Raw genomic sequence first — 57,671 nt, 5'->3', positions numbered from 1 at the left:
GTGTTTTGGTCGTCCCATTTCTTTTACAAATCTCGCTAGCAGTAGGGTTAACAGGATACTTGTCTTTCCGCAATGGACAGAAAGCAGTAAATACAGTAACCAGCGAGTTACGCCAAGTAATTGCCAACCAAGTTAGACAAGACTTACAGACTTTTTTATCTACTCCCCATCAGGTATTAAATGGCAACAAAAACGCCTTGCAGTTTGGACTGTTAAATATGCAGGATATTACTGCTTGGGAACCATACCTAATGCAGCAATTAGAACTTTTTCCCTCATCTGTTAGTATCGCCGTTAGTAATCAACAAAAAGAATATTTATTTGTAGAGAAGCTGAATAATGATGAATTTTTAATCAGCAAATCGGGAAGGTTAAGTAATTATAACCTTTATAGCTATAAAATTGATAGCAAAGGTAAACGCACTCAATTACCAGAAGTAATCAAAAATTTCGACCCGCGATCGCGCCCTTTTTATCAAACAGCAGTACAGCAAAAGCAATTTAGTTTTAGTCAAATCTACGCTCCTTTAACAGAAAAAAACCTCCAGATTAGTGCCTCCGTACCTATTTACAATTCTCAAGGTAAGCTCTTGGGAGTTAATAATACAATGATCCATTTATCAGATATTGGTAAGCATTTAAGAAACTTCAGAGTAGGTAAATCAGGACAAATTTTTATTATTGATCGCACAGGATTTCTAGTAGCTTCCTCCACAGGAGAGCAACCCTTTCTTGTCAAAGATGGTAGAACTGTCAGACTGGCTGCAACCCAAAGTAGTAATTCTTTAACTCAAGCCACATCAAAATATTTAGCCAGCAAATTTCGCAACTTACATCAAATCCATCGTTTACAGGAATTAGAATTTTCGATTGCAGGGCAACGCCAATTCATAGAAATTGAGCCGTTTAATACTGAAACAAATATCAATTGGTTGATTGCAGTAGTTATCCCAGAAAGTGACTTCATGGGACAAATTAACCGCCACACGCAAATTACAATTCTCCTCTGCTTGGCAGCCTTCTTATTAGCTACGGTATTAGGTATTTTAACAACTCGTTGGATTGCTAAACCCGTTCTCCGCTTGAGTAAAGCCGCCAAAACTTTGGCAGGAACGGCTACATCTGGCAGTGTTACCAACGAGACAGAATCAGTAGTTTTTGTAGAAGGTATTGCCGAACTGGAGGTTTTGGGTCAATCTTTTAACCAAATGTCTGGGCAGTTACGAGCATCTTTTGAAGAATTAGAGATGCGAGTGGAACAGCGAACGCAAGAATTACAACAAGAAATTTTTGAGCGTATTCAAAATGAACAACAACTAAGCCAGCATAGTCAGGCATTAGCAGAACTAGCCAAGCATCGGTCAATCTCTGAAGGGGATTTAGAAACAGCGTTTCATATTATTACAGAGAAAGCTGCCCAAGCTTTAGAAGTAGAAAGAGTTAGCATCTGGCTTTATAGTAGTGATCGCAGCAAACTCCAATGCGTAGATCTCTACGAACGTAGCCATAATAGACATTCCGCAGGACAGGAACGTAGCCGAGCAGAGTATCCTATGTATTTTGCAGCCGTAGCCAGTAGCAGAACAATTACTGTTAATGACACTCGTAACGATGCACGAGTACAGGAATTTTGGTATGAACAATTAGAACCAAACAATATTGTTTCGCTGATGGATGCACCAATCTGGGTTGGAGGTGAAGTCGTGGGAATGGTGTTTAACGAACAGGTTGGTATTACTCGCCAGTGGACATTAATTGAACAAAATTTCGCTGGCTCAATTACTGACTTTGTAGCATTAACGCTGGAAGTTTGCGATCGCCAACGCGCAGAAGTAGCTTTACGCCAAGCCAAAGAAGCGGCGGAAGTCGCCAACCTAGCCAAAAGCGCATTCTTGGCAAATATGAGCCATGAATTACGCACTCCTCTCAACGCCATTTTAGGAATTACAGAAGCACTGCAAGATGAAGTCTGTGGCCCAGTAACAGAAGAACAACACAAGTCTCTCAAAACTCTAGAACGTAGCGGTAAGCATCTACTAGAACTCATCAATGATATTCTCGACCTTGCCAAAATTGAATCTGGCAAGATGGAATTAGAACTGTCACCTACCTCTGTACAAGGATTATGTGAATCTAGCCTCACCTTTGTTAAACAGCAAGCATTCAAGAAAAATATTCGCCTCAATGTCCAAATACCTGAAAATATCAACAAAATTCAAGTCGATGAGCGACGAATACGGCAATTACTGATCAATTTGTTGAGTAATGCTGTGAAGTTTACCCCTGATAATGGCGAAGTGAGGCTAGAAGTTACAACTCAAATAGATGCAATCACTAATCAACTTAAGACAATTCAATTTAGTGTAGTAGATACTGGCATTGGAATTACGCCAGAGAATTTGTCAAATTTATTTCAACCCTTCGTTCAAGTAGAAAATACTTATACTCGTCGTTATGCTGGTACTGGCTTAGGGCTATCATTAGTCAAGCGAATTGCCGAACTACATGGCGGTAGTATATCTGTTGAGAGTGAGGTTAATCAAGGTAGCAGATTTACAGTTACGCTTCCCTGCAAAGAACCGGAAAGACAAATTAGAGAAGTTGTAGAAGAAACTGAAATTGAGACTAGAGAACTTGTAGAGAGTGGAAATATCTCTTCTGCACCATTGATTCTCCTAGCAGAAGATAACGAAGCTAATGTCTTAACTATTACACAATATTTAGAAGCTTATGGCTATCGAATTGTACTAGCTAATAATGGAGAAGAAGCAGTAGAAATTGCCAAAACCCAGCGACCACAGTTAATTTTAATGGATGTACAAATGCCGGAAATGGATGGCTTAGAAGCAACTCGCCAAATTCGCGCCGACGCAGACATTGCCCATATCCCAATTATCGCCCTCACTTCTTTTGCCATGCGATCGGATAAAGAACAAATCATGGCTGTTGGCGTAGATAGTTATATGTCAAAGCCTGTAAGTTTAAAACAGTTAGTTGCAGAAATCGCTAAATATCTTTCACATCTTTCGTAAAGGCGCATAGCACCCTGACGATAAGTTTATCTATATGACTTTTTGATTAAAATAATATTACTTATACATAGAATATTTGCAAATATTACTCTTTATTTTCAGATGTTATATATTCTCAAAACCCTTATCTAGCATGGCTTAGGGACGAGAATTATTTATTCAAAGCGAATAATTTCGACGAAAGTTCAATTATCATTTCCAGAATTTACTTTTAGTCTGTATATAAATAGATTCACTTACTTGCTCTATGCTAATTAGCCTTCTACAAACTCTTGCCGAAATTTTAGTTGGGGGAACTTCTCTCACCGGTATGGAGCAAATTGATTTTAACCTTCCTGGCAGTAGAGCGAATAGCAATTTTGTCCCAACTATCAATTTGTATTTGTATGATATTCGTTTATCGAATCAATTACAACAAACTGGTAGGCGGGTAGAGCGAATGTTTTTAGAAGGAGGAACAGCAACTTCCACAGTAACTCAATTACCTACTTGGTTTGATGTGTCACTGATGCTAACAGCTTGGGATCGTACAGCTTTGAGTGAATATCATCTGTTGACTGAAGCAATGACTTTATTACTACGTCATGGCTATCTCAATGAAGAGTTTTTACCTGCTGAACTATGCGGTTATGGACAGTTACCCATGACTATTACTAGTTCACCACCTATTGAAGTCGGCTCTTTATGGAATTCTCTCAATTTACCTGTGCGCCCAGCATTATACCTGACAGTAACCGCTCCTTTGGGTGCCGAAAAAACTTCAGTACCTTTGATTTGGGAGCGAATTATTAGTCTTGAAAATCAACAGCAGAAGAATACCAAAAACCCAGTGCTAGCGCAACATCGCGTTTCCATTGCAGGTATTGTCAAAAACGCAGTCACCAATTTGCCGCTTGGCGAAATAAAAGTGGCTATTAAAGGAACCGAAAAGTCAGTAATCAGCAATCAAGAAGGGTTGTTCTGGTTTGACAATCTTTCTTTAGGCAACTATGTGTTAACACTGACTTGTCCTGGTTATGTAACCCAGACGTGCCATGCTTTGGTAGATGGGAAAACTTATTCTTTAAAAGAAGTAGCACTAACTCCTGAAAACAACACATGAATAATCTATAGTGGCGTTCATTATTTATGCCCTTACCCCGCCTATGTGTTGCTGTAACGAAAAATGTGCAATCTAAACTTGCATTATCCTAATCCTGATTTGGAGAGACTTCATGGCTAGACTTGATTATTCTGCTCCTGGTGTCTATATAGAAGAAGTAAACCGGGGCAGTCGTGCAATTGAAGGTGTCAGCACCGCAATTGCTGGTTTTGTGGGTTTTACAGAAGATGTTCGCAATGGTGCGGAAGTCTTTAAGCCCATGTTAGTAACCAATTGGTCGCAGTATCTTAAATATTTTGCCCGGCCTAATTCCGATGGTTATACAGACTTCAATGCTTATTTGCCTCATGCAATAAATGGCTATTTCTTGAATGGTGGTGGTCGCTGTTGGATTGTCAGTATTGGTACTCAATTACCAGGTACACCCAAACCCACAGCCTTAGAGCCTGCTACAGTGCAAATTAACGGTCGAGGAAATCGTGCCTCACTCATTTTTAACCTACGTCCTGAACAGGCAATTGGCGGCGCTATCGAGATTTTAGTGAGTGACGGTTCACCTCGTCCACTCCCTGAAGGTACAGAAGGAGAAGCCCCTGCCAATACGGGTGAGTATTTCACACTCCAGATTCGTCGAGGCGAGGACATTCTAGAGCAGTACGAAAACTTAACCATGAATGCTGAGGTACAGCCTCAAGTAGCAACTTATGCGATCGCTGCATTGCGTAATTCTATGTATGTCTCTGTAGCAGAAGCATCACAAACAGGACGGCCTTTAGCTCGACGACCTGTTAATGGTCAATATGAACTCGCCCCACCAATCATTCCATCTACACCAGATCGCTTTGCACGCGATGTAGAAGGGCTACGCGATGACCGTACAGGGGTACGTGGATTATTTGAAATTGATGAAATCACGATGATTGCTTGCCCCGACCTCATGCGAGCTTATGAAGCAGGACTCATGACCTTGGAGCAAGTTCACGGGATTATGGAACTGATGATTAGTATGTGTGAAGGCTCTGCGAGTGGAGAGATACCCAACCCTCCCAATCGCATGGTCTTATTTGACCCACCTCCAGACCGCGTTAAACCCCAAGAGGTTGTGGATTGGTTAAATAACTTTAACCGTCGTTCCATGTTTGCAGCACTTTATTACCCTTGGATTAAAGTTGCTAACCCACGTAACGCTGGCAGACCGATCCTTGTTCCGCCTTGCGGTCACATGATGGGTGTTTGGGGTCGCATTGATGAAACAAGGGGAGTACACAAAGCACCTGCAAACGAAGTGCCTAGAGGTGTGATTGGCTTAGGTTATGACATCAATTTCCGCGAACAAGAGCTATTAAACCCTATTGGCATAAACTGTATTCGTAACTTTCCTAATCGTGGCATCCGCATTTGGGGTGCAAGAACTCTTGTCGAACCAGAAGTAACTGAATGGCGTTATATCAGCGTCCGTAGGTTGATGAGTTACATAGAAAGATCCTTAGAATTAGGTACACAATGGGTTGTTTTTGAACCCAACGATGCAGAAACTTGGGCGCGTGTTAGACGCAATGTGAGCGTCTTTTTAGAACGCATTTGGCGAGAAGGAGCCTTGTTTGGAGCTACAGCCAAACAATCCTACTATGTCAAATGTGACGCAGAGATTAATCCACCAGAGACTAGGATGCTAGGCCGTATGTATATTGAGGTAGGCGTTTGTCCTGTCAGACCGGCTGAGTTTGTTATCCTTCGCATTAGTCAATGGGAGCCTTCTGAATCAGAGGATGCCGCCGCATAACTGTCTGACTACACCAGCAGAGGTTGTTAATTTCTCATAATTTTGTTTTTTCAACTCTATCTTCATACTACTTACTCACTTTTTTGTTAAATCAAGGAGAATCAAAATGGCAGCAGGTGATAATTCCGCAGCACAAAAATTTGTTCAAGGCTGCAAATTTAAGGTTACTTTAGACAACTTGGGTACACAATACGCCATGAGTGTCGCTAATCAATCAATAGAAACGCCAACAACTCAATTAAACGTAGGCTTTTCTAGCCAAGGTCAACCAGGTGTACCTGTACAAGCACCTCTACCTGCTTTGCAGCAAGATGCAACAAAAATCACGGTACAGTTTGCAACACTTCAGGGTGATATCAAAGTTCGTCAATGGTATGACCAATGCACCACAGGTCAGTTAAATGCCAACAAGCAAGAAATGATGTGGATTGAATATACCACAGACAACCAACCTGGACACTCATCACATTTGAGTGGAGCTTATCCAACTAGTTACAGAAAAGAAGATTTGGGTCTAGATGCTACCAGCAAAGTCCAAATAGAAACTGTGGAGATTATTGGTACAAATTATGAAGTTCAAGCAGCTTAATCAGCTTCAAAAATAGCTTTGTAATTTGCTAATAATCTTGTTTAACCTAGTTTAGAGAGTGTTTTCAAAGTATTCTGTTCCCCCTTAATGTAAAAAAATTAAAATCCCCCTTTTTAAGGGGGATTTAGGGGGATCTAAAAATCCCTAACTGCACAAAAAGTAGTTGGAAAACATATTTTATCTCTAGTTATTCTCTGATTATGAAAGTGATAAATTATGACTAATAAAAATTTCGCCTGGTTAACAAGTTGTAGTTTCTATATAGAACTGAGCCTAGATAACTCCAACGACAAAATTGATGGCATATTTATGAATTGCCAAGGATTACAACGCAGTCAAGAAGTGATTCAAATCTGTGAAGTTACTCCGCAAAAGTGGGGTATTAAAGAAAGTAAGGGTCGGATAACCAGAACTAAAATTCCTGGCAATGATAATAGTAATAATATTATTCTTCGTAGAGGATTAACTTATTCCACAAGATTTTGGGATTGGTTTGAGAGTGTTCAACAAGGGAATTGGGCTAAACAACGCCACGTGATATCTTTGAATATTTGCAATAATGCGATGGGCAGACAAGTACAAGCAAGATACGAATTAGATGGTGCTTGGCCTACTAATTACACATTAGCTGATATTCAAATTGATAAAACCGAGTTAGCTGTTGAAGAATTAGAAATTGCCTTTGAAGGAATGAAGCGTGCGCCCCTGCCTGATATAGAGCGAAGCTTTGCAGATAGTCTTTAAATAATTGACTAAGCCCCGTTGGGGCAGGTGTGGGCTGTGAGGTGTGGGAAACGAGACAGCCCCAACAAAGGGTAGGTCTTCAAGCCCTGCTCTTGAGGTCAATTATGTTGGTAGGGGTTGCATTCCAACACCAACACCTTCCCTACACCCCACACCCTACCCCCTGCGCGAAGCGTATGACAAGTACCATAATAAACCTAACCAGAAAACAGATGTTTCCTAGAGAGTTTGAATTTACACTTCCCAAAGGTTATATAGACGCTGACGGTAATATTCACCGTAAGGGAATCATGCGCCTAGCAACAGCAATGGACGAGATTGCACCTATGCGAGATCCGCGCGTGAAGTCTAATTTAGCCTATGCCACTATCGTTATCCTGTCTCGTGTAATTACCCGTCTTGGTGCTTTATCTGAAATTAGTCCGATGGTTGTAGAAAACTTTTTTGCTCAGGATGTGAGTTATCTCCAAGATTTTTACCGTCACATCAATGGTTTGGAACATAAAGAGAATGTGCCAAATGTGTTAGAGCAACAGGATAATCCTCTCGAAACTCTTGTTAATACTTAACTTCTTTACCTTCTATGCCTCGTAAACATTCCATACATACTGAATATCCCTTTACTCTACCTACAGGTTTGGTCGATGGTCAAAACCGAGTTCACCGTCAAGGGATGATGCGTTTAGCTACCGCAAAGGATGAAATTATAGTTCAACAAAATCGTTATGTTCAAGAAAATACTGCATATAGTTTTTTAGTGATGCTTTCACAAGTTATCACTCGCATAGGAAGTTTAAATTCTGTCACTCCAGATTTATTAGAAACCCTTGTTTTGCGAGATATGGGTTATCTCAAAGAGTTTTACAATCGTGTGAATCAACAAGGAAATGCACATATTCCTACTCAATGTCCGCATTGTAATAATCAGTTTGCTGTTGAGTTAGCACTTGCGGGGGAGTTATAAGCTACCCCTCTGAAAGGTTATATGAGGAGGTAGCTTTTGTTGCTTACCATTTTCACTGGTCGCAAGATGATATTCTCAATTTGGAACACGGAACTCGTAAACGATGGATTGCAGAGATTAATAAAATTAACCAGCAATTATAGCGATCTTAGTTAAGTAAGATACAGAATTTTTTAAACGCAGAGGTGTGCGGAGGAAAGCGCAGAGGTACGCAGAGGTTTTTTCAACTTTATTGGCGATGTACTCATTACCTCAGCAAATTAGGAAAGGCTATATGCAATTAATCTCTAATTTTGGTTCTTAACTCTTAGAAAATCATTTATTGGATTAATTATGATGAAGATAAAAGTTCTTAACGCAGAAACACTAGGTAAAATCAATGAAATTAACCTTGACCTAGTTACTAATGGCAACCGAGAATATGTAGTCGGACGTTCTTCTAAGTCTGGCTTGATTCTGGATAGTCATGATGTGAGCCGACAACATGGTAAGTTCTATCTTTTAGATGGAAACTACTATTACTCTGATCTTGCAAGTATAAATGGCTCTTTGGTTAACAACAAGCTTGTTGAGTGCGATCGCAGTTATTTATTAAAGCCTGGAGATATTGTCCGCATTGGAGAATTTCTGCTAGTTTTGGAAGAGGAAGTTGAAGAGCCAGAAATAGCCGCCACTGTATATAATGCTAATATAGATTGGCGCACAGCTTTAAATATTAATCTACCAGAAGTTCCCAAGCAAGTTACTGAAGATGTGAATACTTCATTGCAAGATGAACAAGCTGTTGACGCAGAGGTTAATATAACCTGTGATGATAACCAAGTTCTAGATTTGAACACTGTTCAAGAAATAGAAAATGAAGCATCTGAAGAACAGCAAAATCTGGAACAAGAAAATAAATTAGGGTTGGATAATGGGCATATTTCAGAGTTAACAACAATTCAAGCTGAACAAACAATTATCCAAGATTTAGAAGCAGAAAATGAACAGTCAAAAGAACAGCAAAATCTGGGAGTAGAAAATCAATTGGATTCAGATGATGAATATAGTTCTGAGTTAACAACAATTCAAGCGTCAGAAGTAGAAGCTGAAAAATCCGAGCAAGAACAAACCCCAAAATTGGAAAATCAATTGGACTTAGATAATGAATATAGTTCTGAGTTAACAACAATTCAAGCGTCAGAAATAGAAGCTGAGGAATCTGAGCAAGAAAAAACCCCAGAATTGGAAAATCAATTGAACTTAGATAATGAATATAGTTCTGAGTTAACAACAATTCAAGCGTCAGAAGTAGAAGCTGAAAAATCTGAGCAAGAAAAAACCCCAGAATTGGAAAATCAATTGAACTTAGATAATGAATATGCTTCTGAATTAACAACAATTCAAATGTCAAAAGTAGAAGCTGAGGAATCTGAACAACAGCAAAACTTGGAAGTTGATAATGAGTATACTTCTGAGTTAAAAAGAAATCAATTTTTAGGAGCAACAAGTGAAGAATCTGAAGAGAATACTTCTGAAATGTACACTTCTTCTGGTAATGATGAATTTAACAATATGAGCAGAGCTTTAGACGCAGAAATAATTAACGAACCAGCAGTAGATGACAGAAATCCAGAAGAGGTAAAAATTCTTAACAATAATGATAGTCTTCAAGCTAATTCAGACGCACAAGTAGCTGATCAATTTGAAACAGTGTCCGAGTTAGCAACACAAACAACGGAAGAGATATCTGAAGATAGCTTAGAAGATGTCAATGAAGTAGAAGCTGATATTGCGGCTCAAACACCTGAATTCACAAACAAGGCTTTTGAGATTATCAGTAAAAAATACATTGCTCTTATGGCTCACGACAGCAAAAAATCAGAGCTTGTAGATTTTGTAGCGCAACACCAAGAATTTTTATCAAAATGTCTGACAATTTCTACACCTGTAATTGCTGAACTTTTATTCCAAGAAACTGGTTTAATAGTTAGTCAAAAAACTCCTTTAGTACCAGTAGGAGGATATCAAGGAGTTGCGTCATTAGTGGGAACAGGAGAAGCTTTAGCGGTTCTTTTGTTAAAAGATTTTTTAGTACCTCAAACAAATCAAGCAAATGAGGATGCTTTATTACGTTTATGCAATATTAACCAAGTCTTGGTGGCAACAAATGTATCAACAGCAGAAGCGATTGTACATTACATTAAAGACATGGTTAGTTCTTTGTAATCAGCATTAATACATGAATTAGCTGTAGGGGCGTACAGCTGTACGTCCCTATTCATTTTGGGATTATTTTATATTCAAAATCATTGATAACATATCAAATTTAAACACTAAAAAATTAACGAATAATCAAATACATAAGTATTGAAATGAAAAACTCTTCTAAATCAGATTCTTGGATTGGTCGTTTAATAGGCGATCGCCAGCGTTATCGACTAGACGAACGGTTAGGCGCAGGCGGTATGGGCGACGTTTTCCTGACAATGGATACTTTACTTGGTCAGCAAGTGGCTTTAAAGCTACTGAAAGATAATTTAGCCAACTCCAGCGAATTGAGAAAGCGTTTTGAACGCGAGGTAGCTGTATGTGCAGCACTCAGAAGCGACCACATTGTGCAAGTCAGCGACTATGGCGTTACGGCTGAAGGTTATCCCTTCTTTGTGATGGAGTATCTACGCGGTCAAAGTTTAGGACAACTACTAAGGCGTGAAAATCGGCTATCTGTGGAACGGATAATCACCATTACAACTCAGGTTTGTGATGGTTTGCGTGCAGCCCATGAGGGTGTAACTCTCTGGCGCAATAATGCTACAGTCAGCGAACATATCACAGTAGTTCATCGGGATCTCAAGCCAGACAATATCTTTTTAGTACCCACAACTTTGGGTGAGTTAGTCAAAATTCTTGACTTTGGCATTGCTAAAATCCGCGAAGATACTGCGGAACATACTAAATTAACCAATATGTTTTTAGGTACGTATCATTATGCTGCACCTGAACAATTAGAAGTTAAAGCAAATATTGATGGACGTGCAGATATTTACAGTTTAGGCATCATTCTTTATGAAATGTTGAGTGGTGTTGATCCCTTCGGTTTAGGTTTAAATTCTCAAAAAATTAGCGAAATTTCGTGGGCTTTAGCACATACTTCTAAGCCACCAGTACCACTGCGATCGCTACCTGGTTTATCACAGATATCACCAGAGATAGAAGCAGTTGTAATGCGATGTTTGCAAAAATCACCTGATGAAAGATTTAATAATGTAGAGGAGTTAAAGCAGGCTCTACAAAATGCTGTTTCTCAATTAAGTATTAATGATTTTACCATAGCTCAAAATTTCCAAACTTATACACAAGGTTCCGATGATCAAACTATAGCTAGACCATCGCCATTTCAAAAAATATCCACAGAAAAAACCGTTAGGCGATCGCCTAACTTTAGTTTAAGCAGTGATGATAAAACCGTTAGGCGTTCAGCTAATTTACTGCCAAATCTAGATGATGAAACAATTCAACAGCCGTTTTTTGAGCAACCTAACATCGAAGACGGGACAATTCAGCAACCCCTACCTTCCGCAGCAGACTTTGAAGACGCAACAGTTAGGCGACCGTTAAAACCTGTTGAACAAAGTATTCCAGAGGAAATCTTATCGCTGGAACAAGAGACAATTAGCGACATTCTGGCTGAAGTTATAGGGCCGATTGCTAATACCTTAATTCGAGAAGTTACGGTGCGATCGCCTAACACTCAAGAACTGTTAGAAAATTTAATGCTGTATCTTTCTGCAAAACAAAGAAATGAGTTTGAACAGAAAGCTATATTGTGGAGCCAAAAATCTTCTAGCAATACTCAAAGTTGGTCAAACCATCCTTACGTATTAAATAATTCAGTTATTAACACTAGTTTTTTACGCCAATGTGAGGAAAGTTTATCTGAAATTATTGGCCCTATAGCGGGTTCACTTATCCAGGCAGCTTTGACATCTCATCCTCAAATTTCTCACAAGGAATTAGTGATTATTTTAGCTAAAGAAATATCCGATAAAAAACAAGCTGATAACTTTTATCAGCAAATGTTGAAATGATTTACTATAAATATCTCGTTATGCATAACCCTAGATATTTCCAATTAAATGATATACAGGTTTAGGGGCGCACAGGTGCGTCCCTAATTTTATGCAACTACTTCTGGTTCTTCTGATTCAGAAGTTTCATTGCAATTTCTAAACTTGATTTCATCCTATTAAATGATGCAGCAAGCGTGCCAATTTCATCATTAGTTTTCTGCTCGAAATCAGTATTAATTTTGCCAGTACTAACTGCTTGAGCTAGCTTAGATATTTTGATAATTGGTTTAATTACCGCCTTTTTCAGCAAGATATTAATCACAATGATCACTAGGGCAAATATACTAGCTTGTACTCCCATCGCTAACCACCAGTAATGATTAGCAGTACGAAGAATTTTTTCTGCGGGAACATAAATCATTTGAGCAAAAATAGTTTTGTGAAGTTGCCAACCAAAACCATTTTTGTCTCCGTAAATAGCTAATTGACTTTTAGGAGCTTTATCTGGGGTTGAATGACATTGTAAACAACTGGGATTATCTAAATTCAGCCGTCGAGCAATATAAAATGTTCTGCCTGTGGGTAAAGAGCGAAAGCCTGAGGATGTTGAAGTTTCTGGGTTATTACTAAATAAATTAATTAGTTGGCTTTCAAAACTATCAGCCTGATCTAACTTATTAGTAGGGTCAAGAGCAGCTTCCTTGTAGATAAATTCCTTATATTGTTCATTAGTCCGAATATTTTCAAAGACAGCCCTTGCAGAAAAGGAGGCAACTGTTTCGGGAATAAAGGCTGGACTGGTTTCTAATTTAGACTCTAGAAGGGGAATAATATTATTTGTGGTGTAGTTTCTTACAGAGTTCATTGATTGTAAAAAATCATCCGCTTGGGTGATAACAGCTACCTCCGCTCTGTGATTGAGTATGTTTGATAAAATTGCACCACTAATCATAATACTTCCTAAGAAAACTAGCATTAAAAGTAAAGTAAACTTGTTAGCCAGTTTTAAATTTTCTCGCAATAATCTAAACTTATTAAGGACTCTATGATTTTTTAGCATACTATCTCCTTAGTTAATCAACAATTTCTGATGCTTTTTTGAAAATAAAACATGAATTAATTTATTTATGGAAAAATTCAAAGATATCTATATATAGGATATTAAGACTAATCATTTAAAACAATTAGTCGGAGGTCGAGTTAGATTGCATGATTAACGTTAATTATTGACATTAGATGTTAATGGTACTTGTAAACCACCAGAGCCAGGAGTAGGATTATTGACTTTAATAGAAAATCCTCTAGAATCTTTATTGCCAAACTTATCAGTTGCTAATAGTTGAATTGATGACGGGAAGGCTTGATTTGCTGTCAGCACTTTCGACCCTGAAAGCGGGACACTACCAAAAGGGTCAAGTTCAACGCTAGCCTCTTGTCCTTCTACTTTCCATTGCAGAGTTACAGGTTGGTCGGGTTGAAGAACTATGTTTGGTTCTTGACTACCGTTAATTGTGAAAGAAATAATCTTTAGTGGTTTAGGTAAGATACTAATTGTAGATTGAGCGGATTGAGAATTAGGTTGTTTACCAGGATTAGAGGAGAAAGCTTTTAATTCAAATGTGTATTGTCCAGGTTCGGGAGTATTTAAAGGAACATTTTTACAAGAGAAAATTTGATTTGTTTGCTGGCATAGTTTCTGGAGTTGACGAGGAGTGTAGCTGGCTAAGACATTTTCTGTTCCACTATCTGCTTTACCTACAACTTGCAACTGCGATAGTTGTTCAGTATTCTGAATTTGCCAACTCAAATTCATAACATTTCCTGACATATATTGGTTCTTATCTAGTTGAAAGTTAATTACTTTTGGGTCTGGTTTTTCTTTAATTGCTACCTTAACATCTGCTGTAGTCGCAGCCTTGTCTTGACCGTGAGCAAAGACTTGTAACATAAAAGTATAATCACCTGGTTGTGTAACCCCAGTATCGTAATTAAAACAAGATAATGAGCCTTGCTGTATTTGGCATTCATCTTTTAGTTTGTCAGGAATACCTTTATTAAAGTCAAACTTTTGCGGTGCAGCAGGTACGGGGCCAGTATTATCTATTTCTATCTGGGAAATTTTGTCAGAGTTACGAATTTGCCAATCTAAACGTACTTCATCACCTTGAAGATAATTAATACTATCTGAGACAAAATAAACTAATTTTGGCGGTGTAGGCGGTTTCAAGAAAAACAGCCATACTACAAAAGCTAAACTTCCTAAACATCCTAGAATTGTCAGAAGTATGGGAATAAATTGCCACCAAGGACGAGCATTCCATATTAAAGTGCCTTCTGGTAATTTTTCTGATACAGGTAGGTCTTGTTTATCTTGAAGAACAGTAACAAAGTTGAGCGGGAGTCCTTTACCAAATAATGGTCGTCGCCACCAAGGTTTAGGGGTTACTGTTAGGTTAACTTTAAAGCTTTTATGGGGTAGTAAGCGAATTTTAGCAGGTTCACATTTATATCTAAATAGTTGTTCTTCTTCTCGGCTTTTGATGCTAACTTTTAATTCTCGTGGTGTGTTGCCTTGGTTGGTAAATTTGATTTGATACTCACCAGAACTATTGCTGACTTTTCCTCGTAAGGTAATTAGTTCTACATCTAACTTATGTATTGGAGGAATTTGAATATATATTAAATCGAGTAGCACTAAATCAGGAGAATTAGCAGAATGTAAGCGAATTGTAGGAGAGTAATTACCTGCGAAGGTGTCTGCTGGGGGGTGAAATTTCAGCCAAATACGCTCTTGAGAATTAGGATTTAACTCTAGCCCATTGAGATTAGATAATAAACCAGGGCCTTCGACTCCTGTTGCTCCATAACGTATTGTGTACCATTGTTCTTCTAAATCTGGAATTGTGAGGCGGAAGCGGTCAACTCTATCTGAACGGTTGTCAACTTTAACTTCTATTTGTAAAGCTTCTTTTGATTTAATAATGGCTGGATTTCTAGGGTTTGTTGTAGGTTTGAGCGAAAATGTAGGATCATTAACCCGAACTGCTGTATGCTCTTTGAGCATTACTTTTAGTTGGCGCGGGAACTGTATGGGCGTATCTTCGGGGAAATGTTCTGGCGCATCTACGACTAGGGTGTAATCATAAGTTCCAGGTAGAGCATCAATTGGGATGTGAAACTCAAATGTTAATTCGCTATTTTGTTGTGGCCCTAGTGCTAAACGTTCTCTAGGGGAAGTACACCACTGTTGTAAGGTGTCGGATGCTTCATCAAAAAATACATCAATGACAGCACCTTGAGAGCTTTGATTGGTGACAACAACATAAACCTCAAGGGTTTCTCCAGGCATACCGAATTGCATCCCTGGTGGATCTATAATCACGGAAATGGGGCTAGGTTTTTGCATAATATTGAGCCTCTATATCTAGCGGTAAAGTTTGACTCGAAACGCATCATCACCACTAACAACTATGGTTCCTTGAACATCTTTGGTGACATCGATAGTGTTGATTTGCGAAGAACCTTTGTAAACTAATTGACCGTTTGGTGCTTGTGTACGATCTAGTTTTTGCTCGGCAGTTAACGGCCAAATGAAGATTCTGCCGTCATCGCCAGCACTCACCAGTTTGCTACTATCGACAGTAAAAGCAATACTTCGCACAGATAAATTAGAGGCACGCCAGCGATCGCGCAATTCGCATTGTTGTTGAGTTAGGCTATTGTTGACTGTGGTTTGTGTCTGCGGTGTTTGACACTTATCTAAATCCCACAAGGAAATAAAACCATCTGAGTCTGAAGTTGCCAGTATATGAGAACTAGGAGCAAAATCCAGACTCCAAATGTAGTCACCATCTCCACCATTTAATTCTGGTGTTGATAGTTGTCTTTGGTTATCTTCTAAGTTATTTGGGTTCATTAAAATAACACGCTTAAAGTTGCCAGATGTAACTAAAATAGTTTCATCCTCGCTAAGAGCCAATGCACGTATTGGATATTTAAGGTCTTTGCCTAAATCGGTAACTTGGGGGTTAGATTCAAAGTTAGTACCTGGGCCTGATCTTTTCCACAACCGGAGTTTGCCGCTACCGTGACCACTAAACAAGTTCAGAGAATTTTCGGTAAAAGCCAGCGCAAAAACGCGATCGCTTGTTTGGTCGTTGGGGTCGCGCAGAGTATTTTCGCGCTCGTGTGTTCGCACATTCCAGAATTGAATCTCACCATCTTCTAAACCAGCAGCAATGCGATCGTCATCTTTTGGCATAAATCGTAAAGTTCTCACAGGTTTACCAACTACAGCTAATAAACCTTGAGGATTGGGTTTTTTCCCATTACAAGCAGCACTCACAGGACTTACAGCCGTTCCTTTTGGGTCTAGATGGTTCTCATCAACTGACCAAATACGGATTGTGCAGTCGTCGGAACCACTCACTACTGAGAAAGCATCGCCGCTAAAGCGCACAGAGTTGACGATATCTGTATGTCCAATAGGTTCAGGGATGAGGAGGAATAATATTAATGCTATTAGTAATGCCAATAAAGCCAAAAGTAACCACAGTGGAACTATAGGTAAAACTTTTAAATCAAGGGTTTGGGTTGAGGGATCTGTACTTCCTAAACGCTGGTCTGCAAGTAAAGTCCTAACTTCCAAGCGTAAAGTTTTTGCCAGTCCCACCCAAGAACGTTTTGTTGTCACATTCAAAAGAGCTTTTGTTGTTTCTCCAATAGTTAAATCAACATTTTCTGGAACTATTTGATAAGTGCATCTTCGTCTATCTCTGCCTTGAAGTTGCACATCGACTTGCTGATAAAGATTGCTCGTATTCTTAAAAAATAGTTCAAATAATGCTGTTTTAGATTTCCAATCAGGTAGCCATTTTTTATAATTTGGAAGCGTCTGTTTTTGTGGTGTGGCAGTAAAACCAACATAACCCACTGGCAAAACTTCTAAAACACCTTCAACAGAAATTGGAGGACTGTCGCGGCTACTTGCTCTAACCACAAAGGGATAATCATCGCTGGGTGCTTGAGTCATAGCTGGCGGTTGACATTGAAAAGAAATCTCCTCCTGTCCCCCCGGTTCTAAAAGTAATCTTCTTTCTGTACTACCAATTATCCAAGAAGAGTTAACACCTTCACAACGAACTACAGTTTCAACTTGAATTGGACTTAAATTCCGCACCCGCACTGGTATCTCAACAGAATTGCGAGGGTAAACTTGAAACCGCCGCACAGGGAGTTCCAAACTTAATAATGTAGATATCTTACCCGGCTGAATAATCAAACGCACCAACAACTTGCGTTCTTCGCGTAGCTGGGGTGAAAAGATTCTCACCGTCAGGTTTATCGTACCTATAAATGTAGGTATCGGTGCATCAAAAATTTCAACCTTAAATTCAGTAACACCACCCGGAGGTTTAGCTGCTGCAACTTCTGGTGTAAGACGATACCATTGAGAGCCTGAACTCCGACTAGCTCCAGCTGCTAAAACTTCTAATTGAAAAGCAGCGAATTGCTCACTACCATTAATCACTGTGACACCAAATACAACTGGTGAACCACCTGGCTTAAAAGTAACACTTTGAGTAGAAAGACTAGCGTTAATAGTACGGTTTTTCATACACCATTTGAATATGAGCAGCAGGTTAACTATGAGTGCTGTTCTTACTTTATATTGTCATTTTGAGGAGATTAATTTCATAGCAATTAGTCTAATTTTTTCTACCTTTGGTAAAGATATTATTGAAGATAGTTAATTTAATTTCTACATTTAAAAGTAGGAGTGTAAAGATGTGCATCCCTACGAAGATTAATATTTATCTTTAGGACAATAATTATGAGTAGTACATTTGCTATAGCAGCTGTAACAGCAGTACTGAAAAATGTAATTGAAAATGATCTAACTAATGACCCAATTACAGCTAATATGGGGGATGTGCTTGTGACAGCTATCTCACCCGATCGCATGGCTGTGGAAGCAGATGAGCGTTGTCACATTAACCTGTTTCTTTATCAAGTCACGCAAAACCGCAATGCTGACTGGACATCCGGAGAACTTAAACAGCGTATCGCCCAATCTGAGAGAGAACAACACTATACAAATCCGCCTCTAGCACTTGATCTTCACTACTTAATAACAGTTTATGGAGCTAAAGATTTTCAAACAGAACTGCTGCTTGGATATGTAATGCAGTTATTTTATGACATACCAATTTTGACACAAGATATTATTCAGACCGCTTTATACAATACTTTAACAGTTAATAAATCTAGCGTCTTATCACCAATTCTTACTGCTACATCTGTTCCTGTTGTCGCTGAACAAATGGGACTAATAAAAATTAGCCCAGAGTTCTCTAATATGGAAGAAACTTCAAAACTCTGGTCTATCTTGCAAACACAATATCACCCTTCAATCGGCTATCAAGCATCAATGGTATTAATTAAAAGTCGCAATACAATCTGTGGATGAGTTTTGATCCCTCTTCAAACTTATCCTCTAAAAAGAGAGAGGCTTAGAACAAATGAAGAGACGCTATAGTTATACCCATCCGCGAATTTCAGCATCAGTTAGCGTTTTTTCTAATTTAAAATATTCACTTTGGGCAGCACTTAATAAATGTTTCATCATTATTGGTTCTCCTGCTTCCGCAGCATTAAAGGCAGCATTCAACGCAATATTGCGGATATTTCCACCTGCTAAATTAAGCTGGGAAAGCTTTTCAAAGTCTAAGCCTTGAGTGGGTATCTGTTGAGGAAAAATATGCCTCCAAATTTCTGCGCGTGATTTGGCATCAGGAAAAGGAAAAGAAATTACAAACCGCAGGCGGCGCATAAAAGCCTGATCTAGAGAATTTTTAAGGTTAGTAGTCAATATTGCTAAACCTTGATAAGCTTCCATACGTTGTAGTAAATAGCTGACTTCGACATTAGCATGGCGGTCATGACTATCTTTAACCTCAGAACGTTTACCAAATAAAGCATCAGCTTCATCAAACAATAAAATTGCACCACCTGCCTCAGCAGCATCAAAAATCCGGCGCAGATTTTTCTCCGTTTCGCCGATATATTTACTCACAACTGCACTCAGGTCAATACGATAAAGGTCTAGCCGCAATTCTTTGGCTATTACTTCTGCTGCCATTGTTTTACCAGTACCAGGAGAACCTGCAAATAAGGCACTAACACCTAAACCACGATTTCCCTTACCAGCAAATCCCCATTCCCAATATACTTTTGCTCGTTGCCGAACTTGAGCAATGAGATTTTGCAAAATCTTTTTCTGTAATTCTGGCAATACTAGGTCATCCCAATTAGCAGTGGCATTGATGTGCTGTGCTAAATCATCAAGTTGAGGGCGTGCCATTGTCCGACAGATATCCCATAACTGATGGGAGGAATTTGTCGGGATAGTTTGATGATTAGCTGGTTGATTTTGAACTCGCAAACAAGCAGACTGAATGGCAAGAGTATTGAGGTTGAACTGAGATACTAGCACCGGAATATGCTCGTTGAGTTCAGACGTAGTATTGCCAAGGCAGGAGTGCCAAATATTTTGCTGTTCTTCTGGGCTAAGTTTTTCTACTTCAAAAGTGATTAAAGGACGGCGTGGTGAGTATAATCTATCTTCTGTAGAAATAATTAATGGAGTATTGAGATTTTGAATTAACTGTAAAATCGCTGTATTCAGTTCTGATTCTGTTAGATTTAACTGTTCACAATCTATTAGCAGAATATCATTTGTTAAAGCAACTTGCCGTTCCCATCTGCGGATAAAGTTGTTGATGTCGCTGGTATCTGTAGGTAAGTTACGAGCAGAGATGATTTTAAGCGATCGCTCGATCAACTGACAAGCCCTATTAGCGATCGCCCACTTATCATTAGTGTCTAAACCACACAATTGCACTACAGATAATTTAGATACTGCTTCTGTTTGCGTCCAGATAGTTGCAATTTGTTCAGCGATGTTTTGGTGTGAAGGTTGTAGCGGTAAATTGCTATCACTTTTTGGTATTGGCTGTATGAGGTGAATTAGTCGTTCATCTTGATACGGTTCACCCAGTAGATAGAGCAAAATACTATTGTCTATCTGCAAGCGACACTTAGTTATTTCTTGATTAGCTCCGACTTGAACCAATTGCCAATATTGCAAAGGAGACATAGGTAAAAGCGCACTCCCAGAAGCATTTGGGAATAAACGCATAGCTAAACCAAATGTTGGATAGGCTAAATGCTCATTTCCTTCAGCTTTGGCGCAAAGTTGAGAAAAATAGGGTAAAAGAGCCTGAGCAACACATAACAGTAATATTTGACACTCAAATAGTGAGAGTGCAAATGTAGTACAAAGATAGTTTAACGCTGGAGAATTATTAATTGTGGCGTTCACATTAGCGAGAACAGAGCGGATATCAATGGTAGATGCTGTATCTTGCTCTTGGCGATCGCTATAATCAATAACAGCTTGCTCAATTGCAGATATAGCAGCCTCTAAGTATTGGATGTTGGTTTTGTCTTCAACAAATGCAGGGTGAGGATTCATTTTATTTAGGAGTAGGGGCGCATTTAGGGGCGCAACAGCTGTTGCACCCCTACCGTGACATTATTGTTTCAAACTGACATTACTGGGTTCTTTATCTGCAAGTGAGGGTTGAGGATCTGCAAAATCTGACTGATTTAACTCAGCTTGCGGAGTCTGCAACTTATCTAGAGATGTAACCGCGTGAGGTGTATCATTGCCTTTCTGAGATTTGGCAGTCTTCATCTCTTTCCAAGCCGCTTGAGCAGCAGAACCGAGTCGGCTTTTCAGTTCTGTGGCTCCTTTTACAGCCACAGAGCTTAAACGAGTTCCTACCTGTGAAACACCCTTGACAGCCACAGAGCCTAAACGGGTGCTGATATTTACAGTACCTTGAGAGAGCGATCGCCAGTACTTATCGGCTTCTTTTTCCAATTCTTCAGGATCGATGAGTTTGTTATTCTCAATGGACTCACGCGCTTTACGTACTGCTTTGATGTATGTATCTCTTGTCCAGTTTCCAGTAGCTTTAATATCTGTCAAGATGCGTTTATTGATTGCTGCAAGTAAAGCCTGAGTTTGCAACTTGGGATCTGCTGGTTCGAGAACTTCTGGATTTGGGGTAACTCTAACTAAAGCACCCGCTTTGTTACTAACATCTACTTGATCGGGATGCCAAGATGAAAATGCAGTTGCATCCATATCTCTAACGACTGTTCCATCTTCAATTAAATCGCTAGTTTCTTGAATAAACAGAACAAACTCGCCAGCTTGAATTACATCTCCAGGCTTGAGGAGATAGGTTTTATTGGGTTCAACAATTTCATCGTTAACCTTAGAGCCATTTGTACTGCCAAGGTCAATGTAAAAAATCTCACCATTTTCTCGAAAAAACTTACCATGTACACGACTGACATCAACACTATCTAAGACTAGAGCAGAATCAGGCGATCGCCCGATTAAGCATACATCTTCATCAGTGAATAACTCCTCGAAATCTAGTTCAATTCCTCGGATTTTTGTTTGTGAATTAAAAACTTTAACTTTCATGGCTGCTAACCTATATTGGTTTTAAATACTCAGACAAGTGAATATAAATCCACATATAATTTATGAAATAATCACTACCGCATAGTAATATTTATATTTTTAATAAAATCTGCCTATTTGTCATTCGACAAAAGTCCATTTATTACTAACTAAAAAATTTTGCATAAAATTCGACCTTTGATTAATAGGTAATTCAATATTTTTTTATAGGATTTTACTAGAGCAGTAAGGTTTGAATTTATGGAAGCGATATTAAGGCTATTGGAAAACTTTCTTAGCAACATCATGTATCAGGTTGCATCTATAATCAATAACCTGGTGTATGGTGCAATAAATAATGCTGAACAAGAAATGCAAAACGCAATTAATCAAAAACTTCAATCAAGAAAAGAACATGAACAGCAAGCGGAAGATAGAGACTGATAAAAAAAACTTTAATTTGTAGGGTGTGTTAGTGACGAAATAACGCACCAAACTCATATCTCTGTTCTTTGTTATCTACTTAAGCAATAAATTCAGCAATCAAAGCAAACTAATATATGCCTTATCAACGATTGCAAAAATCAGCTAAATCTGCCTTTCTCCAAAGAAGGCACACTCAAATTTATCCATCTGAGGAGCTAACACAAGCAGATTTAGTAACTTCTTCTCGGAAAGCCATTTCTACTATCCCTAATCAACCACAGAGAGACGCTATCTATCGAACTATTTTTGGTAATTTAGCAAGAAAACCATCAATTAATGAACAACCTAAAAATAATTATGAGCAAGAAGCTGATAGAATTACAGCAGAAGTTGTTAGCCAGACAAATACATCCAACAGCCAAACTTTACCGCGACTAAATATCGATACACAATCATCTCAGAAAACAAAGAAAATAGATGTAATTAAAGATATTATCCACAAAACATTCGGGACAGATTTCTCCACTACTGCTACACCGGAACAGCAAAGGCAATTAGCAGAACAAGGTTTAGCACCAGAAATGGCTACCAAGGTAGCACAAGCAATTAGTGAGTTTGAGCGCAAAAAAGCTGAAAAAATAGCCAAATTAAAAGTCGAAAGAATAGCACAATTTCAAAGATATGGGTATCCTCTGCAAGAATCTAGATTACGAGCCGAAAAAGACATTCTTGAAAAAGAAAGCTTTCAAGAATTAGAAAATGAAGCTTTTCAAGAACTGCCACCAGAATATAGACCAACTCCCATAGATATCAAGCTTAAACTATTGCATGATATTAAAAAACAATTTTTAATTGAGGAAAAATATGACAGTAAACTAACTTATAGTAATAACTTTAATCCACCGAAGTCCACAGTTGAGAAATTAAAAGGATATATCAAAACAAGTGGGAGTATCCTCAAGCCTGCGGCGGAAGTCGGTGGTGTTATTTCTAAAGAGTTTGCCCACAGTAGTGATGCAGCTAAAGTATTTAACGGTGTATCAAACAGTATTGATGTATTAACACACATTACTGATACTGGTTATGCGATCGCCAAGGTAGTGGAAGGAGCAAAAAAATGGACTAATAAAAGTGATGTAGCAATTAAAAAACAAGGTAAAGAACAAGTAATTGAGGGAGGTATTGAGTTTAAAGATAATCTAATCGCAGCAACATTAAATGCTATGTATTTAGCTAAAAGCATTGGTAGTAAAAATTTAGGTAATACGCTTGATGTTACTGGTATTCCATTTTTAAACATTGTCATCAATGCTAATCTTTTAATAAAAAATGCTGATGAAATGGATAAAGTAACCGACCAAATTAATGCAAATGAATTAATACACAAAGAAGCTAAATACCAAAAACATTCTCTTGAAAATTCTGTTGGAATCATCGGTAAGAGAATGACGCATATAGCAATTAGAAAAGCTGTTGATGTTGTAATTAATGTCATTAATATAGTTGGAGATACCCTAAAAATTGGAGGTATTACTACTGTAGCTGGAATGGTAATTAAATATTTTGGTACTGCAATCAATGTAGCCAAGAAACTAGGAGAACAGCTTGTTGATAGTTATCAAGCTGGTAAAGCTCAAGAAGCTGCTTTTAATACTAGAGTTAATGCTGTGGGTAATGAGGACGAGATATTTCAAAGACATCCAAAATTTGCTGCTGCTGCAATAGTAGTTATGGCTAAACAATCAGATAAATTAGCGATAAAGATGCTGAAAACAATGGGAGTTGATGAATCTGACATTAAGAGAAAATCCGCCAAAGAGTTACGAGAACAAATTTTAAATATTTCGCACCTCAAGGAAGACAGTAAAACCCTCACACAGCAAGGTCAAGATAAATTTAACAATACAAAGAAAATTATTAAAAATAAAATTAAGGTTAGTATACCTATAATCAAAAATTCAGCTAAAAAACTAACCAAAACAGTACCAGGTCACTTGGTAAGTGTAGCCAAATCAGTTAAGAAATTTGCATTAATAGATAGTGAAAGTGCTGCAATTATTGCTCAACTTATATAATTGTCTGTTTTCTAGTAATCAAATAAGGAAATCGATTATGGGCAAAATTTTTGAGGCAATTTCTAATTTCTTCCAAGCAGATGGATGGCCTATTCATCAAATTGGAACAGAACTTGCCTATAGTATGACATTTCAAGGAGAAAACGGTAAGTGGACTTGTATTGCTCAAGCTGTTGAAGAAAAAGAAGTGTTTATCTTTTATTCTATTCTGCCAGTTAATACTCCAGAGAATAAGCATTTACAAATGACTGAATTAATTACCCGTGCTAACTATGGTTTGCTTATTGGTAATTTTGAAATGAGTTTTGCAGATGGCGATACCCGTTTGAAAACTAGCATGAATACTGAGGGTGTTTCTGCCCTGGAAACTCCTATTCAAAAATTAGTTTATATGAATGTGTTGACAATGGATAAATATTTACCAGCAATGATGAAAGTTATCTATACGGATGTGCTAGCAGCACAGGCGATCGCACAAGTAGAAGAGTGCTTAGAGTTAGTCATGTTGTAAACAATACTTTTCGGTTAAGCATTTTTAACTTGTAATCTGGTTTTGGGAAAAGGTTAAAGGGTAAGGGTTCAAGGTTTTCTTCTACTTTCTCCCCCTGCTTTTTCAACCCCATCTTCAGCCGTGCTGTCAGGGGCAGCATTCTGGATGTAATAGGTTGCTATTGTCCAGCAAGTACAGATATGTTTCCAGATCGTGCCAGCAGGATAGGCAGTGCTTGGTAAGATGGTCGGAGTTAAGTGGGTATTCAGACGCTACATGGGCATAGCCGACGAACATAGGCGGCAACGTCGGAACAATGTCGGGGCGGTTAACGACGCGCCACGAATCTGGGATCAGCGTGTCGAATTGACCAGCAAAATTCTTGTCACCAATCAGGGGGCTAGCAAACGTCAGGGCGCTGACACTGTTGGGGATGCCTTTAAGGGTGACGGCGGCGTGCATAGCCAGCAGTGTCGCCATTGCTCCCCCCAGGCTATGCCCGGTAATGGTCAGGGACTTGCCCTTTACCAGTTCCCGGAGTGCCTCTATCAAGCGAGGTGACTTGTCGCTTTTAACAGTTGTGCAGCTGAAATACAGCGATGTGATTCCGTACTCAGTCGAACCCATGTAGACATCCTGACCCGACGGATCTGCGATCGCAAACTTTGTTTTCTGCAAATCGCCGTCATGGAACCACTCAAACCCATTTTGCGTTCCGCGAAAGGCAACAATTATGTCATTCTTCTGCGCGGAGACAGCGATTAGCCCGATGGGTTTTTCCGTGTTGAACAGTCCGTCTAAAGATTTTTCCAGCGCGTCCCGTCGGGATTGCGGCGTAGCGGGATCGAAAAGCGAGTCGTTGGCATAAATTTGGCCTTGCAGTTGGTAATCACCCGGTAGGGCATTAGTGGCAAAGTTAGCCCGGTTATCTTCCGCTACATCGTACAGCTGATAGGCGACTGCAATGGTCTTGCCGAGTTCAACTGCTCGTGACACGTCAAAGCGATCGATTGCCATGATCATCCTCCATTACGATTAAATCATTGCTGATGTGAAACTTTGAATTAAGAAAGCGAATAATTTAAGAGTCCTTGAATCCGCCCACTCGGTTAACTCTAAGCAATTTCTTACGGATGCTTTGGGCAAAAACTTTCTCACTTAGATTAATTTTAAACAACTAAATATAAGTCCACATATTATTTATGCAGTAATTATTTTTAGCTAACTAAATGAGAAAATATGGTTAATAGCCTATAGCAATATTTTCAATATTCCACATAATATAATTATTTGCTATTGTCCAAAAGTATATTTTTCAATTCGCTGTTTCGGATGAAAAAATATTTTAGTAAAATTCGACTTTTAGTTAATACCTAATTAATTTATTAATTAGTAGAATTTTACTAGGAGCTATAAAGCTTTAACTTATGCAATCAATATCAAGATTAAAACCGAGAAAAACAACAAGTTTTTGAAATTCATAAATATTTGATTATCAGGTTAGACTTTTTAGCTCAAGTTAATTACACATTTTTCAAGGCGTTATATTTGAGTAATTAATGCCTAGAATTTGTGTGAATATTAATATGTGTAATTACAGAAACAAGCAATTTACTTCTCAATAAAGCTGTGAGTTATGGTTTATAAAAAAGTCCAAAAATCTCTCGGAGATTGCTCAATTCAGAAGAAGCAATCTCAAATTAATCCTTCGGCTGTTGTTCGCCAAGAACAAAAAGATTCATCCTCAGCAAAGGTAACAAATACTAATATTCCTAGCCAAGCCCAGAGAGATGTCATTAGAAGAAGTATTTTTGATGCAGGAGTAAAAACAGTTCAGACCAAGTTGATAATTGGGCAACCTGGAGATAAATACGAACAAGAAGCAGATCAAGTTGCAGCACAAGTAGTCAATCAAATTAATTCACCTGCTTCAGCACAGCCAGCTTTAAACGAAAATATTCAAGAAAACACACTACAAATGAAGCCGTCAATACAGCTTCAGGCTGGTGGAGGTGATATTACCGCTACATCCGATCTAGAAAGTGCGATCGCCCAGGCACGAGGTGGTGGGCAATCCCTTGCTGACAACATTAGAGAACCAATGGAGCAGGCATTCGGGGCTGATTTTAGCAGGGTGCGAATTCATACGAGTTCCCAGGCGGATCAGTTAAATCGCTCGATACAGGCAAAGGCGTTCACTACAGGGCAGGATGTATTCTTTCGGCAAGGAGAGTATAAGCCAGGGAGTCGTGGAGGGCAGGAGTTGTTGGCACATGAGTTGACTCATGTGGTGCAACAAACACAAGAAGCAATTCAACCTTGCTATTTAATTCAACGAACGCTTAAAAGCGAAGAGGAAATCAAGACAAAATTTAATGAGCAAGAAAAAAAACTGCTCGACAAAGCTAGGGAGATGTTCAATATTGCCATGAGCAAGAAAAAAGGAAACATTACAGACCTAATAGCCATGCAAACTATAGGAGATATAGTGGAAATGATGGCAGTTCCAACTATGAAGGCTCTATATATGCAGCCCGATAATACAGAGGTATGGACAAATGTGCAATTTTCTATTGGTAAAACTAAATATAAAGAACCAGAATTAGATTATTTAGTTGTAAAAGACAATCAAATATACGTACTTGGAAGCGTAAAATCTAATTCCAAAGCATTCAAAGCAAAAACAGATAGAGAAATGTATACACAACTGCGCGATTATACAACAGTAAAGAATAAAAACATTAAAAAAATATTTGAAGAAAAATCCAAAACCAATGAACTCGAAGTGACTTATACAGTTATAACAAATGGAGAAAATGAAGGAGAAGAGAAAAAGATAAATTGGCAAGATTTTCAAAAGATGCCTGAAAATTCAGAAAAATTGCTCATCGATTTAATAACCCCTTCCGAAGAAGGTAAAGTCAGCAAAATCCAAAAAATGACTTCTTGGAATTTAGATGATTTAAAGCAATGGCTAGCATTGGGAAATAAAGACTACGAAAAATTATATAAAAGTCAAAATATGGCAAACGAAAAGTCTGAAGGCTAGAAATAATTGCCGATCGTAAGAATGATATAAATACTTTGGTAAGGGCGTACATCTGTGCGCTACTACGATAAATATATCTGTATCACTTTTTTGATGAAATGGTATAAAAAAGTGCGATCGCTACATATAAAAAATCATAGGGACGTACATCTGTACGCCCCTAGCCTATATATTGTTATTACCACTGACCTGAATAATCTTCTTGTTGCAAACCAAATAACTGCCGCCTTTTCCAAGCATACTGCAAAATGTTAATGCCTAATTCTTGAGCGGTGCGAATGACAACTCTAGATAAACTCAACTCTTGATCTGGCCCCCAACCTGAACCTAAATCACCAACAGCTAAAATAATTCCTCCCCCGATCGCCAGCTGCATAATTTGTTGATTAATCATTGGTAAAGCAGCAAATAAAAATGGTTTGCTTCTGAGAGGATGATTGCGTCGCAATTCTTCTAAAGGTTTTAAAAGATAGCCTAATTGTTGAGCTATAGTTTGAGTGCTTTCTATTAAACCTGTAGCATTATGTGGTGCATCAACTAAAAGCACTCCACCGTTATCTAGATAAAATTTTAAAGCTTCAAATTCTCTACTATTTAAAGAAAGTGCTTCCTTACCAGTGAGATAAAGTAAGTCATATTCTTGAATATTTTCTTCTAAAGAAATTTGACCTACATCATCAGCACCTCGTAAAGAGGGATGAAGAACTTCTACAGCTTGTAACAAATAGGAAAGATTAAAAAATGTGCGTGCATATTCAGAATCACCGTGAGTGACTAAAGCCATACGCACGATCGCTTGAGGACGAGATTGAGCTTGAAGGCGATAACGCAAATCTATATTGTTATAGCCGGGGAAAAAGACATCACTGGGTAAGGTAATTGATACGGGGCCTGGTTGTAAGAATATCCGACAAAGCTCTATCTCTGTAGGTTCTGGTCGTTGACGCTTTTCGTCTATGCGAAAAGTTTCTTGGATAAAATCATTGTTTTGCTCATCACGACGCAGTTGTTCGGGATCTACATAACTAGCTACGAGATAAATCATCACAGGTTCGGAATCAGGTACTTCTGTAGCGATGCGAAAAGGAATAGCATTTGGGACAACAATTACATTACCAGCCACATCGATCGCAATTCCTGGTTGAATTTCTATCCAGCGATTATCTCGATATTCAGCTTTGACTGAGGATGGAGCCGGAATAGGTCTTACACCTAAGCCACAAACAACCCCAGGCTGATTTAACGATTGATAGTGAGCATTTTGGCGTTGGCGATGGTATTCATGAGCTTTACGCCAGCGATCGGCGGTAATTAATAACCCATCGGAGGCTTGAAGGCGGTTTAATGGTTGAATTGGTGGTGTGGGAAATGGATGAGTCATAATACTAATTTGTAATTCGTAATTAAAGAAGTAAAGTCCAGGGGTTAAAATTGTGAAACTTGGATTATTAAAATTTTTCTACAAACAAGTTATAGGTGCTAAAGGCAGGTTTTTCTTGCTCAATAATTTGTCGCACTAATATTTCATCTATATTTTTATAGTTATCAGAACGTAAGCGAATATTAAAGTGATATGGTTGCCCTCCTCCTAAGACTGCATCTTCTCCTAATTTTGCTGAATCTAATATAAAACCTCGACTAAAAGGTTCTGTAATACTAATATGTTTATTACTTTCTTGAGCTATATGCTCATCTAAAGGCAAACCTGTATAAAGATGTAAGTAAAGACGTAAACCTTTACGAGTTCCTCGCCAGCGATAAAGTTCTATAGCACGACGAATTAAGCGACGTTGTTGAGCAATATCCCACACAGGATCTAAAGGCCAAGCTACCCAATGAGCTAAAAAAGGTAATAAAGCTTGTGGTGCTGTTAAAGAGTCTAAATTAGCCCACATGACATTGAAACTTTCAATTAGTGGCTCAACAGTTTCTTCAAATATCTTTATGAAGCGACCAATAAAATCAACTTCACGATATATAATTGGCAAAAAATTTATATAGCGGCTATGAGGGCGAATATATAAATTAAACTCTTCTTCCTCAATTTGTTCTTTCTCAGTGCCGGGGTCGATATAGACATAAACCCTACTACGAAAATTGAGAACTAAACGGTCTTTGTTTTCAGGATTAATAGCTTGTTGGTCTTCAAAATAATTAGCAGGAATTGAGAAATACAGCACTGCATCCATTTGCGCGCCAGGTGCAATCTTATTATCCTCGGTGACAACTTGACACCATTCGCTAGGAAAGTCACCTTCAACTTTTAAAGTTAATCGCAAATTTCGCTGTGCTAGGTTTTTAACTTGTACAACTATTTCACTAGATTCTCCAGGATGGACAAGTAAACTCTTTTGTGTGATGGATTCTGTAGCTATACCAGGAGCAAACCAAGTAGATTCTTGATTTGGTACAGTTTCAGGAATCCGCATTGGGGTTAGTTGAATGCTGACTAGAGGAGTGCTGAACAGAGTTTGTAGCATGGCATTAAATTAATTAGGTTTTTATGTCTGGGTTTCAGGGAGTAAGCAAGGTGATATCATGACCTGAACGCAAGTTGCTATCAGCCCAAGAACAGACCAAACCTTGTAAGCCTGGGTCAATATAAGGTTCTGACTCTTTTTGTCGAATCCAAGTCTGACCTTGCTTGTGTATGGGAAAAAGCAAGACAGGGCCTAAATAACGCACGCCAGGGGTTTGCTGAAGTAGTGCAATGATGTCTGAGGGATAAACAGGTCGTCCAAAAGGCCAGCCTTTACCTTCTGGGCCTCCAGTGATGGGATTGAGGTATCGATACAGCGCAAGGCGGAGATTAAATAAGATTTCTTGTTGAGCGTTGGGATGGTTGTAAGCTGATTCAAGTGCAACTTGCGCTCTGACGGAAACGCCTATATATTCCGGTTCGCCCAATTGCACCTGCACTCCTAACAAACGTCTGTCATCTAAATATCGCAGGATTTTTTGTTTGAGTGCGTCTTCTAAAACAAGCTGGTCTGGTGCTATCCCCACACCTTGCACGATCGCCTCTGTATTTGCTTCTGGTACAACTAACAAACTTACTGTTCCGGCGGCGCGAGATGAGTCTGGTGGTAAGCAACGAACTCTAGCGATCGCACCTGCGCTGGCTTGAAGTGTTAAAGTTTCAAAGTCTTCAACGGTAACAGCGCGATCGCGTGTGCGTAATATTTGCGGCGCTCTTAAAACTGCTTGTTCTAAGGTTTCTGCATCGCTGCCATTGTGTGCTGCTCGATGGTTCGTTACCCTAGTCACATAGGGAATAGCCGTTCTGAGAAACCTCAGCGTACCACTTTGAACGTTACCTTTTCTTCCACCACCAAGGCGATAAGCAACTATTTTAATTTCTGCTCCCGGCGGTGGGACGGCTCCATATTGATTCTCTAGTGATGGTTCAGAATTGGTATTGTTATATGTCAGCCAATCTTCTTTTGTAGGCTGTTGTATTCTTGAGCGAATCTGTGTTTGGCGTTTGAGTGAGTCAGGTTCTCGAATCAAAGGCCCGAACTGAATTTTACCAGTGAGGGAATCAATAGTGTAGTGGGGGTCATTCAGACTAGAATCAGCAAAATCTCTCACTTCTTGCCACTTTTGCGGCAAGCCATTAGGAGGAGTTACTAAAATATACTCATTTTCTTGACGCTCTAAAATCGGTGCGCTTTGTAATTGAAATGTCTGGCCTGGTTTGCCATTACTAATTCCCAAGCGTTCATTGCGAACAATAATATTGTGACTAGCATTTACTGTGCCGCCAATTGCTCCTACAGATAAACCAATAATTCGCGGTGAATAAGTGTAACCAGGTTGGTTTTTGTCTGGAGTTGTAAAAACGCACCGCAGCCACCTTCCTCGATAGGTGTTAAAGTTAGTAGTCGGCCATGTTTGTGGGAGATGCAAAACTACATCTGCTCCTTGCGCGGGATTGCGACCTTGTTGAGCAATTTCATAAAAACTGAAGCCACGAGTTTCATCATCTGCTTCTTGCAAGAGTACAGGTTGCCAATGTTCGCCGTCCCACGCTTCCCAAGTCCGGGGAGGACGATTAGGATTAATACCCGTAGATGTGGCAGCCGCTCCTCTAAAAGTGATTCGCAAGACATTTCCCTCTAAAGGTTCTTCTGGATCTAGCACTAGATAAAAACAATTACCTGGTTTTGGTTGATCCTCAAATAGCAGTTGTTCTCGACCTTCCCAATTACCATTGGATTGATGAGTCCACTGACTAGTGACGCGATCGCGCAAAGTTTGAGGATGGTCTTCTAAGGTTTGAGAGGTTAAAAAGTTCCGCAATTTGGGTTTACCAATGACCAACGCGCGATCGGTAGTAAAAACTATGGCTTCTGTTGTTTCTGTTCGTTCTGTAGCTACTTCCACCCCAGCCGGAATTGTATAAGTTTCATCTAAATCTGTGCTTAAGTAAAAGGTCAAGTCTGTTTGTGCTGGTGCTGGAGACTGGAGACGAATACCCAATAATTCTAAAAAAGCTACATAATTTTTACGAGGTATGCGGTTGAATCTGAGCAACATTTGGTCAGTTAACCAAGCAAAAAGTTCTATCAGCGTAATCCCAGGGTCACTAATATTGTGGTCTGTCCACTCTGGACAGTAGCGTGGGATTCGTAGGATACACTCTTCTACTAACTCATCAAAGGTGCGATCGTCCAAGTTAGAAGAAGGCAGTTTAGGGAGAAAATCAAATTCCATAATTATCCCGCCATTGAATTTAAGTAAAAAGGATAAACAAAACTGTAAATATCAGGAGCCTCTTTAAGACGATAATTAATCATGATGTCTACTCGTCCTCGTATCGGATCTGGGTCAGTTTGCACTTCATCAATAATGATGCGTGGTTCCCATTTTTGTAGAGCTTCTAAGACATATAAACGCATCTGTATTAGGGTGTCAGTATTCATAGGTGCAAACGCTAATTCTGATAAGCGTGAACCAAAATTAGGACGATACAAACGTTCGCCTAAACTAGTGCGTAATATAATCCAAATAGATTCTTTAACCTTCTGTGCTTCTGCGTTTAATGTTATTCCTCCTTGCACATTTGGATGTAATGGAAAAGCCCAACCTCTACCTAAATAATCTTGTTGTTGACTATTAACCATATTGGCTATTTAACGTCTATAACATTCAGAATAATAGAGTTGCTTGTATATGCCTATTGGTCGCAGGTCGAAAATATTATGTGTATGTTCAATTAGTAGGGGCGCACAACTAGCTGTGCGCCCCTAATAGGGTATGGTATTTATTTGCAGATTTCACACTACTGGTATGGCATTGGCGGTTACTAAACCTTCCATAGAAATTGATGCAGCCGCCATGTTAATTTCTGATGCTTCCATAGTGATGGCAAGACTAGATATATTAACTTCACTTGCTTCTACACTAACAGCACCTGTAGCATTAATGTTAACGTCGGCTCCTGCCCGAATACTAATCACGCCGCTTGTTTGTAAACTGACTATCATCACCTCATCATTAAGGGTTAAATTTTGACCAGAGGTTGTTTGAATTTCAATTGATTGTAGAGGCTTATCATTTAAGTGGACTTGATGACCTCCAGAAGATGTAATTCTGATACCTTGTGCAGTTGTCGCATCATCCAAACGCACTTTATGACCCCCAGAAGTTTCAATTTCTATGAATTGGTCATCTGGGGTACTATCTTGATCATTCAAGCGGATATGATGTCCACCAGCTGTATAAATATAGATGCCATCTTTACTATTATTTTCGTTACCACCACCTCCATCGTCTTCTACAAATTCAACAGTGTGACCTGTGCGAGTTCTAATTGTACGTAGCCTGACTTTACCTTTGTTAATGGTATCTTCTACTTTTTCAGGTGTTTTATCTTTACCATTCCAAACACCTCCAATAATGAAAGGACGATGAATATTCCCATGTTCAAAACCAACTAAAACTTCGTCATCTATTTCCGGTAAACAATAAAATCCTCGATTATTAGCAGCACCTAAACCTACTACTCTCGCCCAATAACTACTATGTTCTTCTGTTAAAGTGGGAAATTTAACTTTGACTCTACCCATGCTTTGGGGGTCATTATTATCAGTGACAATACCTACTAAGAATGTTTGCCCAGGTTGTAAGTGTGTTGGTGGTGATAGGGTTTTAAGTAAACTGCGATCGCGTAAACCTCGGACACTAAATTCGGTTGTATAAACTAGGTTTTTATAGATGTGGCGTGTTTCGGTGATATGATATTCTCCGTTGTAGCGATCGCCCATTCCCTCCAGTTTAACCACCTTTCCAGCGCGAATTTCTGGATTACCGTTGGCTTTGCCATCTGCATGAACAAATTCTCCCCCCAGTTCATTACACAAAGCTTGCGCTATCATCTCTGCATCTTTGGGGTTATAAACGGGTTGGTCTACAACAATCATCTTGGGAGGTTGGTTACTCAAGTTAAAATCGGTACTGGTGCTACTTCCTTTTCCACTACCAGTTTCGGTAATAACATTCTCAGAATTAGCTGTTGAGGTAATCAGTTTTTTTTGCGTATAGTCCCAACAGCGAACTTCCACATTATTTACTTGTTGAGCAGTTGTCACACGCGGATAAAAGCTATTAATGTCAATCAACCATTTGAGGTTTAAAGAAGAATCTTTTTCAGGTTTATGAAAGTTCAGCTTATTATCTTGAACATAGAGCAAAAAACCAATCAGAGCCGCTCGTCGTTGCAGAAATTCCATATTGGTTTGATTCTCTTGGAAAATATATTCATGAGTTTCCCCACTTTCTTCTATTTTACCAAGTTGTATACTTACTTCAGATGCAATTTTACGAACAATATCGCTATCAGTTTGATTTAAAAATGAGCGATTGTAACGACCACGATGTAGCCTATGAGAAACATCATAACCACGAATCAGGATGTGAGCGTCAGATGTTTCTTGAAAATATGCTTCAACTGCTGTAACTTCACACTCGATTAAATAGTTCTTTTCGTAATTATTGAAGTCTTTATCTAAAGTTGTACTATTAGAAAAACCTAATTTGAGTTTATCACCAATCTTAAAATAGTTATCGTAACGCCACGGCTTATTTCCCTTAGTACCTGAAAGATATGTATTATTGATGAGTAATGTAAACATTGAAGGTAAATGTAGGCTTTCTTCTACAATTACCTCTAATACATCATTCATCAATTCTTTTGGCGCATCTGTACCATTAATTTGTAGCTGTAACTGCGAAAGATAAAGTCCTGGTTTTTGTTGAGTAGCCATAACTATAATTTAAAATTCCAAAAAAGTTAACTTCTTTATTCTATGGGAGCTAAATTTTGAGATTGTCCTGTTGTTCGGTCTAAACCAATAGAAGCAGTTTGCTCAATAACACCTGGAGAATCAGAAGGATCAACTTCTAATAAATCTAAATCTACTAATGCTCGCAAAGGTGTGCCATCACTGCGGAACATCGTGAAAGTATAAGATAGTCTAGTAACGACGCAATGAAAATATTTTTCCTGCCACTGTAAGTAATAAACTGGTGGACGTTCATTAGCGTTAGACACAGGAGTTACACATTTTTTTAGAAGGTCAATATAATAAGCTAATGGTTTTTGTCCTTGTTGGCTGGAATTTTTGGTTTCATAGGTGTCAAATATTAAGTTCTGAAGTTCAAACTTAAAAGGTTCAAGTCCGGCAAAATAAACTTTAGGTAGTAGTGAAGTTCCGCGATTACCTGTTTGGTATTCCCAATTGTTACTTCTTGAAAAATGAATTTCTTTAGGATTAAACATAAATTCAATCGTGTTAGTGTTGTCATCTATACAAACTAACTTTGCTTTTACAAGATTATTTTGTGTTTGGTTTTTTTGTGTTTGCGAATTAACCATTGAATGAGTACTCCTAATGATTGAAGTTACAGAAATCTACCAAGACAAACGTCCTGAGAAAATACCATGACGCTCTTGCTCATTTTCGAGGCGACGGCGCAACAGTTGATAGATATTTTGAGCAAGTTGTTCAAACTCGACAGGGTTAGTATTATTTGTTTGAGGCGTTTTTGAGAAATTCTTTTCTATAGTTTCTGTTTTTGGTGTCGCATCAGCAGTAATGATGTCTTTGTCTTGAATAGTATTTTTAGATTGAATTAGATTATTGGCAGAACTTATGGGTAGTTTTGATGAAATAGAAGCTACTGGATGCTGTTTATGAAATTCTTGATTAGAAGAACTAGATGTAGGAAAAGTGTCATAAGCTTTATAGAGTTCATTTTTACCTATTAACTCTTTGATATTAGGCTGGTGAGGAGATAAAGCAGCTTGTTGAATAGATGATTTAGGAATAGAAGCTGCCTTCCGAAAGATTAAGGGAGTTAATAAATAATTAATTGAATTTTGGTTTGATTGATTTGTTCTCTTATGATAAAAGTTTGATTGTAAAGAATTGAGATTTAAGATACTCTGATTTTCTGCTTCTGAACCTAAAGTAAAAGTTATTAAAGAACCCAAGCCTTTTGTTGAATTAATATCTGAACTCTTTGGTTGTACTAAATTATCTTTTGAAGCCTTAACTTGAGTTGTAGTTGTTGTAGAGGTGAGATTATCTAGTGATTTATCAGAAGTTAGATTGTCTAATGTCCCACTACTATTGATGTGCTTCAGCAAGGTGAGGTTTTTCTGTGCATCTTTAGCATTAACCACAAACTCACCAGGAGTAAGCATAGCAGGTACAGTATCCGATGGTGCTATCTTTTGTTTATCTAGACTACTAGAAGTTGTAACTTGTCCGCCTGTAGCATAGCCTTTAGGCGGTAGTGGACTATCAAGTATAGTATCTTTTATGACTTCTATTTGAGAAGGGTTTTTCGCAATTATCGTACTATTATCAACTATTTTATTAGATTGAGTTTGAACAACTGTAGAAGTCTCTGCACTAATATTTAATTGTTGTATCTTAGGTGTTGATAGTGCTTTGATTATTGCTGGTGTAGATAGTTGTTGAGTATCTGATTTTATGATTGGTATATGCGATTGTGTTACCTCAGTAGGTGTATTTGAATGCTCAGTTAATTTGTTTATTTGTGTAAAAGTATTCTGAGCAGGCGAGGATATTATTACTTGAGGCTGAGTATTCTGTAATGATGTTTCAGTAGTGCGATCGCTTTGGAATGTTTGAGGATGAGATATTGGTTGTAGTGTTGTCATCTCCATCTCAGCCGGAGATATTTTTATCTGCGGGGATGATGTCTCAACAATGCGATCACTTTCCAATGTTTGAGGATGAGATATTGGTTGTGATGCTGTCATCTCAGTCTCAGCCGGAAATATTTTTGTCTGCGGTGATGATGTTTCAGTAGTGCGATCGCTTTGGAATGTTTGAGGATGAGATATTGGTTGTGGTGTTGTCATCTCCATCTCAACAGTCGATGTTTTTATCTGCGGGGATGATGTTTCAATAGTGCGATCGCTTGTCAGTATTTGAGGATAAGATACTGACTGTGGCGTTTTTATCTCAGTTTCAGCCGGAGATATTTTTGTCTGCGGGGATGATGTCTCAACAATGTGATCGCTTTGGAAAGTTTGAGGATGAGATATTGGTTGTGGTGTTCTCATCTCCATCTCAACAGTCGATGTTTTTATCTGCGGGGATGATGTTTCAATAGTGCGATCGCTTGTCAGTATTTGAGGATGAGATAGCGACTGTGGCGTTTTTATCTCAGTTTCAGCCGGAGATATTTTTGTCTGCGGGGATGATGTTTCAGTAGTGCGATCGCTTTCCCATATTTGACTATGAGATAGTGACTGTGGTGTTCTCATCTCAGTCTCCACAGGAGATATTTTTATCTGCGGCGATGATGTTTCAATAGTGCGCTCGCTTTCCAATGCTTGAGGATGAGATATTGGTTGTGGTGTTGTCATCTCCATCTCAGTCGGAGATGTTTTTACCTGCGGCGATGATGTTTCAATAGTGCGATCGCTTGTCAGTATTTGAGGATGATATAGCGACTGTGGCGTTTTTATCTCAGTTTCAGCCGGAGATATTTTTGTCTGCGGCAATGATGTTTCAGTAGTGCGATCGCTTTCCCATATTTGACTATGAGATAGTGACTGTGGTGTTCTCATCTCAGTTTCAGCCGGAGATATTTTTATCTGCGGCGATGATGTTTCAATAGTGCGATTGCTCTCCAAAATTGGAGGATGAGATATTGGTTGTGGTGCTATCATCTCCATCTCAGTCGGAGATGTTTTTACCTGCGGCGATGATGTTTCAATAGTGCGATCGCTTGTCAATGTTTGAGGATAAGATACTGACTGTGGCGTTTTTATCTCAGTCTCAGCAGTCGATGTTTTTATCTGAGGTGATGATGTCTCAACAGTGTGATCGCTTTCCAATGTTTGAGGTGTTGTCATCTCTTGCAAAGATGGAGATGTTTTTGCCTGCGGTGATGATGTTTCAAGGGTGCGATCGCTCTCCAAAATTTGAGGATGAGATGTTGGTTGTGGCGTTTTTATCTCAGTCTCAGCCGGAGATATTTTTGTTTGAGGTGATAATGTTTCAATAGTGCGATCGCTCTCCAATGTTTGAGGTATTATCATCTCAGTCTCAGCAGCAGATGTTTTTGTCTGAGAGGATGTAGTGTTAACTAACTGAACAAGGTTACTTTCTGTAGATAGTTGCTGTACTGTATCTGAGTTAATTTCCGGTAATGATATATCAGAACTGCGATCAGCTTTTAAAGCCTTTGATTTAGATGCAATTGTCTGGGATGCTTGTTTAGATGCTTTAGTATTAACGGAACTAATGGCTATATTTGCTGGTTCCAGATTTTTAGGTGTAGCTTTTGCTGGTTTTTTTGATTTCGATTTTTTAGCATTAGATTTCTTATTATTAACTTGAGATTTGGCTTGTTTTTGACTAGGCAAATTTTTAGAGGTTTGATTAATACTAATGGTATTAATTCGTGCAGGAACATTATTTTTTTCATTTATTGCGGCTGGTTCAGATGCGATGTAGTGAACATTAGTTTTTTTCTCAATCAATGAGCTACTTGCAGATGTAGTCAATACTTCTACCAAGCTATTGATTGGAGTAGCTTCAAGCAAACTCAAACTTAATTCTTGAATAGAGTTTAACGGATATATTGGGCTAAATAATAAAGATGGAAGTAGGGATTTATTATGTATTAAAACACTAGATGGATATAGAGGAGATTGAATTCCAAGCGGAGATTTAATAATTTGCATGATTGTTACCAATAAAGGGTGGTAATTAATTTAAGAAATCACGAACTAGAGAAGAATTGTTTTTCATTACGTGTTGTGCGATTACCACCTCCTGCATCTTGTCCAATGCTTAAACCTTCAAAGGACATAGTTAATTCCTCTATAGCAACAGTGCTTCCATCAGCGTTAAAATCAGATGCTTTCCAGGCTGTGGGAATAGCACCAATGAGAGTCCAACTTTGCATGATGTCGCCTGCTTGATTAAAGACAAGAATATTTACATTACAACGAGTAGTTTCTTGCTGTTCATCAAATATTTCACATAACCAATTAAAAAAACTTTGATCGTCCGTAATTCCTCTTTTAAAAGTTATATCTGAAAAAGTTGTATGACCTAAGAAAACACGTTGTTGATTATTCACGCCCCCTTCGTGGTAAACTTCTTTCTCAATTTGTACACTTGGGCCTGAGCATTCAGTAAAAGATGCCATTATCGAACTATCTATCTCTACATAAAAACGATTAGAAGTGACAAAATTTAAACTGTGTTGTGTATATTTATCATCAATATTAGAATTGGAAAACATTATAATCTCCTTTCTCTACCATAATTTTCAATACGCTCTTGCTGATAACGCATATCTTCTAAAAAAATCTCGTAAACGCGCTCGGCTAATTCTTTCAATAACCACGGATCATTGAGGTATTGTTCTAATTGAAGTATTTTATTATTCATTGCATTTTAATAAGTTGGATATACGATGACTGAAACAAGCTTATGATTACAAAATATCTTTTTTATAGATAAATCGTAATTAGCCAAAGGTAAAAGATATGAATTTGTATTTATTTTCAACAGATTTCGCCTGACACCATTTTCAAAAGTATTTGTCAACTGATGAATCGCTGTAGGGGCGTGCATCTGTATGCCCCTACAGGTACCACATCATTTTTAAGTTAAATTAACTGTAAAACATATCAACTTTTCTTGACCGAGTTCTAATGAATCATTGTGGTTGAGACGATAAGAAGTACCAGGAGCAAGAAAATTACCGTTTAAATAAGTCCCATTTCGACTTTGATTATCAATTAACATATATGCGTTATGAGCCTTGTCCCAGTAAATTCTTGCATGAGAGCGAGAAACTACCTTCTCATTGGCAATACCAGTTAAGTCAATTTCTGGTGTAGATTTATTAGTGAAATTTCGTCTACCGATGTAACCATCTTCTCCTAACAGGGTAAATTCTTTGCCAGAGGTATGGATTAACCTGAGAGTTGACCGAGTGGAGGATGGTGAGGTATATATTGGGGCTGGTGGTAGGGAAGTAGAGGCTGGGACAACAGCAGGTTGCTCAACTGGTGCAGGCTGGTTATCAACAGTTGGAGTAGATACAACTACATTACCCAAAAGTGTGCCACACATAGGACAAACCTTAGCATTATTGGGTAAAGTACGGTTAAAATACTCACAATTAGGGTTAGGACAACGATTTACAGTCATTGGAAATTAAGTATTTATCGGGTATAGGTTTTAAAGGCACGACTCCGGCTTTGTCTAGCAAACACTGACCTTGGCGAGTAGTTAACATCTCTGCAAATTTACTTCCAGCAGGTGGCAAAGAGTTATCTTTTGGATATACAACAATGAGAGGATAGGCTAATGGATAGCTGCCAGAAATAAAAGTGTTTACATCCAAACGGTTGTTTTTATCACATATATTGTCTGAAGGACTAATTGGTAGACCGTTGAGGCGGAAGAGAGCTTGGCTAGCAGGTTTATTTCCATCTATTAGAGCTAAAGGATAGCCTGCACATTGATTCCAAGTTTTACTGAGAATGCCGTAACCAATCATCCCAACCTGTCCTGTATCAAATGCAGTGATGATTTGCTGTTGAGTTTGTTCGGTAGGTTGTGTTGTAACTTTTGCTTGATATAAAGCGATTTGTTGGGGGTCGTCTTTCAATACTATTTTTTCAAATTGACGCACTGCTTCCGGCTCTGTCGGTGCATATGGTTTGATGGGTAGATTCGGGCCGCCAAGCTGTTGCCAGTTATTGATTTGACCTGTATAAATTTGACGTAATTGCTCTAGGCTAATTTGTCCGTTAAGAGCCTTGGGAAGATTTTGGTCTTTCTTACTGAAGGCTACATACACAAGTAAGCCATCATAAGCGACTTTCTGATCGTTGAAGTTATTGCTGACATCATTGGCTAAACTAGTTATTGCAAACTGAGCTTTACCTGTCGTTAATTCTTCTATAGATTGACTAGCAGTTTGTATATTAGTTGAAGATACAGGCTGATAGTTAAATTGAGCATTAACATCTGGCTTAGGATGAGTCAATAAATCTCCTAAACTAGTGTCGCTTGTGGGACGAAACTTTAAAATGTTACTCCATGTTCCATTCTGTTCACCTGTGTAAATAAAATCTCCGGGAGGAACACCGTTAACATCGGAGAAAGTAGGAACAAGGTTATAAAATTCATTAGTATCATCTTGCATTCCTGAACTACGCATCAAGAAATAAAATATTCCTCCTCCAAGCACTAATAAAGTAAGAAGTGCTAATAAGAAAAATATGAGTTTTTGGAAATCTTTGTCTTTCTGATCTGATGAAACTACTGTGGTTAAACCGATCGCTTGATTTTCTTGAGGAAGTTTTAGTAAAGTTTGACGAGCATTTTCAGCACTCTCAAAAGGTAGTTCTATTCCCAGCAAGCGATAAATAAACTGCTTCAAGTCAGAATCAGAGTTAGGCCATTGCTGTTCATCTCTAGGATTGAGATTTTGCGATCGCCCTGTCCAAAGCTGAAAAGCAACTTGTCCTACATCTTCTAAGTCCTGTATGGGATTAGTAATTCCACGTTGGGAAATTGATGGTGGAATAAATAAACTTTCCCAAAGGGATAAATCACAAAGATAGATAGTAAAGTCTTGTTGATTGTTTTGGACAACTAAAAAACTATTTAAACTCAGATTTCCGTGAACCAAACCCTGCTGGATTTGACCTGAAGCAAGTCGTAGTTTTTGGGTATGGAGAAACTGTAATGTTTGTAAGGCTTGCTTTAATACCTCACGTACTTGATAAGCAGTCATAGCACCTTTTTGTGTGAGGTACTCGCTCAAAGTTTGAGAGGTTTCTAAATTACCTAAAGTAACAGTGTAACAGCGTTGTGCTAGGGGATCAGCGATCGCTTCCCAAGGGCTAATTAGGCGAAAGTCTTGCACTTTACCATCTGCTGGACTCACCCCAGCCACACGTGTAAAGGTGTCTTGGCGTTGGCTTGCTTCTTCGGAATTAAATGAATGATTAGGTAGCAGATATTCCTTAATTACAACAGGTTGATTATTACTCAGTTGGATTCCTAAATACAAACGCCCCATGCCTCTAGAGCCGAGAAAGCGAGTAATTTGATAAGTGCCTCGACTACCTTTAATCTCAGCTTTTTCTGGTAAAAGAGCAGGAAAACCACATTCTAAACAAAATTTTGCTTTAGGAAACTCTTTAACTGTTTGCTGGAGGCGATCGCATGATAAAGGTGCGTTGCGCGAACAAAAGTATTCTTTATAAACCGGCTCAGTTACAGACACATGAACTACTCCCTGTGTTGATTGAAAAAAATTTAAGCTTGAATTAACCCAAACTTGAAAGCAGCAATAACGGCTTGCGTCCGACTTGTAACTTGCAATTTTTCAAAAATATTTGTTAAGTGAGCTTTAACAGTAGCTACCGTAATAAATAAACGTTTAGCAATTTCTTCATTAGATTCACCTTTAACTAACCAGTGCAGAACTTCTTGTTCTCTATTTGAGAGATTGAGCTTTTGACGTGTTTGCACCACAACATCTGCATCAGCCCAAAATTTACGGAAAAAGCTGCTGGCGACTTCCGTAGGTAAATAAACTTCTGAATTGAGTACGGTGGCGATCGCATCACATAATTGAGTAGCTACGTGATTTTTAAACACATAACCTTTGGCTCCAGCCTGCATTGCCTGAAAGATTGCATCGTCTTCTTGGTGAGCAGATAAAACTAAGACTTTACCCACAAAAGACATCTCTTTTAGACGAATAAGAGTGGAAATACCATTACCAGAGGCTAATTCTAAATCCAGAAGAATTAGGGCGGGTTGCTTTTGATGAGCCATGCTGACAGCTTGCTCTGTTGTTGCAGCTTCAGCTACAACTTCTATAGGTAACTTTCCTATTTTGCTATGATGACCAAGAAAAGTTTGTATTCCTTGACGAAAGCGTTTATTGTCATCTACAAGAAGAACTGGCAACTTTTGACTAATAGCCATATCAAAACTCTCCTATAAAATTTGACAGTGTTTATTTCCTCTGCTCTCTACTTCTAATAAGAACGGGGCAAGCTGATATAAAATTGCGCTCCGCCTTGCGGTGAATTATTAGCCCAAAGGCTTCCGTGATGGTCAAGAACAATTTTTTTAGCAATAGTTAAACCAAGCCCTGTACCTCCTAAACGACGCGAATAAAAAGGAGTAAATATTTTATTTAGGTCATCTGTAGATAGTCCAGGGCCTTGATCGGATATCTGAATTAATACTTCATTTTGGAATATCTGCCAATTACAGTTAATCTTTCCTGAAACTGGGCTGAAGTGGACAGCATTACTTAATAAGTTGTCAAAAACTTGCTTCATCTGCAAGCGGTCTATGGATAATATATCAGAAGTCTCTGAATAAGATACTTGTAGGTTTTTTTGGACAATTAAGCCTTTTAATCCTTGAATACTTTCAGCAACTAATGATTTTAAATCGTGAGGAGCGACTCTTAATTTTGCCTTTTGGCTACAATAAATCAGATCAGTTAAGTTAGTATCTAAATCTTGAATACTCTCACGAATTATTGCAGCTTGTTCTTGCCAAGGACTATCTATTAATCCCAAATATAAATTTTCTGCATAAAGACGAATCAGCCCTAAAGGTTGGCGCAACTGATGTCCTGTACGTTGGAGGACGTGTTCAAGCAGTTGAACTTCAGCTTTTTGGCGTAGTGTTTCTAGGTAAATATCTAAATACTTGCTTACTAACATTGCAGTTCGCCTTACTTCCTCTTGCAATTTTAAAGGCAAATGTTGATGAGCAAGTATCAGAATATATTCCGGTTTTTGATTTCTATATCCTAAAGGACAAGTATAACAACTTGATGATGTAAAACATGATATATCAATTTCACTAAAAGTGAAACTAGGAAGGAAGTTTACTAACCATGCTTCTGAATTCAAATATGCTAAAGTTTCTTGTGAGATATATTGATTTTCAGGCTGGTGAGTAACTTCTTGATGATTTCCTATAGATGGATCATAATGAACAATCCGGCACCAAAAAATAGGATATTTATTTGTTAAATTTTCAATCTCTAGTTGACAAAAGCTTTGTAACTCAGATGAACCGAAAGATGGGAAACTAAAATGGGAGTTTTTAGTAAAGGTACCTAAAACTTTAGCTGGAACTTCTTTTGTAACCTGCATAAAGTATTTGTATTGTTATTAAAGTTAAACGGTCTAATTTAGTGCCTCAGCACCACTAATATTGAGTTTCCTGTTTCCCAGCAGATTTGAGGGTGAAGAAAGATAAGTTATCTGCGAACATAAGAAAATATTTGTGGTAAGCACTAGTAATCTTTGTTCAAACGCCTATATTCAGTTAACAAACCGGAATTACTTGAAAAATCGAATGTTTACACCATTTCACATTAATAATATAGGGACGTAGCAATGCTACGTCCCTACTCCTGTTCATGGGGTCGCAAAACGACTTGTAAAATCTCTAAACCAATAATTGATATTTCTCTTGAGCTAGATTGTAAAGAGGTCGCCAAATCAAACGATTAGTCAAGACAACTAATAAAGACATCACCACAGTAGAAGCTAGCAACAGGGAGAAATTGCCTGTTGCTGTCGCATGAGAAATGGTTGCACCCAGTCCAGAAGTGCTGATTACTCGCCCTTGAAATGTTACATACTCGCTAACAATACTGGCATTCCACGCGCCACCAACTGCGGTAATAATTCCTGTAATTAAATAAGGAAAGATCGCAGGTAAGATTAAGGTTCGCCAGCGTTGCAAAGGAGAAAGTTTATATACCCAAGCTGCTTCAATGAGGTCTGAGGGGATTGATTGCGCCCCAGCAATGACATTAAATAGGATATACCACATTGTTCCTAACATCATTAGAGCGATCGCACCAATCTGCAAACCGCCAGCAATACGAGTTAAACCCAGCAGCAGTAAGGGAAATAAAGCCGTAGCCGGTACAGAAGCGGCGATTTGTACCAATGGTTGCAATACTTGAGCTAACTGTCGATTACGCCCAATTGCGACTCCTACAGGTACAGTCCACAACAGAGATAAAATTAAAGCAATTACTACCCGCAAAGCTGTTAACCCAGCACCTTTGATTACCTGTAACCAATCTGTCCAACCCAAAGCCCGCAAAAGTAGTACAGCTTCCCAAGTACCCCACAGGACTATTAGAGTAAAGCCACTCACAAATACCCAATTAAACAAACTCGGTAAATTCAGACGACCCTTAGTATTGACTGGTACAGAACGCACGGGAAATGAGCGAATTAAACCGTCGTCTATGGCTGATTGTAATGGCTGAACAACCTTTTCGCTAACTGCGCGTAAAGTAGGCGATCGCCTGATAATATCCAACACCCATGATTGAGGTGCATTTTCTGTTTCAACCATCTCTAACTTAAATTTTTCAGCCCAAGCAATCAAAGGTCGCCAGACAAAAAAATCAGTTGCCACAATTATTCCAATCAACACCGCCAAACCCCAAAATATAGCGGTAAAATCTCCCTTATTAGCTGCTGTACCTAAAAAAGAGCCTAATCCTGGTAATCGAAAATCTTTATTTCCTAAAGTAAATGACTCAATTGCAATTAAAAAAAACCAGCCTCCAGCCACCGACATTACACTATTCCAAACCAACCCAATCGCGCCAGATGGTAACTCTAATTTCCAAAAACGTTGCCACAGATTAAGCCGATAAACCTGCGCTGCTTCTAATAATTCTCGTGGAATACTTTGAAGAGACTGGTAAAAACTAAAAGTCATATTCCAAGTCATTCCAGTAAAAATTAGTAAGATAGCTGCTAGTTCTACACCAATTCTTTCACCCGGAAACAAGGCAATTAAAGCTAATACTACACCCGGTAAAAAAGATAATACTGGAATCGATTGCAGAATATCTAACATCGGAATTAAAATTCGTTCCGCAATTCGGGAGCGATAAGCAGTATAGGCATATATTAAGGTGAAAATTAAAGATAAAAAGTAAGCCAGTCCCATCCGAATTAAGGTTTGGGCTGTATATCCTGGTAAAGCTGCAATATTTGTAGAAATCGTTAGTTCAGGTTGAAAAGTTCCACTGAATTGAGAAGCGGTTCTAATAATTAGTACAATCAAGGAAAGAATTACTAAAATTAGCAATCCATCTTGCCAAGTCCAATTGTTATGTCCCAGAGTTTTATTAGCAGGAGTGAGGGGTCGAGTCATAAGAAATTCTCATAAAGAGTTCAAAATTCTGTAAGCGTATACAGATGTAAGCTTCTAAGAATTAACTGCGGCAGGTTGCTCTAAAAATATTTGTCCCGATGGCTCATCGTAGCCGAATATTTCAGCGTAACGACCCCAATCAACAACGGTTTGTAATTGTTGCTCTGCTTCTTGAGGGCTAAAGTGAGTTTCTAGAATATCTAAAACTAATTCTTCAGGAATACGTTGATTATTTTTCGCTTCTAATAGACGATGAATTTGCTGTACTAAGCGAATATGAGTTAGCAGTTGCGATCGCACAATTTGTTTACGTTCATCGATACCACCATTGATAAATTCTTGCGCGATTGGTTGTAAGCTGATATCACCTTCTGCAAGTTCTACAAAATCCATCAATTTTGCAGCTTCTACAATTGGTAAAATATCATCTACTTCTAGTTGCAATTCTTGGGCAAGTCGATATAAGTCTTTTTCTTGGCGGTCTTCTAATAATTCTAATAGACCAGCAATTGAACCAATGCGTACAGATGGTAAAGATTGATATTTTGGTTGTGGTATTGTAGCTGTTACAGAGGTATTGACAGGTGTGTCAATTTTATCTAAATCAGGGTTAGTAATGATTGTATAAACTTGATCTACCAAAGCCTGAAAATTAGGGTGTTTGCGATCGCGGTAATGAGGTAAAGTTACAGGTAAGTCAGCGCGGATTCTCCCCGGATTGCGCCCTAAAACAATAATGCGATCAGCCAAAATTACCGCTTCCTCAATCCCGTGAGTAACAATTAAAACAGCTTTAGTTGGTATGCGCCGTTCTAACCATAAATCTAATAGTTCAAACCGCAAGTTTTCTGCTGTCAACACATCTAAAGCTGAGAACGGCTCATCCATACATAATAGTTCTGGTTCTACCGCCAAAGCCCTGGCAAATCCTACGCGCTGGCGCATTCCTCCAGAAAGTTCTTTGGGATAGGCGTTCTCAAACCCATCCAGACCGATGATATCAATCATTTTCAGAGCTTTTTGTCGTCGAGAATTTGGTGGTTCTTCTTTGGCTTTTAAACCCAATTCCACATTCTCTAATACAGTTAACCAAGGATAAAGAGCAAAGCTTTGAAAAACAATTGCTACCCCAGGATTTAGACCCACTAGAGGACGATTATGATATAAAACTTCGCCTTGACTCGGAGCGATTAACCCAGCAACTATTCGCATTAATGTAGATTTTCCGGAACCTGAAGGCCCCAGCAACGCAACTATCTCACCTGAACGTAACTCAAGATTAATATTTTCTAAGATGACAATTTGCTGTCCATTAGGTTGCTGGTAAAATTTTCTGACATTTTTTAGAGCAATTAAGTTTTCAGCCGCTTTGTTGGAGACCACAATACTTTCAGTGAGTAAATAATTATATAGAATCTCATGTTGAGGTTATCTTACAGTTAAAGTAACTTATACTAGCCAGGAGTATACATTCTGTATACCCTCGCTTTTCATTTGAGAAACGTAACACCGTTCTTTGGTTAACTCACTTCTTGCACCTGGAAATATGGATGTCAAAACCATGACTACGTGCAAGGGAAGTTAGCCGTTCAACGTCAAGTAAAAGAAAATACACAACTATTTGTGGAAAAATAGATTCAAGAGCAGTTTGTGCAGCCTGGCCCCAATCAGGTGGTGATGTTGGCTGAATATGCAGATGAGTCCAATGAGCGATGAGGTAAGCAGTCAGCGAAAGAATCAGCCAGCGATACATCCCCAGCAGAGTTCCTTGCCCAAAGCGATGCACTCCCTAACGATGCTTTGCGGTTTTGAACCATCCCTCAATTTGCCCTTCGGGTTCGCCAGTTGCTTCAAGTCGGGGAACCCGCCCAACGCACTGGCTCACCATCGACGCTTACCCCACCACTTAAGAGTAGAAGCTTTAATCGGGCGAGTAGACAAAACAAAACGTTTTTCTAGTTTGCCATTATCGCGCTTTAAGTAATACCAAGAAACAGTAACAGGAAAGCTTAAACCAAACAGATAAACCTGTTGACCCTGCTGATGTAAACGTCTTAAAAGTCTACCGTTGGCTAGCTTACGGCTAATAGCTACACCAGTAATAGCATGATATTTTAGCCGACGTACACCCTCAAGGAATTCTATACTGCCAAAGGCTGTATCAGCCAAAATGATTGTCTGGAAATGTTGAGTTAAAGATTGCGGTAAACGTTTAACTAATTTCAGTCCAAGCTGTGCAGGTGAAGGAGTTCCTTTACCCCTCCAAACACGGAAACTCCAAGGGATACGACATTTTCCTATCACTAAATAAACTACAACTAAATGTAGACCACGCTTACCGTTATAAACTTTGATTAAATCACCAAAGTCTTTAAATTTACCGCGTTTCTCTAAAGTTGTCAGGTCAATTATTACTTGTAAAAATGGTTTTCGCCCTGGAGTTGATGACGTTAATATATTCTCAACTGTTTGTAATGCACCGGAACGAATAACACGAATCATCTCTCTAGTTGACCAAGGATTTACATTTAAAAATCTGCTTAATGAACTTGGGGATTTTGTTTTACTATGTTCGGGTAACGGGTGTCCTTGTGCCTCTAAAAATAAAGCCAGCATCGCTTCTAAATTATCTTTTTGATACTGCGTCGGCATCAATTCTTTTAGGCTGTAAACTAGTTCTTGGGCGTGGGCAAGCATTTTTCTTGCTTCTTATCGATAGTTGCGCGATCGCAGGTTATACAGATCCACCCATCGAACTTTTGAGGAATATTGTAAAGACAGGTTTGGATACACGCATCGTCGAGTCAACTATCTAATAGCTGGTTCTGTGGTATTCGACAACATAGCGACGGGAACAAATTGTTCCCAAAACGAGGAGGTGGATAAAACGGAAATTGTTCCCAAAACGAGAAAGTAGACAAAGCTCGACCTAACTGCTCACGAATCCTGCCGACTAACGAAGGACAAGTGCGCCCTCTCGCACAGCTAGAACCCCATCAGCAGGTTAAAGTTTGGCAACGGGCAGTACAGCAGGCTGGCGGTAAAGTTCCCAGTGCCAGAATCGTAACTGATGTGGTGCAAAAAATTATAGAGCGAACGAGAGTACCCAATAGTTACCAGATTGGGGAGGTGTGCCAAATTCTAGCAAAGGAGAATCCAGAGCTTAGAGGCAAAGGTGGCTGTTGGTGCATATTGATTGCTATCCATGAGTTCAGTTGCACCGTAAGGCTTTGGAATGGCGAATGTACTGTTGGGGTGCAGCATTTAAAGTCTTATGAATACTTGCCCCAGGAATGCGAACAGATGCAAGAAATTTGCGGTAAGCGAAGCCATGCCGTTAGGCTTATCGCATTTCGCGGGTGTATTCTACTGAACTGGAGGAATCGGTTCAGAGGTTTTTGGAGTCGTTGGGGAAGTTGAATCGGGCTTATTTGACGGACTTGGAGGAAAAAGTGTTGAGTGTGTTGGAATCGGAAATCATAGTTTAAATCTTTGATTTCATCAAATTTATTCTAGATTACCAAATAGTAAGTAATGATTTTCGGAATGAGAATTACTGTATAGTTTGAGGTATTCCAGATCATACTCTCAAAAATTGCTCTATGATTGCGCTACCTGGTATTGCCATCCAAAGCAAGATTTATGAAAGTTCTAATTCTCTGGTTTATCGGGGCATAAGAGAGGATGGAGTAGCACTCATCGTAAAAATGCTCAAGCAGGATTATCCCTCACCTCAAGAATTAACGCGCTACAGACAGGAATATAAAATTATTCTTTCCCTCAACTTGGAAGGGGTTGTCAAAGCATACAGCCAGCAAGACTATCAACGCACTCTGGTGATTCTGTTAGAAGATTTTGGGGGAGAGTCTCTAGAGCAGTGGATGCACAAGCGCCCAGATATTTTCTGTCCCATACCTTTATCCACTTTTTTAGATATTGCGATCGCTGTTTGCGACATTCTAGGCAAAATCCATGCAGCCAATGTCATTCATAAAGATATCAACCCAGGAAATATCGTCCTCAATTTGGATACTGGCGTTATCAAAATTATTGATTTTGGGATTGCTACCCAATTTAACCGCACGAATTCGACTTTCAAGAACCCTCATGTTTTAGAAGGAACCCTCGCCTACCTGTCTCCAGAGCAAACAGGGAGAATGAACCGTTTGCTCGATTATCGCACTGATTTTTATTCGCTGGGTGTGACGTTCTATGAATTGCTAACCGGATATCTGCCTTTTCCCACAACAGATATCCTGGAGTTAGTCCACTGTCATATTGCTAAACAGCCTCCTCCACCACATGAATTGAATGCAACGATTCCCAAAGCAGTTTCAGATATTGTTCTCAAACTGATGGCGAAGAATGCAGAGGAACGATATCAAAGTGCCTGGGGAATCAAAGCGGATTTAGAAATTTGTGCTGACCAATTAAAAAAAATTGGGCAAATTCATAGCATTCAACTGGGTCTTTTAGACATTAAAGATCAGTTCCAAATTCCCCAAAAACTTTATGGCAGGGATCGGGAAGTTGCAATGTTACTAGCAGCTTTTGAATGCGTTGCTGCTTCACGAGACTATGTAGAAAAGACTTCAGAACAGGCACAAACTAGCAAACCAACATTCAAAGTCGAAATGATGTTGGTTTCTGGTTATGCGGGAATTGGGAAATCAGCATTAGTGCAGGAAATTTATAAACCAATCACCGCCAAGCGCGGCTATTTTATTTGGGGTAAATTCGATCAATTTGGGCGCAATATTCCTTACAGCGCGATCGCAGATGCTTTGCAGCAATTGGTGCAGCAAATACTTGGCGAACCGGATGAGCAGTTGCAACAGTGGAGATCGCGACTTCTAAAAGCTTTGGGAAGCAATGGACAAATCATTATTGATGTAATCCCGGAAGTTGAACTGATTATTGGCAAGCAGGCCCCTGTAGCAGAAGTTGGATCTGCGGAAGCCCAAAATCGGTTTAATCGAGTTTTTCAACAGTTTGTACGGGTGTTTTGTTGCCAGTCACACCCGCTTGTAATATTCCTCGATGATTTACAGTGGATAGATTCTGCGACTCTGAAGCTGATTGAATTAATGCTCCTTGACGAGCAAACTCAACATTTATTTTTGATTGGAGCCTATCGGGATAACGAAGTCAGTCCAACGCATCCACTCAGATTATTGCAGGAGCGAGTACGAAAACAAGGTGTTGTGCTTGGGGAGATTATTCTAGCACCCTTAATACTGGAGCCATTGAGTCAGTTGATTGCTGAAACGCTGCATCAGAATACAGAGACTATACGTCCCTTAGCTGAGTTAGTGCTGCGTAAAACCGAAGGCAATCCTTTTTTTGTCGGTGAATTTTTGCGAATGCTGTATAGCGAGAATCTGCTAACCTTTAATGCAAAAAACCTATGTTGGCAGTGGAACATTGCTGAGATTCAAGCTCAAAATATCACCGATAATGTTGTAGAGTTGTTGCTGAATAAGTTAAAAAAACTACCAGATGATACAAGATACATTCTCCAGTTAGCGGCTTGTGTCGGTGCCGAATTTGATTTAGATACACTGGCGATCGTTTGTGAGAAAACCGCTCAAGAAGTTTTTCGAGGTTTATTAGCAGCTATCCAAGCAGGATTAATTCAACCTTTATCTGAATTAGACGAAAACCTGTTAATTCAAGAATATAAGTTTTTGCACGATCGCGTTCAGCAAGCTGCCTATGCTCTCATTGATGAGTCGCATAAACAGGTGGTGCATTTACAAATTGGTCGCAACCTTTTGGAAAACACCTTAACTGAGCGACTATCAGAGCAGATATTTGAAATTGTCGATCATCTCAATCATGGAATTGAACTGATCTTTGAACAATCCCAACGGTATGAAATTGCCAGATTGAATTTGATGGCAGGACAGAAAGCTTTAGCAGCAACAGCTTATGAAGCGGCTTTCAACTATTTCAATGTGGGACTAAAACTCTTGAATGGAGAAAGCTGGCAAAGTGTATATGACCTAACCCTAGCGTTGTACTCAGAGGCAGCACAGGCAGCATACCTCAGTGGTCATTTCGACGAAATGCACATATTCGTAGAAGAAGTACTTAACCATGCCAAGACAGATCTTGACAAACTGAAAGCTTACGATAGCCAAATTCAAGCGTGTTTGTCACAGGGTGATCCCAAAGAAGCACTTAGGATTGGATTGGAAGTGCTGAAACTTTTGGGAGTTAAGTTAGTAGAAACTCCAAGCCAGTTAGATGTGAAAGCAGGATTGACGCAAACAGCTTCACTATTAACTGGGCAGGAAATCGAAGACTTGATTGATCTGCCGGAGATGACCACTCCAGTAGCGTTGGCAGCAATCTATGTCCTGGCAAATATTGTAGCTGCTGCTTTTATGGTATCACCAGCATTAATGGTGTTGATCGTGTGCAGAATGGTGAATTTATCAGTCGAAAATGGTAATGTAACTTGGTCATCGCTTAGTTACGCTGCCTATGGAATGACATTATGTGGAGTAGTGCAAGATACTGAACTCGGTTATAGATTTGGCAAATTAGCTTTAAGTTTGATAGAGCGATTAAATGATAATAAAGGGAATGCTAAGGCATTGCTGGTAGTGGGTTCCCATGTGATGCACTGGAGAGAACATCTTAGAAAATCATTGCCAATTCTAGTTGACGGTTATCAAAGCGGAGTAGAAACTGGAGACTTTGAATTTGCTGCTTACTGTGCATTTAACTTTTGTTATTACTCATATTTTTCTGGTCAAGAACTAACAGAATTGGAACAACAAACAGCAATTTACAGTAAGGCTACCAGTCAAATTAGGCGAGAAAACCCCTTTAATTGGCTTTCAATGCTGCGGCAGACAATTTTTAATTTGCTAGGTCAGTCTGAAAATCCAAGCTGTTTAATTGGTTGTATATACAACGAAGAGCAAGCACTATCGCGTGCTATTTCAGTTAAAGATGGAACTGGAATTCACCACTTTTACCTGAATAAACTTATTTTATGTTATCTGTTTGGGGAGTATCACCAAGCTTCACAAACTGCTATTTTGGCGGAACAGTATTTAGGTGAAGTAACGGCGTTAATTTCTGTACCCCTATTTTATTTTTATGACTCTTTAGTAATTTTGAACTTATTAGCTAATACCTCAAACTCCGAAAAAAAGGCTTGGCTAAATCGCGTTAATATTAATCAAGAGAGAATGCAGAAATGGGCACATGATGCGCCAATGAATTATCTACACAAATTTCACTTAGTTGAGGCAGAGAAAGCGCGAGTTTTGGGGCAAGTTCTGGAAGCCGAGGAGTTTTTTGAACAAGCCATATCTGGTGCTGCTGAAAACGAATTTATCCAGGAAGAAGCATTAGCTTATGAGTTAGCCGCTAAGTTTTATCTAGAACGTGGTAGAACAAAGATTGCTCAAACTTACATGAAAGAAGCTCACTACTGTTATGAACGTTGGGGAGCAACTGCAAAGGTAAAAGATTTAGAAACTCGGTATCCACAGCTATTTCCTCAGCAGTCAGCTAGAGATGGTACACCAATTCGTACTACTTCAGGAACTACTTCTAATCGCTCAGATGTTGCTCTTGATTTAGCGACGGTAATGAAAGCATCACAAGCGATTTCAAGTGAAATTGAACTCGAACGCCTGCTTCGTTCTTTAATGCAGATTTTAATTGAGAATGCTGGCGCACAAACTGGGTTTTTGATTTTGGAAAACTCAGGAGAATGGCTGATTGAAGCTGCTTATGAACTAGCTGATTTTGAAAGTGTTTGTGCTACGCGAGTGTTGCAATCGATTCCAACTAAAAATCACCTGCCTGAATCAATTATCCAGTATGTGATTCGGACTCATGAATCTATTATTTTAAATGATGCCACTCGTGAAGGTAATTTCACAAATGAATCATATATTCAGAACAATCAAACTCAATCGATTATCTGTTTACCATTGTTGAATCAAAGTAAACTGGTTGGCGTGTTGTATCTAGAAAATCAATTAGCAACTGGAGCATTTACACCAGAGCGAGCGCAACTTTTACATCTATTATCAACTCAAGCAGCCATTGCCATCGAAAATGCTAGGCTCTACTCCAAGGTGCGTGAGAGCGAAAGTAAGATGACTCAATTTCTGGAAGCAATTCCAGTCTGTGTTGCAGTTGTAGATAAATGGGGACACCCTTATTACTTCAACCAGCGAGCAACTCAGCTATTGGCTAAAGATATTGATCCTTCTGTGACACTCGATCAACTTACAGAGGTTTATCAAGCTTATCAAGCTGGAACTGCTCAAAAATATCCAACTGAGAGAATGCCACTTTTCCGAGCGTTAAGGGGCGAACATACTAGAGTTGATGATATAGAAATTTACCACAAAAACGCCAAAATACCCATTGAGGCATGGGGAACTCCAGTCTTTGACGAACAGGGCAATTTGACTTATGCGATCGCAGCCTTTCAAGATATTACTGAGCGCAAACAAGCCGAGAAATTGTTAGCCGATTACAATTGCACCTTAGAGCAACAGGTTGCCCAACGAACAGCAGCTTTACAAAAAAGCGAAGCCGAATTGCGCGATGTTTACGATGAGCTTCGCTTACGAGAACAGGAATTACGAGTGATTACAGACGCTCTACCTGTTTGTATCACCTATGTAGATGCCAAGCAGCATTATCGGTTTGCCAACCGCACTTATGAGGAATGGTTTGCTCGTAGTCAAGATGAGATTTTGGGCAAGCATATTCGCGAAACCTTGGATGATGCGGCTTATCAAGTTATGCAACCGTACATTAATCAAGCACTGGCAGGGCAAATCACAACCTATGAGGCAGAAATTCCCTGTGTATTGGGCAAGAAATATATTAGTAATTCGCTCATTCCTGATTTCGATGCCAATGGTCAAGTGAAAGGATACTATGGGTTAATCACAGACATCAGCGAACAGCGAAACGCTGCACTGCGTGAACGCAAACGTGCCGAAGAAGCCTCAATTGTAGAAGAACGCAACCGTATGGCGCGGGAAATTCATGATACGCTGGCTCAAGCCTTTACAGGTATTTTGGTTCAAGTTGGTGCAGCAGCCCAAGTGCTAGTAGATGATTTAGAAGCAACACAGGCCCATCTGGAGATGATCGATGAATTGGCACGAATCGGGCTAGCTGAAGCTCGTCGCTCAGTCACAGCACTCCGCCCTCAGTTATTAGAGGAAGGCGATTTATCTAGCGCCCTCCATCGCCTTGTGACGCAAATGAGATCTGCTACCGATGATACTGCTTTGATTTACGAAATTCAGGGTACAGCCTATCCTTTACCTGCCGAAGTGGAGAATAACTTACTGCGAATTGGGCAGGAAGCATTGACAAATGCGATTAAATATGCGATAGCTGACGAAATTCGCCTGGAGTTAGTCTATGGAGATGCAGAAACTACATTGAGCATTAAAGACAATGGGCAAGGCTTTGGTGTCGGTAGCATTCCCTCGGTTGGCGGATTTGGATTGTTGGGAATGAGCGAACGGGCAGAGCGAATTGGAGCGCAATTGAGAATTGCCAGCCAACTAGGGCAAGGAACAGAAATTATTGTCATTGTCAATCGAGGGTAAGAATCATGCTTGGTCAATCCACTACAATTCGTGTTTTAATTGTTGACGATCACGCCATTGTCAGACAAGGATTGGCAACCATCATTAATCGCGATCCCGAAATGACAGTAATTGCTCAAGCAGAAGATGGAGAAGCGGCGATCGCTTGTTTTGGTGAACATCAACCCGATGTGACTTTGATGGATTTGCGAATGCCGCAAATGGGAGGAGTAGCAGCCATTACTGCTATTTGTGCCAAATTTAAACCTGCCCAAATTATTGTGCTAACCACCTACGATGGCGATGAAGATATCTATCGCGGATTGCAGGCGGGAGCGAAAGGCTATCTGCTCAAGGATGCAAAACCCAGCGAACTGCTTAATGCCATTCGCATGGTTAATCGCGGTCAGCAGTACATTCCACCGGAAGTGGGGGCAAAGCTAGTGCAGCGCATGAGTAACCCAGAACTGAGCGAACGAGAGCTAGAGGTACTGGGTTTAATGGCGCAAGGAATGAGTAATTCAGATATTGCAACTGCTTTAACTATTGGCGAAAGCACAGTCAAATCTCACGTTAATCGCATTCTTAGTAAATTGGGAGTAAGCGATCGCACTCAAGCTGTGATTATTGCGGTAAAACGCGGGATTGTCAGTTTGTAGGTTGTGCTTTTGGTTAACTTTCGATTCCAACTTTAGTTGGAGTTAGTCTTCCATTATGAGATGGGTGAAGCGATAATCCATTCGACTAAATAAAAGTGCCAACTGTGAGTGGACGACAAACCAAAGTCAATTGCATATATTAAATTCATACAAACACAGATAGTAATTCAGTTGCAAGATTCAAGATTATTGGTCTCATCTTCAACTCAAAATCGGAAACAGAGTTGATGGTTGCCATTATCGTTGCAAGTCATCAAGAGCTTTGATCCTCAATTGCACAATTATAAGAGGTAATACCATGAGTACCGAATTCAGTAAAAACAAAGTTGCAATTGTCAGCCAGGGCGAAGACCTCAATTGGTTCGATACTATGCCTGGTGAGCAAATGGCTATCCGTGTGCATAGCAGAGATGTCGCTGGAGCTTTCTCAATCATCGAAGCGCGTGTCCCGCCGTTCTCAGGCCCGCCACTCCACTATCACAAAGATAGGGAAGAGATATTTGAAGTACTTGAAGGCAGATTTCGCTTTCACTGTGCAGGCGAAGAGTTTGAGGCTGGGCCAGGAACGTCGGTTGTTGTACCCCGTAACAGCATACATGGATGGGTGAACCTGGGGCCGGGAGTAGCTCGGTTGCTTTTCACCTTTGTACCTGGCGATATTGACGAATTCTTCCCCCAAATAGGTCAAACGCCCCCCGAAGGTTGGACGGATCTGGCATATCAGTATGCTTGCGGGGGGACAAAATGGTCTAGAATGCTTATCTTACAAAGAGTGTAGCAATTTGTGGTAAAAGAAAAAGAGCATTTATTCGCAATAAGCTCTATTTAA

The 57,671-nt window shown here is 39.2% G+C and carries 40 protein-coding genes and 1 pseudogene (1 of these 41 running past the window's edge); 19 read left to right on the top strand and 22 right to left on the bottom strand.

Annotation, left to right across the window (positions count from 1 at the left end; translation table 11 throughout):
• The 10 genes from H6G76_RS21880 to H6G76_RS21840 all read left to right on the top strand — a co-directional run.
• A protein-coding gene (locus tag H6G76_RS21880; RefSeq protein WP_190705483.1) for an ATP-binding protein crosses the window boundary here: on the top strand, positions 1-3,032 show its 3' portion. It extends 61 nt beyond the left edge of the window; the window shows 3,032 of its 3,093 coding nt (coding positions 62-3,093); its start codon lies off the left edge, out of view; the stop codon is at positions 3,030-3,032.
• A 247-nt stretch (positions 3,033-3,279) separates the two neighbouring features.
• Positions 3,280-4,134, top strand: coding sequence for a Pvc16 family protein (locus H6G76_RS21875; RefSeq protein ID WP_190705480.1), 855 nt, complete (start codon positions 3,280-3,282; stop codon positions 4,132-4,134).
• Positions 4,135-4,246: 112 nt separating this feature from the next.
• The gene (locus tag H6G76_RS21870) at positions 4,247-5,917 is read left to right on the top strand and encodes a phage tail sheath C-terminal domain-containing protein (RefSeq protein ID WP_190705477.1); all 1,671 of its coding nucleotides are present in this window, start codon (positions 4,247-4,249) and stop codon (positions 5,915-5,917) included.
• Between the two features lie 106 nt (positions 5,918-6,023).
• A complete protein-coding gene (locus tag H6G76_RS21865) occupies positions 6,024-6,506 on the top strand; it encodes a phage tail protein (protein ID WP_190705474.1) in 483 nt (160 codons plus the stop codon).
• A 216-nt stretch (positions 6,507-6,722) separates the two neighbouring features.
• Positions 6,723-7,250: a phage tail protein gene (locus H6G76_RS21860; protein WP_190705465.1), complete on the top strand. Its 528-nt coding sequence runs from the start codon at positions 6,723-6,725 to the stop codon at positions 7,248-7,250.
• Between the two features lie 212 nt (positions 7,251-7,462).
• Positions 7,463-7,819 carry a hypothetical protein gene (locus tag H6G76_RS21855; RefSeq protein ID WP_190705462.1) on the top strand — a complete coding sequence of 119 codons (357 nt, stop codon included), beginning with the start codon at positions 7,463-7,465 and terminating at the stop codon, positions 7,817-7,819.
• A gap of 14 nt (positions 7,820-7,833) precedes the next feature.
• Entirely contained in the window at positions 7,834-8,214 is a 381-nt protein-coding gene (locus H6G76_RS21850; protein ID WP_190705459.1) for a phage tail assembly protein, read from the top strand.
• Positions 8,211-8,357: a DUF6760 family protein gene (locus H6G76_RS38100; RefSeq protein ID WP_313934814.1), complete on the top strand. Its 147-nt coding sequence runs from the start codon at positions 8,211-8,213 to the stop codon at positions 8,355-8,357. Before H6G76_RS21850 ends, H6G76_RS38100 begins: the two co-directional genes overlap by 4 nt.
• A gap of 190 nt (positions 8,358-8,547) precedes the next feature.
• Positions 8,548-10,422, top strand: coding sequence for an FHA domain-containing protein (locus H6G76_RS21845; protein WP_190705456.1), 1,875 nt, complete (start codon positions 8,548-8,550; stop codon positions 10,420-10,422).
• A 146-nt stretch (positions 10,423-10,568) separates the two neighbouring features.
• Positions 10,569-12,284, top strand: a complete 1,716-nt coding sequence (locus H6G76_RS21840; protein WP_190705443.1) for a serine/threonine-protein kinase — start codon at positions 10,569-10,571, stop codon at positions 12,282-12,284.
• A gap of 97 nt (positions 12,285-12,381) precedes the next feature.
• On the opposite strand, the gene H6G76_RS21835 is transcribed toward H6G76_RS21840, so the two are convergent.
• From H6G76_RS21835 to H6G76_RS21825, 3 genes are all read right to left on the bottom strand, one after another.
• Entirely contained in the window at positions 12,382-13,326 is a 945-nt protein-coding gene (locus H6G76_RS21835; RefSeq protein ID WP_242056485.1) for a DUF3365 domain-containing protein, read from the bottom strand.
• Positions 13,327-13,485: 159 nt separating this feature from the next.
• The gene (locus tag H6G76_RS21830; protein ID WP_190705440.1) at positions 13,486-15,672 is read right to left on the bottom strand and encodes a hypothetical protein; all 2,187 of its coding nucleotides are present in this window, start codon (positions 15,670-15,672) and stop codon (positions 13,486-13,488) included.
• An 18-nt stretch (positions 15,673-15,690) separates the two neighbouring features.
• The gene (locus H6G76_RS21825) at positions 15,691-17,883 is read right to left on the bottom strand and encodes a hypothetical protein (protein WP_190705437.1); all 2,193 of its coding nucleotides are present in this window, start codon (positions 17,881-17,883) and stop codon (positions 15,691-15,693) included.
• 216 nt (positions 17,884-18,099) lie between these two features.
• Here H6G76_RS21825 and H6G76_RS21820 point away from each other — a divergent pair, with 216 nt between their 5' ends.
• Positions 18,100-18,735: a DUF4255 domain-containing protein gene (locus tag H6G76_RS21820; protein WP_190705434.1), complete on the top strand. Its 636-nt coding sequence runs from the start codon at positions 18,100-18,102 to the stop codon at positions 18,733-18,735.
• Between the two features lie 69 nt (positions 18,736-18,804).
• Here the strand turns inward: H6G76_RS21820 and H6G76_RS21815 are convergent, their stop codons facing one another.
• Both H6G76_RS21815 and H6G76_RS21810 read right to left on the bottom strand, forming a co-directional pair.
• Complete coding sequence (locus H6G76_RS21815; RefSeq protein ID WP_190705432.1) at positions 18,805-20,802, bottom strand: ATP-binding protein; 1,998 nt, start codon at positions 20,800-20,802, stop codon at positions 18,805-18,807.
• A gap of 60 nt (positions 20,803-20,862) precedes the next feature.
• Positions 20,863-21,828 carry an FHA domain-containing protein gene (locus H6G76_RS21810; RefSeq protein ID WP_190705429.1) on the bottom strand — a complete coding sequence of 322 codons (966 nt, stop codon included), beginning with the start codon at positions 21,826-21,828 and terminating at the stop codon, positions 20,863-20,865.
• Positions 21,829-22,068: 240 nt separating this feature from the next.
• Between H6G76_RS21810 and H6G76_RS21805 the strand changes: the two genes are divergently transcribed.
• From H6G76_RS21805 to H6G76_RS21795, 3 genes are all read left to right on the top strand, one after another.
• Positions 22,069-22,251 carry a hypothetical protein gene (locus H6G76_RS21805; protein WP_190705426.1) on the top strand — a complete coding sequence of 61 codons (183 nt, stop codon included), beginning with the start codon at positions 22,069-22,071 and terminating at the stop codon, positions 22,249-22,251.
• A 116-nt stretch (positions 22,252-22,367) separates the two neighbouring features.
• Positions 22,368-24,308: a hypothetical protein gene (locus H6G76_RS21800; protein ID WP_190705423.1), complete on the top strand. Its 1,941-nt coding sequence runs from the start codon at positions 22,368-22,370 to the stop codon at positions 24,306-24,308.
• Positions 24,309-24,345: 37 nt separating this feature from the next.
• A complete protein-coding gene (locus tag H6G76_RS21795; protein ID WP_190705421.1) occupies positions 24,346-24,819 on the top strand; it encodes a YbjN domain-containing protein in 474 nt (157 codons plus the stop codon).
• 126 nt (positions 24,820-24,945) lie between these two features.
• Here the strand turns inward: H6G76_RS21795 and H6G76_RS21790 are convergent, their stop codons facing one another.
• Entirely contained in the window at positions 24,946-25,815 is an 870-nt protein-coding gene (locus H6G76_RS21790; RefSeq protein ID WP_190705417.1) for an alpha/beta fold hydrolase, read from the bottom strand.
• A gap of 619 nt (positions 25,816-26,434) precedes the next feature.
• Between H6G76_RS21790 and H6G76_RS21785 the strand changes: the two genes are divergently transcribed.
• Positions 26,435-27,847: a DUF4157 domain-containing protein gene (locus H6G76_RS21785; protein ID WP_190705414.1), complete on the top strand. Its 1,413-nt coding sequence runs from the start codon at positions 26,435-26,437 to the stop codon at positions 27,845-27,847.
• Positions 27,848-28,025: 178 nt separating this feature from the next.
• Here the strand turns inward: H6G76_RS21785 and H6G76_RS21780 are convergent, their stop codons facing one another.
• The 16 genes and pseudogenes from H6G76_RS21780 to H6G76_RS21705 all read right to left on the bottom strand — a co-directional run.
• Positions 28,026-29,228 carry a DUF4159 domain-containing protein gene (locus H6G76_RS21780; protein ID WP_190705411.1) on the bottom strand — a complete coding sequence of 401 codons (1,203 nt, stop codon included), beginning with the start codon at positions 29,226-29,228 and terminating at the stop codon, positions 28,026-28,028.
• 67 nt (positions 29,229-29,295) lie between these two features.
• Positions 29,296-30,327, bottom strand: a complete 1,032-nt coding sequence (locus tag H6G76_RS21775; RefSeq protein WP_190705408.1) for a phage tail protein — start codon at positions 30,325-30,327, stop codon at positions 29,296-29,298.
• A gap of 34 nt (positions 30,328-30,361) precedes the next feature.
• On the bottom strand, positions 30,362-32,563 hold the full coding sequence (locus H6G76_RS21770) for a putative baseplate assembly protein (RefSeq protein ID WP_190705406.1): 2,202 nt from the start codon (positions 32,561-32,563) through the stop codon (positions 30,362-30,364).
• 2 nt (positions 32,564-32,565) lie between these two features.
• Positions 32,566-32,973: a GPW/gp25 family protein gene (locus H6G76_RS21765; RefSeq protein ID WP_190705403.1), complete on the bottom strand. Its 408-nt coding sequence runs from the start codon at positions 32,971-32,973 to the stop codon at positions 32,566-32,568.
• A 153-nt stretch (positions 32,974-33,126) separates the two neighbouring features.
• The gene (locus H6G76_RS21760) at positions 33,127-35,115 is read right to left on the bottom strand and encodes a VgrG-related protein (RefSeq protein WP_190705400.1); all 1,989 of its coding nucleotides are present in this window, start codon (positions 35,113-35,115) and stop codon (positions 33,127-33,129) included.
• A gap of 35 nt (positions 35,116-35,150) precedes the next feature.
• Complete coding sequence (locus tag H6G76_RS21755; RefSeq protein WP_190705397.1) at positions 35,151-35,726, bottom strand: hypothetical protein; 576 nt, start codon at positions 35,724-35,726, stop codon at positions 35,151-35,153.
• 36 nt (positions 35,727-35,762) lie between these two features.
• The gene (locus H6G76_RS21750) at positions 35,763-39,080 is read right to left on the bottom strand and encodes a hypothetical protein (RefSeq protein WP_190705394.1); all 3,318 of its coding nucleotides are present in this window, start codon (positions 39,078-39,080) and stop codon (positions 35,763-35,765) included.
• A 38-nt stretch (positions 39,081-39,118) separates the two neighbouring features.
• Positions 39,119-39,646 (bottom strand): phage tail protein, encoded by a 528-nt coding sequence (locus H6G76_RS21745; RefSeq protein ID WP_190705391.1) that lies wholly within the window; start codon positions 39,644-39,646, stop codon positions 39,119-39,121.
• Positions 39,646-39,795, bottom strand: a complete 150-nt coding sequence (locus H6G76_RS21740) for a hypothetical protein (protein WP_190705389.1) — start codon at positions 39,793-39,795, stop codon at positions 39,646-39,648. Before H6G76_RS21740 ends, H6G76_RS21745 begins: the two co-directional genes overlap by 1 nt.
• Positions 39,796-40,011: 216 nt before the next feature.
• Positions 40,012-40,563 carry an FHA domain-containing protein gene (locus H6G76_RS21735; protein WP_190705386.1) on the bottom strand — a complete coding sequence of 184 codons (552 nt, stop codon included), beginning with the start codon at positions 40,561-40,563 and terminating at the stop codon, positions 40,012-40,014.
• On the bottom strand, positions 40,541-42,655 hold the full coding sequence (locus tag H6G76_RS38095; protein WP_190705384.1) for a substrate-binding domain-containing protein: 2,115 nt from the start codon (positions 42,653-42,655) through the stop codon (positions 40,541-40,543). Before H6G76_RS38095 ends, H6G76_RS21735 begins: the two co-directional genes overlap by 23 nt.
• Positions 42,656-42,687: 32 nt before the next feature.
• Positions 42,688-43,365 (bottom strand): response regulator transcription factor, encoded by a 678-nt coding sequence (locus H6G76_RS21725; RefSeq protein WP_190705382.1) that lies wholly within the window; start codon positions 43,363-43,365, stop codon positions 42,688-42,690.
• A 53-nt stretch (positions 43,366-43,418) separates the two neighbouring features.
• Complete coding sequence (locus H6G76_RS21720; RefSeq protein WP_190705380.1) at positions 43,419-44,558, bottom strand: sensor histidine kinase KdpD; 1,140 nt, start codon at positions 44,556-44,558, stop codon at positions 43,419-43,421.
• Positions 44,559-44,856: 298 nt separating this feature from the next.
• On the bottom strand, positions 44,857-46,596 hold the full coding sequence (locus H6G76_RS21715) for an ABC transporter permease subunit (protein WP_190705378.1): 1,740 nt from the start codon (positions 46,594-46,596) through the stop codon (positions 44,857-44,859).
• Positions 46,597-46,650: 54 nt separating this feature from the next.
• Positions 46,651-47,979: an AAA-associated domain-containing protein gene (locus H6G76_RS38090; protein ID WP_190705375.1), complete on the bottom strand. Its 1,329-nt coding sequence runs from the start codon at positions 47,977-47,979 to the stop codon at positions 46,651-46,653.
• Between the two features lie 193 nt (positions 47,980-48,172).
• Positions 48,173-49,293, bottom strand: a pseudogene (locus tag H6G76_RS21705) (IS701 family transposase); the annotation flags it as partial.
• A gap of 270 nt (positions 49,294-49,563) precedes the next feature.
• On the opposite strand from H6G76_RS21705, the gene H6G76_RS37225 reads away from it, so the two are divergent.
• From H6G76_RS37225 to H6G76_RS21685, 4 genes are all read left to right on the top strand, one after another.
• Positions 49,564-50,016 carry a hypothetical protein gene (locus H6G76_RS37225; RefSeq protein WP_242056484.1) on the top strand — a complete coding sequence of 151 codons (453 nt, stop codon included), beginning with the start codon at positions 49,564-49,566 and terminating at the stop codon, positions 50,014-50,016.
• 182 nt (positions 50,017-50,198) lie between these two features.
• A complete protein-coding gene (locus H6G76_RS21695; protein WP_190705372.1) occupies positions 50,199-56,204 on the top strand; it encodes an AAA family ATPase in 6,006 nt (2,001 codons plus the stop codon).
• A gap of 5 nt (positions 56,205-56,209) precedes the next feature.
• Positions 56,210-56,842: a response regulator transcription factor gene (locus tag H6G76_RS21690; RefSeq protein WP_190705371.1), complete on the top strand. Its 633-nt coding sequence runs from the start codon at positions 56,210-56,212 to the stop codon at positions 56,840-56,842.
• A gap of 298 nt (positions 56,843-57,140) precedes the next feature.
• Positions 57,141-57,620, top strand: coding sequence for a cupin domain-containing protein (locus H6G76_RS21685; protein ID WP_190705367.1), 480 nt, complete (start codon positions 57,141-57,143; stop codon positions 57,618-57,620).
• The last annotated feature ends 51 nt before the right edge of the window (positions 57,621-57,671 follow it).

The sequence above is a fragment of the Nostoc sp. FACHB-152 genome (genome assembly GCF_014697475.1).
Taxonomy (GTDB): Bacteria; Cyanobacteriota; Cyanobacteriia; order Cyanobacteriales; family Nostocaceae; genus Nostoc_B.
Note: the sequence above shows the minus strand (reverse complement) of the source record. Positions and strands in the feature narration are given on the sequence as shown.

Coding starts and splice junctions, on each gene's coding strand:
- H6G76_RS21755 (WP_190705397.1), bottom strand. CDS start 35,726: ATGGTTAATTCGCAAACACAAAAAAACCAAACACAAAATAATCTTGTA.
- H6G76_RS21820 (WP_190705434.1), top strand. CDS start 18,100: ATGAGTAGTACATTTGCTATAGCAGCTGTAACAGCAGTACTGAAAAAT.
- H6G76_RS21830 (WP_190705440.1), bottom strand. CDS start 15,672: ATGCAAAAACCTAGCCCCATTTCCGTGATTATAGATCCACCAGGGATG.
- H6G76_RS21815 (WP_190705432.1), bottom strand. CDS start 20,802: ATGAATCCTCACCCTGCATTTGTTGAAGACAAAACCAACATCCAATAC.
- H6G76_RS21855 (WP_190705462.1), top strand. CDS start 7,463: ATGTTTCCTAGAGAGTTTGAATTTACACTTCCCAAAGGTTATATAGAC.
- H6G76_RS21690 (WP_190705371.1), top strand. CDS start 56,210: ATGCTTGGTCAATCCACTACAATTCGTGTTTTAATTGTTGACGATCAC.
- H6G76_RS21740 (WP_190705389.1), bottom strand. CDS start 39,795: ATGAATAATAAAATACTTCAATTAGAACAATACCTCAATGATCCGTGG.
- H6G76_RS21875 (WP_190705480.1), top strand. CDS start 3,280: ATGCTAATTAGCCTTCTACAAACTCTTGCCGAAATTTTAGTTGGGGGA.
- H6G76_RS21870 (WP_190705477.1), top strand. CDS start 4,247: ATGGCTAGACTTGATTATTCTGCTCCTGGTGTCTATATAGAAGAAGTA.
- H6G76_RS21725 (WP_190705382.1), bottom strand. CDS start 43,365: ATGGCTATTAGTCAAAAGTTGCCAGTTCTTCTTGTAGATGACAATAAA.
- H6G76_RS21800 (WP_190705423.1), top strand. CDS start 22,368: ATGCCTTATCAACGATTGCAAAAATCAGCTAAATCTGCCTTTCTCCAA.
- H6G76_RS21760 (WP_190705400.1), bottom strand. CDS start 35,115: ATGGCTACTCAACAAAAACCAGGACTTTATCTTTCGCAGTTACAGCTA.
- H6G76_RS21790 (WP_190705417.1), bottom strand. CDS start 25,815: ATGGCAATCGATCGCTTTGACGTGTCACGAGCAGTTGAACTCGGCAAG.
- H6G76_RS21715 (WP_190705378.1), bottom strand. CDS start 46,596: ATGACTCGACCCCTCACTCCTGCTAATAAAACTCTGGGACATAACAAT.
- H6G76_RS21770 (WP_190705406.1), bottom strand. CDS start 32,563: ATGGAATTTGATTTTCTCCCTAAACTGCCTTCTTCTAACTTGGACGAT.
- H6G76_RS21695 (WP_190705372.1), top strand. CDS start 50,199: ATGATTGCGCTACCTGGTATTGCCATCCAAAGCAAGATTTATGAAAGT.
- H6G76_RS21780 (WP_190705411.1), bottom strand. CDS start 29,228: ATGACTCATCCATTTCCCACACCACCAATTCAACCATTAAACCGCCTT.
- H6G76_RS21865 (WP_190705474.1), top strand. CDS start 6,024: ATGGCAGCAGGTGATAATTCCGCAGCACAAAAATTTGTTCAAGGCTGC.
- H6G76_RS21805 (WP_190705426.1), top strand. CDS start 22,069: ATGGAAGCGATATTAAGGCTATTGGAAAACTTTCTTAGCAACATCATG.
- H6G76_RS21835 (WP_242056485.1), bottom strand. CDS start 13,326: ATGCTAAAAAATCATAGAGTCCTTAATAAGTTTAGATTATTGCGAGAA.
- H6G76_RS21860 (WP_190705465.1), top strand. CDS start 6,723: ATGACTAATAAAAATTTCGCCTGGTTAACAAGTTGTAGTTTCTATATA.
- H6G76_RS21810 (WP_190705429.1), bottom strand. CDS start 21,828: ATGAAAGTTAAAGTTTTTAATTCACAAACAAAAATCCGAGGAATTGAA.
- H6G76_RS21825 (WP_190705437.1), bottom strand. CDS start 17,883: ATGAAAAACCGTACTATTAACGCTAGTCTTTCTACTCAAAGTGTTACT.
- H6G76_RS21685 (WP_190705367.1), top strand. CDS start 57,141: ATGAGTACCGAATTCAGTAAAAACAAAGTTGCAATTGTCAGCCAGGGC.
- H6G76_RS21795 (WP_190705421.1), top strand. CDS start 24,346: ATGGGCAAAATTTTTGAGGCAATTTCTAATTTCTTCCAAGCAGATGGA.
- H6G76_RS21845 (WP_190705456.1), top strand. CDS start 8,548: ATGATGAAGATAAAAGTTCTTAACGCAGAAACACTAGGTAAAATCAAT.
- H6G76_RS21750 (WP_190705394.1), bottom strand. CDS start 39,080: ATGCAAATTATTAAATCTCCGCTTGGAATTCAATCTCCTCTATATCCA.
- H6G76_RS21840 (WP_190705443.1), top strand. CDS start 10,569: ATGAAAAACTCTTCTAAATCAGATTCTTGGATTGGTCGTTTAATAGGC.
- H6G76_RS21720 (WP_190705380.1), bottom strand. CDS start 44,558: ATGCAGGTTACAAAAGAAGTTCCAGCTAAAGTTTTAGGTACCTTTACT.
- H6G76_RS21785 (WP_190705414.1), top strand. CDS start 26,435: ATGGTTTATAAAAAAGTCCAAAAATCTCTCGGAGATTGCTCAATTCAG.
- H6G76_RS21850 (WP_190705459.1), top strand. CDS start 7,834: ATGCCTCGTAAACATTCCATACATACTGAATATCCCTTTACTCTACCT.
- H6G76_RS21745 (WP_190705391.1), bottom strand. CDS start 39,646: ATGTTTTCCAATTCTAATATTGATGATAAATATACACAACACAGTTTA.
- H6G76_RS21775 (WP_190705408.1), bottom strand. CDS start 30,327: ATGCTACAAACTCTGTTCAGCACTCCTCTAGTCAGCATTCAACTAACC.
- H6G76_RS21735 (WP_190705386.1), bottom strand. CDS start 40,563: ATGACTGTAAATCGTTGTCCTAACCCTAATTGTGAGTATTTTAACCGT.
- H6G76_RS21765 (WP_190705403.1), bottom strand. CDS start 32,973: ATGGTTAATAGTCAACAACAAGATTATTTAGGTAGAGGTTGGGCTTTT.